Source organism: uncultured Shewanella sp., assembly GCF_947497935.1.
GTDB lineage: Bacteria > Pseudomonadota > Gammaproteobacteria > Enterobacterales > Shewanellaceae > Shewanella.
The window spans coordinates 115,343-168,236 of record NZ_CANMIO010000010.1 but is presented as its reverse complement, the minus strand read 5'-3'; the positions used below and the strand labels follow the sequence as shown (position 1 = coordinate 168,236).

The 52,894-nt window shown below is 44.5% G+C and carries 41 protein-coding genes (1 of these 41 only partly in view); 26 read left to right on the top strand and 15 right to left on the bottom strand.

What is annotated here, in order from left to right; all coding sequences use genetic code 11:
* Positions 1-1,227: 1,227 nt before the first annotated feature.
* Entirely contained in the window at positions 1,228-2,865 is a 1,638-nt protein-coding gene (gene aceB, locus Q1A86_RS13395) for a malate synthase A (RefSeq protein WP_299807349.1), read from the top strand.
* A 395-nt stretch (positions 2,866-3,260) separates the two neighbouring features.
* Positions 3,261-4,736, top strand: coding sequence for an HDOD domain-containing protein (locus Q1A86_RS13390; RefSeq protein WP_299807347.1), 1,476 nt, complete (start codon positions 3,261-3,263; stop codon positions 4,734-4,736).
* Between the two features lie 185 nt (positions 4,737-4,921).
* Here the strand turns inward: Q1A86_RS13390 and Q1A86_RS13385 are convergent, their stop codons facing one another.
* The 4 genes from Q1A86_RS13385 to Q1A86_RS13370 all read right to left on the bottom strand — a co-directional run bounded on the left by Q1A86_RS13385 (position 4,922) and on the right by Q1A86_RS13370 (position 7,677).
* Entirely contained in the window at positions 4,922-5,407 is a 486-nt protein-coding gene (locus Q1A86_RS13385) for a nuclear transport factor 2 family protein (RefSeq protein WP_299807345.1), read from the bottom strand.
* A 60-nt stretch (positions 5,408-5,467) separates the two neighbouring features.
* Entirely contained in the window at positions 5,468-6,292 is an 825-nt protein-coding gene (locus tag Q1A86_RS13380; RefSeq protein WP_299807343.1) for a zinc-dependent peptidase, read from the bottom strand.
* 238 nt (positions 6,293-6,530) lie between these two features.
* Positions 6,531-6,974: a CopG family transcriptional regulator gene (locus tag Q1A86_RS13375; protein ID WP_299807341.1), complete on the bottom strand. Its 444-nt coding sequence runs from the start codon at positions 6,972-6,974 to the stop codon at positions 6,531-6,533.
* Entirely contained in the window at positions 6,934-7,677 is a 744-nt protein-coding gene (locus Q1A86_RS13370) for an AAA family ATPase (RefSeq protein ID WP_299807339.1), read from the bottom strand. The genes Q1A86_RS13375 and Q1A86_RS13370 overlap by 41 nt, the downstream gene beginning before the upstream one ends.
* Before the next feature lie 580 nt (positions 7,678-8,257).
* Here Q1A86_RS13370 and Q1A86_RS13365 point away from each other — a divergent pair.
* The 4 genes from Q1A86_RS13365 to Q1A86_RS13350 all read left to right on the top strand — a co-directional run bounded on the left by Q1A86_RS13365 (position 8,258) and on the right by Q1A86_RS13350 (position 10,280).
* On the top strand, positions 8,258-8,482 hold the full coding sequence (locus tag Q1A86_RS13365; RefSeq protein WP_108944029.1) for a DUF3820 family protein: 225 nt from the start codon (positions 8,258-8,260) through the stop codon (positions 8,480-8,482).
* A gap of 206 nt (positions 8,483-8,688) precedes the next feature.
* Positions 8,689-8,991 (top strand): NrfJ, encoded by a 303-nt coding sequence (locus tag Q1A86_RS13360; RefSeq protein WP_202722346.1) that lies wholly within the window; start codon positions 8,689-8,691, stop codon positions 8,989-8,991.
* A 172-nt stretch (positions 8,992-9,163) separates the two neighbouring features.
* On the top strand, positions 9,164-9,664 hold the full coding sequence (locus Q1A86_RS13355) for a GNAT family N-acetyltransferase (protein ID WP_299807333.1): 501 nt from the start codon (positions 9,164-9,166) through the stop codon (positions 9,662-9,664).
* 64 nt (positions 9,665-9,728) lie between these two features.
* Entirely contained in the window at positions 9,729-10,280 is a 552-nt protein-coding gene (locus Q1A86_RS13350; RefSeq protein ID WP_299807331.1) for a GNAT family N-acetyltransferase, read from the top strand.
* A 323-nt stretch (positions 10,281-10,603) separates the two neighbouring features.
* Here Q1A86_RS13350 and Q1A86_RS13345 read toward each other — a convergent pair whose 3' ends face one another.
* Positions 10,604-12,382, bottom strand: coding sequence for a bifunctional metallophosphatase/5'-nucleotidase (locus tag Q1A86_RS13345; protein WP_299807329.1), 1,779 nt, complete (start codon positions 12,380-12,382; stop codon positions 10,604-10,606).
* A 199-nt stretch (positions 12,383-12,581) separates the two neighbouring features.
* Positions 12,582-13,652 carry a CNNM domain-containing protein gene (locus tag Q1A86_RS13340; protein ID WP_299807327.1) on the bottom strand — a complete coding sequence of 357 codons (1,071 nt, stop codon included), beginning with the start codon at positions 13,650-13,652 and terminating at the stop codon, positions 12,582-12,584.
* Between the two features lie 159 nt (positions 13,653-13,811).
* On the opposite strand from Q1A86_RS13340, the gene Q1A86_RS13335 reads away from it, so the two are divergent.
* The 8 genes from Q1A86_RS13335 to der all read left to right on the top strand — a co-directional run bounded on the left by Q1A86_RS13335 (position 13,812) and on the right by der (position 22,661).
* Positions 13,812-14,933 (top strand): bifunctional tRNA (adenosine(37)-C2)-methyltransferase TrmG/ribosomal RNA large subunit methyltransferase RlmN, encoded by a 1,122-nt coding sequence (locus Q1A86_RS13335; protein WP_299807325.1) that lies wholly within the window; start codon positions 13,812-13,814, stop codon positions 14,931-14,933.
* Between the two features lie 43 nt (positions 14,934-14,976).
* Positions 14,977-15,765 (top strand): type IV pilus biogenesis/stability protein PilW, encoded by a 789-nt coding sequence (pilW, locus tag Q1A86_RS13330; RefSeq protein ID WP_299807323.1) that lies wholly within the window; start codon positions 14,977-14,979, stop codon positions 15,763-15,765.
* A complete protein-coding gene (locus Q1A86_RS13325) occupies positions 15,765-16,718 on the top strand; it encodes a RodZ domain-containing protein (protein ID WP_299807321.1) in 954 nt (317 codons plus the stop codon). Before pilW ends, Q1A86_RS13325 begins: the two co-directional genes overlap by 1 nt.
* Before the next feature lie 22 nt (positions 16,719-16,740).
* The gene (gene ispG, locus Q1A86_RS13320) at positions 16,741-17,856 is read left to right on the top strand and encodes a flavodoxin-dependent (E)-4-hydroxy-3-methylbut-2-enyl-diphosphate synthase (RefSeq protein ID WP_299807319.1); all 1,116 of its coding nucleotides are present in this window, start codon (positions 16,741-16,743) and stop codon (positions 17,854-17,856) included.
* Positions 17,857-17,994: 138 nt separating this feature from the next.
* Positions 17,995-19,269, top strand: a complete 1,275-nt coding sequence (hisS, locus tag Q1A86_RS13315; protein ID WP_299807317.1) for a histidine--tRNA ligase — start codon at positions 17,995-17,997, stop codon at positions 19,267-19,269.
* Positions 19,270-19,283: 14 nt separating this feature from the next.
* On the top strand, positions 19,284-19,904 hold the full coding sequence (locus tag Q1A86_RS13310; protein WP_299807315.1) for a tetratricopeptide repeat protein: 621 nt from the start codon (positions 19,284-19,286) through the stop codon (positions 19,902-19,904).
* A gap of 11 nt (positions 19,905-19,915) precedes the next feature.
* Positions 19,916-21,103: an outer membrane protein assembly factor BamB gene (gene bamB, locus Q1A86_RS13305; RefSeq protein WP_299807313.1), complete on the top strand. Its 1,188-nt coding sequence runs from the start codon at positions 19,916-19,918 to the stop codon at positions 21,101-21,103.
* 85 nt (positions 21,104-21,188) lie between these two features.
* Positions 21,189-22,661 carry a ribosome biogenesis GTPase Der gene (gene der / locus Q1A86_RS13300; protein ID WP_299807311.1) on the top strand — a complete coding sequence of 491 codons (1,473 nt, stop codon included), beginning with the start codon at positions 21,189-21,191 and terminating at the stop codon, positions 22,659-22,661.
* Between the two features lie 252 nt (positions 22,662-22,913).
* Here the strand turns inward: der and Q1A86_RS13295 are convergent, their stop codons facing one another.
* From Q1A86_RS13295 to Q1A86_RS13285, 3 genes are all read right to left on the bottom strand, one after another.
* Positions 22,914-23,381 carry a hypothetical protein gene (locus tag Q1A86_RS13295; RefSeq protein ID WP_299807309.1) on the bottom strand — a complete coding sequence of 156 codons (468 nt, stop codon included), beginning with the start codon at positions 23,379-23,381 and terminating at the stop codon, positions 22,914-22,916.
* Between the two features lie 87 nt (positions 23,382-23,468).
* Positions 23,469-23,753: a hypothetical protein gene (locus Q1A86_RS13290; RefSeq protein WP_299807308.1), complete on the bottom strand. Its 285-nt coding sequence runs from the start codon at positions 23,751-23,753 to the stop codon at positions 23,469-23,471.
* Between the two features lie 394 nt (positions 23,754-24,147).
* Positions 24,148-25,050, bottom strand: coding sequence for a hypothetical protein (locus Q1A86_RS13285; RefSeq protein ID WP_299807306.1), 903 nt, complete (start codon positions 25,048-25,050; stop codon positions 24,148-24,150).
* A 486-nt stretch (positions 25,051-25,536) separates the two neighbouring features.
* Between Q1A86_RS13285 and Q1A86_RS13280 the strand changes: the two genes are divergently transcribed.
* Positions 25,537-25,671, top strand: a complete 135-nt coding sequence (locus Q1A86_RS13280; protein ID WP_299807304.1) for a hypothetical protein — start codon at positions 25,537-25,539, stop codon at positions 25,669-25,671.
* Between the two features lie 221 nt (positions 25,672-25,892).
* Here the strand turns inward: Q1A86_RS13280 and xseA are convergent, their stop codons facing one another.
* A complete protein-coding gene (xseA, locus tag Q1A86_RS13275; RefSeq protein WP_299807302.1) occupies positions 25,893-27,230 on the bottom strand; it encodes an exodeoxyribonuclease VII large subunit in 1,338 nt (445 codons plus the stop codon).
* Between the two features lie 120 nt (positions 27,231-27,350).
* Here xseA and guaB point away from each other — a divergent pair, with 120 nt between their 5' ends.
* The 4 genes from guaB to tadA all read left to right on the top strand — a co-directional run bounded on the left by guaB (position 27,351) and on the right by tadA (position 33,307).
* Positions 27,351-28,823: an IMP dehydrogenase gene (guaB, locus tag Q1A86_RS13270; RefSeq protein ID WP_299807300.1), complete on the top strand. Its 1,473-nt coding sequence runs from the start codon at positions 27,351-27,353 to the stop codon at positions 28,821-28,823.
* Positions 28,824-28,947: 124 nt separating this feature from the next.
* On the top strand, positions 28,948-30,525 hold the full coding sequence (guaA, locus tag Q1A86_RS13265; RefSeq protein WP_299807298.1) for a glutamine-hydrolyzing GMP synthase: 1,578 nt from the start codon (positions 28,948-28,950) through the stop codon (positions 30,523-30,525).
* Positions 30,526-30,697: 172 nt separating this feature from the next.
* Positions 30,698-32,629, top strand: a complete 1,932-nt coding sequence (locus Q1A86_RS13260) for an acyltransferase family protein (RefSeq protein ID WP_299807296.1) — start codon at positions 30,698-30,700, stop codon at positions 32,627-32,629.
* Between the two features lie 156 nt (positions 32,630-32,785).
* Positions 32,786-33,307, top strand: a complete 522-nt coding sequence (gene tadA / locus Q1A86_RS13255) for a tRNA adenosine(34) deaminase TadA (RefSeq protein ID WP_299807294.1) — start codon at positions 32,786-32,788, stop codon at positions 33,305-33,307.
* Positions 33,308-33,713: 406 nt separating this feature from the next.
* Here tadA and mltF read toward each other — a convergent pair whose 3' ends face one another.
* Positions 33,714-35,162: a membrane-bound lytic murein transglycosylase MltF gene (gene mltF / locus Q1A86_RS13250; protein ID WP_299807292.1), complete on the bottom strand. Its 1,449-nt coding sequence runs from the start codon at positions 35,160-35,162 to the stop codon at positions 33,714-33,716.
* Positions 35,163-35,469: 307 nt separating this feature from the next.
* Here mltF and purL point away from each other — a divergent pair, with 307 nt between their 5' ends.
* The 4 genes from purL (at position 35,470) to cydX (ending at position 43,420) form a co-directional block, all read left to right on the top strand.
* Positions 35,470-39,351: a phosphoribosylformylglycinamidine synthase gene (gene purL, locus Q1A86_RS13245; RefSeq protein WP_299807359.1), complete on the top strand. Its 3,882-nt coding sequence runs from the start codon at positions 35,470-35,472 to the stop codon at positions 39,349-39,351.
* Between the two features lie 1,225 nt (positions 39,352-40,576).
* Entirely contained in the window at positions 40,577-42,133 is a 1,557-nt protein-coding gene (locus Q1A86_RS13240) for a cytochrome ubiquinol oxidase subunit I (RefSeq protein ID WP_299807290.1), read from the top strand.
* 15 nt (positions 42,134-42,148) lie between these two features.
* Complete coding sequence (gene cydB, locus Q1A86_RS13235; protein ID WP_299807288.1) at positions 42,149-43,288, top strand: cytochrome d ubiquinol oxidase subunit II; 1,140 nt, start codon at positions 42,149-42,151, stop codon at positions 43,286-43,288.
* Between the two features lie 15 nt (positions 43,289-43,303).
* Positions 43,304-43,420 (top strand): cytochrome bd-I oxidase subunit CydX, encoded by a 117-nt coding sequence (cydX, locus tag Q1A86_RS13230; RefSeq protein ID WP_299807286.1) that lies wholly within the window; start codon positions 43,304-43,306, stop codon positions 43,418-43,420.
* Positions 43,421-44,050: 630 nt separating this feature from the next.
* Here the strand turns inward: cydX and Q1A86_RS13225 are convergent.
* Complete coding sequence (locus tag Q1A86_RS13225) at positions 44,051-44,623, bottom strand: hypothetical protein (protein ID WP_299807284.1); 573 nt, start codon at positions 44,621-44,623, stop codon at positions 44,051-44,053.
* Positions 44,624-45,124: 501 nt separating this feature from the next.
* Positions 45,125-47,128, bottom strand: a complete 2,004-nt coding sequence (locus tag Q1A86_RS13220; protein WP_299807283.1) for a methyl-accepting chemotaxis protein — start codon at positions 47,126-47,128, stop codon at positions 45,125-45,127.
* 269 nt (positions 47,129-47,397) lie between these two features.
* Between Q1A86_RS13220 and Q1A86_RS13215 the strand changes: the two genes are divergently transcribed.
* Positions 47,398-47,652, top strand: a complete 255-nt coding sequence (locus Q1A86_RS13215) for a YdcH family protein (protein WP_299807281.1) — start codon at positions 47,398-47,400, stop codon at positions 47,650-47,652.
* Here the strand turns inward: Q1A86_RS13215 and Q1A86_RS13210 are convergent.
* Positions 47,600-50,722, bottom strand: coding sequence for an efflux RND transporter permease subunit (locus tag Q1A86_RS13210; RefSeq protein WP_299807279.1), 3,123 nt, complete (start codon positions 50,720-50,722; stop codon positions 47,600-47,602). The genes Q1A86_RS13215 and Q1A86_RS13210 overlap by 53 nt on opposite strands.
* A gap of 5 nt (positions 50,723-50,727) precedes the next feature.
* Positions 50,728-51,840, bottom strand: a complete 1,113-nt coding sequence (locus Q1A86_RS13205; protein ID WP_299807277.1) for an efflux RND transporter periplasmic adaptor subunit — start codon at positions 51,838-51,840, stop codon at positions 50,728-50,730.
* A gap of 193 nt (positions 51,841-52,033) precedes the next feature.
* Here Q1A86_RS13205 and Q1A86_RS13200 point away from each other — a divergent pair, with 193 nt between their 5' ends.
* Positions 52,034-52,648, top strand: a complete 615-nt coding sequence (locus tag Q1A86_RS13200; RefSeq protein WP_299807275.1) for a TetR/AcrR family transcriptional regulator — start codon at positions 52,034-52,036, stop codon at positions 52,646-52,648.
* Between the two features lie 170 nt (positions 52,649-52,818).
* Positions 52,819-52,894, top strand: partial view of a DUF6268 family outer membrane beta-barrel protein gene (locus Q1A86_RS13195; RefSeq protein WP_299807273.1) — the 5' portion only. It continues 824 nt past the right edge of the window; 76 of the gene's 900 nt are visible here — the first part of the coding sequence; it begins with the start codon at positions 52,819-52,821; its stop codon lies off the right edge, out of view.

Sequence of the window (52,894 nt, the reverse complement as noted above, 5' to 3'; positions counted from 1 at the left end):
TATTACTGATATTACTGATATTACTGATATTACTGATATTACTGATATTACTGATATTACTGATATTACTGATATTACTGATATTAGTTGTATTATCCCTGATTAGAGCTGAACTGATTACTATGAATTGGCGTAAGGCTATTTACCAATTAGGGACTTTAACTGCGTCATTGGTGGTTTGAGTTTGCCTCTTATGCACAAGCTTTTTAAGCTTCCCCTCTTAACTCTTAACTCTTAACTCTTAACTCTTAACTCTTAACTCTTAACTCTTAATTCTTAACTTTCAACTTTCAACACTTAATTAGTGAGCTATTGAGCCATTAAGTTCTTGAGTTGAGCTTGTGTTAGCTATCATTACTTATTGAATTTTTTGATGTTTTTGTACCCGTGTGCGAAATGAGGCAGGTTTAAGTTACCTTAATCTCATGGACATAGACTGGCTAGCTTGAGGGTGACAGATTACGTCGTTGGCTCCGCCATAATCTTGGGTTACATCACTTTAAAATCTTGCTTTTCTAGCGCACTTTTCGGCAAAAAATAAACTTTTTTATTCTTGAACCAATGTTTTTTCTAATGTTGGTCAATATTTATCGTGAATCGATTAATGACAGGTTTACACCTCTTTTCTTACGTTATCGTAAACGTTAACTTAAAACACTTGTTTGAAATCACGCCTTCGCATTTAATGTTTAACTATCTGTTTTTATGCTGTTTTTAAGGTTGACGATAAGGAGAGCTATAAACGCTTTGCTAAATTAAGGTGATGTTAGCTTTACCTATTTAATGGAAATAAATGTTAACACCGTGAAATAAAATAACGAATTTAGTTTAAGTCCACTCTCTATGGTCAATTTGTCTTACAAGTCATAGATATTAAATCTCGCTCAAGCCATGCGATGCTTATTTTTTCTTTTAAATTAGTTGGTTGTGATTGTTTTGTGTTGTGTTATTTGATGAGGTATTGCGATCTTAGGCATTCAGGAATGAGCGAGGGCAGCTTGCCGTATGCTTGCAACTGAAACTTTTAGTCAGTAGGTTTTGTTGTAAATCAACATATGCTTACTTAGAAACCTTACCGCTAATTAAGTCATAAGTTTGAAGGTTCAAGTTAAGTACGGTTTTATGAAAGTAGTTGCTAGGGATCTTTATTACTTGAGCGCTGACGGCCTAAAGCAGCCCATGCTAGGTGTCATCAAGGATATGAGCATAGTTTTAGGAGATAAAAGGATGACAGAGCAATTAACTGCGCTAGAGACTGGCGATGCACTGGTTTCGAGTAAAGAACTACAGATTAAGGGGCATGCTGTTGTAGGTCAGGAGCTGGTATTAACTGAAGGCACACTGTGTTTATTAAAAGCGCTGTGTAAGCAGTTTGCACCAGTGGTGCCCGACTTGCTTGCTAATAGACAAGCAAAGCAAGAGCGCATCGATTCAGGTGAGTTGCCCGACTTTTTAGAGGAAACAAAAGAGATCCGCCAGAGAGACTGGCAGATCAGGGGGATCCCTGAAGACTTGCAAGATAGGCGGGTGGAGATCACTGGGCCCGTTGAACGTAAGATGGTAATCAATGCACTTAATGCAAATGCTAAAGTGTTTATGGCTGATTTTGAGGATTCATTGGCGCCAAGCTGGCAGAAGGTCGTACAAGGTCAAATCAACCTACGCGATGCGGTGAACGGTGACATTAGCTACACGGCACCTGACACTGGCAAGCACTATTCGTTAAATAACAATCCAGCGGTGCTTACCTGTAGAGTTCGTGGTCTACATATGCAAGAAAAGCATGTGCAATTTGATGGGGTTGCCATTCCTGCCTGTCTGTTCGATTTTTGTGTTTATTTCTACAACAACTACCGTAAGTTACTGAGTCAGGGCAGTGGACCGTATTTTTATATTCCTAAGCTGGAAAGTCACCTAGAGGCGAAATGGTGGGCACAAGTGTTTGCTTTTGTTGAGGCGCGTTTCTGTTTACAGCCTGGTACGATAAAATGTACCTGTTTAATTGAAACTCTTCCTGCAGTGTTTGAGATGGATGAGATTTTGTATGAACTGCGCTCAAATATCGTTGCTCTAAACTGTGGCCGCTGGGACTATATCTTTAGCTATATTAAAACCTTAAATAACCATAGCGACAGAGTGCTGCCCGACAGGACGTCGGTCACCATGGATAAGCCATTTTTAAGTGCCTATTCTCGTTTGCTGATTAAAACGTGTCATAAGCGCGGTGCATTGGCGATGGGCGGCATGGCGGCCTTTATCCCCGCTAAGGATGCAGAACTCAATCAACAAGTGCTAGATAAGGTTAAGCAAGATAAGCAACTCGAAGCGAGAAATGGCCATGATGGCACTTGGGTCGCACATCCAGGGCTTGCCGATACTGCGATGGCTATTTTTAATGAATACATAGGAGAAGACCATATTAATCAACGACACATTACCTGTGATGTTGATGCCCCTATTCACGCGAGAGACTTGCTTGAGCCAGCGAAAGGAGCGTGTACAGAAGCAGGTATGCGTCTCAATATTCGAATTGCGCTGCAATACATAGAGTCATGGATTAACGGCAATGGTTGCGTACCTATCTATGGCTTAATGGAAGATGCGGCTACGGCTGAAATATCTCGTACTTCAATCTGGCAGTGGATTAAGCATCGTCAGCAACTTACTTCTGGGGGGGTGGTGACTAAGGCGCTGTTTAAAAAGATGTTGGTGGAGGAGCTCGCCCATGTCAAAGATGAGGTTGGGGCTGATCGTTTTACCCGTGGCAGCTTTACTCAGGCGGCGGTCCTGCTAGAGCAGATAACCATATCAGACGAGTTAGTCGACTTCTTAACTGAGCCGGGATATCAACTGCTGGTTGAGTAATTCCAAGAGCATATGAGTACGCTTGCTATAAAGCCTGCGTTTGTAAAAGTTTGGCTACATTTTGTAGCTTGTGTCCCCCGTGCAGTATTCCTACGTGCTGTGCGGGTTTTTAATTTTCGCACCACATCCTTCCAGTGAGTGGTTTAGTTGTGATTGACGACTCTTCGGAGTCGTTTTTTTTTGAAATGAGTAAAGTTTGTCAAAGGTAAGTGTGTTAACAAGCTGTAATGGCTTTATTGTTGGCTATTAACGTATAGAATGTAGTTATAGATTTAATCATTGATGTTTTGAGCTCGGCCATAATGAGCATTGAGTATTTTCAGGGAAGAAGTCAGAGCAGGACATCAGTAGACTGCATAGCCTGATGGGTGTAACCGTCATAAGATGAGAGTGACTTGAAAGCAAGTAATATAGAAAAGAGTCGATATAGGGGCGTCGAATACTGGACTAATCGTATCAGTGACCAAGAGATGCCAGCTCTTTGCTCTACAGTGAAAACCCTCGAAAAGCTTGCAAAGGACGACGTTTCTTCTTTATCAATTCTGGGTCAGAGTGTTATGCATGATAATGCACTGACCTCCAGAATTTTGCGAGTCGCAAATAGCGTGACTTACAGTAAAGGCATTAGCCAAGTCACTACGGTAAGCCGTGCAGCTGTGGTGCTTGGTTTTGATACCATAAAGAATATTTGTATCACGGCTAAATTACTCAGCAGTTTACTTGAAGCAGAAGGACTCTCTGAAGGCGTTTACAACAGAATGCTCAAGTTGATGGCACAAGCATTTCAAGCTGCAATGCTAACGAAAATGTTACTCAAGGACCACGATGAAGAGTTGCAAGAAGAGGTCTTTATTGCTTCTTTACTGTATCACTTAGGAGAAAGCGCTTTTTGGAGCACAGGCTGCGCCGAAACCTTGGTGCTTGATAATAAGCTAAATCACTGTGATTCGTCGCAAGAGATGAATCAAGTGGTTCGAGAGGTACTTGGTACTACGTTTGAACAGTTATCGCTCGGACTTGCAAGGAGCTGGGGCTTAGGTCATTTACTGATAAAGTCATTGAGCCAACCAGATGAACGTACCCCCGAGATCCGCAGTATTTTTCTGGCAAATAAGCTTAGTGAGATATTGTGTCAGCACTCTCCTAACATGGCGGAGCTGTCGAAACGGCTACAGCAGACTGCAGGTATGTTAGGGCTAGAAGTTGACGAGCTAAAGGGGCGGATCATTCGCTGCCATAAAGCGACAAAAACCATGGCAGATGCCTATGGCGCAAGAATTTTAGTGGAGCATTTACCTGAGCCTAAATACCTTCAAGAGGACATAGCTGAGAGTCAGCCTGCCCCTGTTATTAATGTTAGCGATGTTAATAGTCAGTTGCAGTGTTTACGGCTGCTCACCCAATGCGCATTAAATAAACAAGACTTTAATCAGGTACTCTCCATTACATTAAAGGGGATCTTAACCGGTGTTGGTGTCGATCGTTGCTGCGTATTGTTAATGTCTCCGAGTCGAAAGTTATTGCTCCCTAGGATTGTTCATGGGGAAGGTATCGAGCAAATGAAAGCGTCGTTTAATATTTCATTAAACAGTACAAAAAGCGTCTTTCAAGATTGCATTTCGCTGAAGAAGGGACTGTTTATTGATAACCCTCGCTCATCTAAGTGGCGTTTATTTATGGACGATGACATTAAAGCTATCACGTCTGCAACAGGCTTTATGATAGCCCCACTTATTATGGATAAAACTGCGATAGGCGTGGTCTATGCCGATAGAGAAAGTTCAGGAAGGCGTTTATCCGAAGGGGATTTTACTAGCTTTAGCCATTTGGTTGATATGGCCAATGTCTGTTTCACTACCTCAACAAAATAGTGGGTTAAGTCACTAATTCGTTAATTGACTAAAAGCACTTTTTATTTTCAGTACTGAATCACCTCTTCTTTAGGGACTGGGGGGCTGAATATTCAATTGAAACACCATAACTTATCATGGCGCTTCATCGTTGTTTATTTTTTATTCATTATCATGTTTAGTTTTTGCCTCCATGAGTTGGGGCGTTACTTTTCGGCAGCTTTTATCTGCATGGTAATCGATTTTGCTATAGCGTTAGGGATTGGAAAGCTCAGGTGATACTGAGCTATTTTCCAGCCTTGGTCGGTTTTGATTAAGGTACCAGTCCCACGGCTCACGCCATAAGAAGGGCTAGATAAGATCTCGTCAAACCAGATCACATCACCGTGCTGCGTCATCTTTCTACTCATCAAATCGTAACGCCAGCCTTTTGTTGGCCTGGCATATTGTTCAAACTCGGCCTTATCCCAATGTTCATTGACATCGGTACCGATAAAAATGCCTTTATCCTCATAGAGGGCAAAGTAGTTATCCCAATCCGCAGTCGAAGAGTATTGGTTTAAAGCATCCAAAACCATAGCGGCTTGTTGAGTATCCTCGTTCAATGTTTCTTCTGCCAAGAGACTCGACGAGTAAGAAATGAGCAACAGTAGGGAGTAGCCCCATACTTTTGGAGAAATTAGTTTTAACATGCCGCATCCAGTTATTGTTGTGATTATGTTTGGATTATCAATTCTATAGTCGTTAACACATTAATGCCAATTCACTGGATCCAGCTGGTAAAAAGCGCTTAGCTCCCGATAAAGTGCGGGGTGCAATGCGATAAATTCATGGGGCTGCTCGAAAAAAACTTCACTTACAACGGCAAAAAATTCCGCTGGGTTAGTTGCGCCATAATAGTTAAATAGTGAATGTTCACCGTATTGACTCGCTCTTACCAGCGTTTGATATTCCTGCATTAATACTTCAGACCAGGAAGCGTAATCTTTACTATGTTTGAGGATCGGCGCTCCGTTTGCATTGCCATCTTCTTGATCTAACTGGTGGGCAAACTCATGGATAACGACATTATTACCATCATCGGGTACTGCTGCGTCGTGCTTAGTCGTTTGCCAAGACAATACCACTCGGCCATGTTGCCATGATTCACCGGATAGGACTCTTCGCTGCTCAGACATTACTCCTGCACCATGATGCTGCTGACTTTGGACAACAAATACCGATGGATAAATCAGGATTTCTTTTAACCTGGGATAAAAGTCGGTCGTCCTATTGAGTAATAACAAACAGGCTTGAGCGGCCACTGTGACACGAATTTCGTCGTTAATTTTTAAACCATCACAGCCGACAAAGTATTTTTCTGCGATAAATACTTGAATGTGCTTCTTTAGCTGTAGCTGTAAATCGGCTGGTAATGTCCTAAAGAAAGGAATACGACGCTTTAAGATCTCTCGCCATTCATGGGGGAAAGGCTGCTGACGAATTAATTTACGTCGACGACGAGCACGCCATGACGCAGTGGCAATCCATGCAATCGCACTACCGCTAATAAGGAGTATTAGAAAAATCGCTAACATAGCTTGCCTAAAGTTTATTTGCGTTAATCATGATATAGGGACGCCGTGGGCAAGATTCAACCATTGAGGTTATTTGAGTCGTTTGTCCTTAAAATCAAGTATTCGGCAGTACGGCCTGTCGTGAATACTAAATAGAGAGTAAGAGATGGGAGTGCAGGGGGAGTCGAGAGCTGTAATAAAAAAGCGCTGGCAGCGCAGTACTTCAAAACAGTCGGTTTACTGCCAGCTAAGGGAAGGGTTATTCAACGATTATACTTTGTTCCTTTTGTTTTCTTTGTTCTGGGCTTAAATTAAAGTGATGCTCAATCAAGAAACGAATTAACTTGGATTTTGCTATATCGCAGTCATCGGCTAATGTCGCTAAGTGAGCAATCGCAGATTCAGTTAAGGTAAAGGTTGCCTTTCTGACTGGGCAATTTCCTTTTTTCACGGTTAATACTGTTTCGCTTTGTTTGCCGCTTAGTAAGTTGCTTCTATATTCAGGCTGAAACCGAACTTTCTGTCGCTCTAACTCAATGACTTTATGTTGTTTAGTCGCGAGTACTTCTTGGCCCGAAGCATAGCGACTCGCATCGTTAATGAAATCATCAATAAGATCATCGAGTGCTAGCTGGCTGGTTTGGATCTGCCTATGGGTAGAACTAGACGGCGTAGAGTTTTTCTTGAGATCTGCCAGACCCATAATTACCTCTCATCTTGTTCATCTGTTTTTCAGCAAGGCGATTGCGAATTTCAGTGGCATTCTTTACTTGCAACATTTCACAAGCAATGCCTCTTATCTCCCCAGCGGCTTTTCCTTTTGGTTCAATCTCGAGTACTGACAGGCCTGATTCTTCGCTGTCATCGTAGATGTTTCGGCTATAGGTAATCGCATCTAACACATTGATGTCGTATGTCTTACAAACTTCTTTAGCTTCAAAAATACGGTTGGCTTGGTTGGGGAGGCTTGGGCATTGGGTAATAACAAAGGTGGCACGCATTTTAGGGTTTATCATCATACACGTTGCGACAATATCATCCATATGGCTGACTGTTTTCAAATCTCGACGCTTAGGACGCAGGGGCATTAGCACGTGTGAGGCGACCGACATTGTTGCGCGTAGTGCTAAGTTATCTTGACCACCACAATCGACGATTACATAGTCATAGTGTTGTTCCAAACTAAGGAGATCATTACGGATTTTTCCGTAAAGCTGCACACAATTAATGCTGGGTAAATCGGAATTATTATTGCGGGCATGGATCCAATCTGACGTTGTACGTTGGGGATCGCAATCAACCATAATAACTGAGGCTTGGCATTCTGCTGTTAGAAATACAGCGACATTTTGGGCTAGGCAACTTTTACCACTACCACCTTTTTCGCCACCGACGAGTATGATCATATTGTTTTCCTCTTGTACGCGGTGAATTTATTTTTCTTATTATATGAATGAAGGTAAGTAACAGTTTGCGTACTTATTGATATGGGATTTGTTAACAACGGCATCTACTCATATCTTCCTGTCACTGTAAGCTTAATCTAGGTCGATACACCTCCCTCGTCAACTGTATGATTTTTGACGGTTTTATTAAAAATGACTGTCGTTGTTTTTTTGACGTTTCCGTCATTAGAGTGGTTTTTTTGGCGCCAGGTTAAAAGTGTTGCGATTGTGAGTGATTTGTTAGGTTAATTAGGCGTTTAGCTTTTGTGAGGCCATAACCAATCTTCTTGGCTGCATAAATAATGGCTAGCTTTACTGTTTGAGTTGCTTACCAGCATGCTTACTTATTTCAATAAGATATATCAAGCGCTCTGATTATTTGTAATTAATATATATGGTTTACATATGATCCCTTGTTTGTTGAGTTAACGTTGTTGCTAACGCGAGCAAAAGTGCGGTATTTCTATGAGAACTTGATAGAATGTATCACTAGAATAATTTTATTAGATAAACATCTTAATAATAATGAGGTTAGTCTGTGATGGATGAAAAACTTCTACTTGAAGCCATTACTCAAAAGATGCCTTTTGGTAAATATGCTGGAAGACGCTTACTCGAACTGCCTGAACCTTACTTAGTTTGGTTTCACTCAAAAGGCTTCCCCGAAGGAAAGCTTGGTCAGCAATTAGCGTTAATGTATGAGGTAAAGCTAAATGGTCTTGAAGGTATGCTGCAGCCCATATTAGATGAAGCTAAGCGTTCTTAAGTGACTTTAGATTGGTATTAGTCTATTTGAGTAATTAATCTGCTGTAATTAAGAAAGTTCCGTGGTAGGAGTTAAAATATCTGGTTATGAGAGTTGGATCTAATTGTTGGAGATTAGCGGCTTATACTTGTGACTAATTAGAGATTTATCACCTATTGCATGTTTTAATACTTGTGAATTGATAACTTATTTTAAGGAAATTTCCGATGATAGCTAAATTAGTGAAATTGGCTGCAGCAGCAACTCTAGCACTCGGTATCTCAAGCGCATGGGCACAGGGTGTTATGCACGAAGGTACTGTCATGGATACCATGAATGGCGGCGGTTATACCTACGTTCAGATCAAAGAAGCTGACAAGACTTTTTGGGCAGCAGGTCCACAGATTGAAGTCAAGAAAGGCGATACTGTTGTCGTTCAAGAGCAAATGTGGATGAGCGATTTCAGCAGCAAAACATTAAATCGTACTTTCGATGAGCTGCTATTTGTTGGTCGTATCGACAAGAAGTAATGATTAACCTCTATCGCTTTAGGTTAATAGCCTGAGCGTTGAGGTACATTATTCACTTAACAACATATGTGAATGGCGTAGACTGAGTCTACGCCATTTTCTTTTGGGGCGAACTGCCGCAAAATATGACTCGATAATCTAATTAACCCAATCTTAATAGTCCATGAACAATATGTTGAAACTTATTCCATATCAAAAATGTTATGCCGCAGAAGTCTCTATACTGGCGCATATTGCTATTCGTGGCATAAGTGATGAAATTTATTGCGAAGAAGAAAGGTCGGCTTGGTCCTTTGCGCCAAGATCTGCCTATCACTGGCATAAGCGATTATCAAAATCTCAAACTTGGCTGGTTGTGGATGAGAAGCGTCTAGCTTCTGGTAAGGCTTTTTGCTGTGGCTTTGTCAATCTTGAGACTCAATTTGAGAGCCGTGGCTATATAGATAGTTTATATGTTCATCCTGATTACCAAGGACGCGGCATTGCTAGGCAGTTATATGCAGCGTTAGAACAATGGGCGAGGCAGCATAAGTTTGATGAGCTATCTGTCGATGCCTCTAAAGTGTCAAGACCGCTGTTCGAGTCAGTAGGCTTTAAGATTAGACACCGCAGCTACCAAGAGAAACGTGCTGTGGTCATTATGGGCTACTACATGCTGAAGACATTAATTTAGCCTATAAAGGTTCACTTTCTCGTAAGCTAGCCTGCTTATAGCTGGATTTAAAAGGATTTATGGTATGAAACAGCCAGTATTTATAGTCAGACCATTTGTGACGGGAGATGTCACTGAGCTCGCTCTGGTGTTCCACTTGAGCGTTAACCAGGGAGCTGTTTCTCATTATAGTCAACAAGAACGAGCTGCTTGGTCACCAAACTTGCGTAGCGATGAGGTTTGGCTTGAGCGTTTATCTGGGACGTTAACTTGGGTCGCTGAAGCAAACCAACAAATTATTGGTTTTATCAATCTCAAGAAACCTTGCGATTTTAAAGGCGATAGTAATATCGATATTGAACAGGCGATTGCGGGCTCTTTGGCCCATGCAGAGGTCGATTGTTTGTTTACTCACCCTGAGTTCGTGGGCGTGGGAGTGGCTAAGGCGTTATATCGTGAACTTGAAAGAAAGGCGCTCATACTTGGGATTAAGCAGTTAACGGTACAGGCCTCTTATTTAGCTAAGCCGGTGTTGGAGCGGTTTGGTTTTCAAACTATCAAACAAAACAGCCACAATAAAGGCAATCAAGTGTTGGTGAACTTCAGCATGGTTAAGCAATTATACCAATTGCATTAATAATCTGTTCATTCAGTGGGAATTCAAAGCACTGAAGGCAAGCAGGGAACTTGAAGCTAATAGTCATTCTATATCGAGAGTTTCTGGCGCAGTATGCAGTGCTTTGAAACCCACCCAGAGGGAAGCACTCAAGCATTCCACTTCTGCTTTGCATGGTCTCACAAGGGAATAACCATTCTGTCGTCCATGCGCCTTGAATTGAAAAGCTTGAGCGCTTCTGAATTGATTAAATTACTAATGCAATTGGTATTAGCCTAAAACGATTTACGGAGTTGTTGGGGCAAGGCCAAAGGTCGACTCTTGCCCACTTAGAGAGTACATAATTACAGTGGCACGAGATTATGGCTGGTGTAATGAACCTGCGGTTCGATCACTTCATCTAAGCTCTGAGCCTTACTGATAAAGCGAATGAACGCCTCGGGTAGACTTAAATCTTCAATATCTTTTTGCCAATTCGCCTTCAATATCGGGTGGTAACCTTCCTTACCTGAAGCGGTATAAGATGATGAGACACCTTTATAGTGAGCGTTCGCATCGACTTCTCGCCACTGGTTTTCACCCTCTACAAGGCTGAGAATTTCAAGCTTGATGATGCGTTGTCCCAAAGCTTGCTTGCCATCATAAAAGTATTTCAAGCCATAGGTGTAAGGGAAGCTGCCTGCACCAGTACCTATCACACTGTTATTGGTCGCGGCATTGATTGCAGACTCTAGCATCTGAAACAGATATTGCCCCTGGATCTCATACGTCACTAATGGGATATCGAAAGGTAAAATGCGGCCTAAGATCTCCGCTAAACTCACATCGCCTTTATCGAGTGACTGACGAACGCCGCCGGCATTATGTAGTGCGAAGTCAACCTCAATCCCCAGCTCTCGGGTTTCCTGATACATGCTGCGGCTGACCCAAGGCGCAATTTCGCTGCCGTGGGGCAGGGCTTTGCTAGGTAGGCGTGTATGAACCAAACTTTTGGGGACAAAGCCTAAGATTTTATTATTTAACGCATCTAGACTAGGGCGATATTTTTGCTGGATCCTTGTCTGTACTTGGCTATCTTCATCATCCCATAAGATAAGTGGATGAGACTGCAGTTTTTGGCGAACGTTGATATAGTCCTGAGGGCTAACATCGTCGGAAGCTTGCAGAATAAATTGCTGATCTAACATGAAGTAATTGCCACCAGTCAGGCTTAATACTTTACCTTTATCATCAAAAATGATGTCGGCCATACCTAAGGTTTCAGCATACTTCCCTGCATGCAATATAGCGGTATCGTTAATACGCTCACCATAGGGCATATTAGATAAGCCAAGCTCGCTGAAGTCGCCCTGCAGGGTATGTGAGTGACCACCAACAATCAGGCTAATTCCATCGACTTCACTGGCTAAGATCTTATCTTGATCCAGCCCAAGATGGCTTAGCACGATAATGTGGTCGATGCCCTGAGCCTTTAGCTGCGCAACCGTGCGGCGCGTGGTATCAATTGCGCTAACAAAATGAGTATCCTCATCGGGGCGGGCAATCTCTTTCATTTGATCTAAAGTGATACCAATAATTGCCACTTGCTTATCTTGCAGCGGCTTTAACAGCACTTTAGCTGTTTGCGTGAGCGAGTCAAAATCGAGTAACCGTGGGTGCCTTGCAAGACCTGCTGGTTTTTGTTGGCACTCTTGGCTCAGATCCATGTTGCCAGCTAGCAATGGGAAGCGAATATCGTTAAGAAAGTCGAGTACTGGCTCGTTACCCGCATCGATCTCATGATTGCCTAATACCATGGCGTCAGGCTGGAGCATATTCAGCAGGTCTGAGTTGGCTTTACCTTTAAACTCATTGTAGTAGAGGGTGCCTTGAAAGCTGTCGCCGCCGTGCAAAAATAGAAAACTCTGTTGATTGTCTTGGGCTGCAAATTTTGCTTGTTTGAGCTGGTAAGCGATACGGGCGTAACCGCCAGTGTGGCTATAAAGCGTAAGTTCTTTTTGTCGCTCACAAATCGTAAACTGAATTCGGTTTGCATCGAAATGTGAGTGAGTGTCATTGATATGGGCAAGTTTTAACTTGTATTGCACTTTTGTCGCCACTGATTTAGGTAGGGTGGTTGTCATCTTATTCCTCTGGACCAAACGAGGAGTATAGCACGGTGAGGTCAAATAATAACAAGCAGAATCTTTTTCTGCACAGCAGGCAAAGAACTAAGCATGATGTAAATGGCTTGATATTGAGGGGGCTTGCGGCGGTGAAAACAGGGCATTAAAAAAGGGAGCCAAGCTCCCTTTTAAGTACCAAATTGGTGATTAACTGATTCTAGTTGTTTTCTTTTTCGAAATCGCCATCATCAGATAATACAATACCTTTGTCTTTCATACGGCGACTCCATAACTTACGTGCAAATTGCTGCATGTCTGTTACAGGGTCGTTTGAATCGACAATCTCAAGCCCAAGTAAAGATTCGACGATATCTTCTAAGGTCACAATACCTTCGTGCGAACCGTATTCGTCCACAACCATAGCAATCTTAGTATTTCGTTTAATCATTAGCTCAAATAGAGGCAAGATCTTGGCAGTCTCAGGGATCACCAGCAAGCTCTTCTTAAGCACGGCAATAGACTCTTTTGGAGTGCTACGCTCGGCAAGTAAAATATCGTTTCTATTAACGTAACCAATAATATTATCTGGTTCTTCGTCATAGACAGGAATTCGGGTAAACGGTTTGGCCATGAACTGGCGTGTAAACTCATCCTGAGTCAAATCGGTAGGCAGTCTAAACAAAACCGTTCTTGGCGTCATGATGGCGGTTACTGGCATCTCTTTAACCGATAGCATTTGAGTCAAAATCTTCGACTCTTGCTCATCAAGCTCTCCAGATGCACGACCAATTTCTGCCATCGCACTCATCTCTTGACGAATGTACTGACCTTCATCGCCTTTGCCCATCAGCTTAGTAACCTGATTAGACATCCAGATAAGAGGCAAAGTACTACGTTCCATCCAAACCAATGCGATAGATACTGTTGGAGCGAGTGAGCGCCAGTAGTTTGCACCTAAGGTCTTAGGAATGATCTCTGAGAAGAAGAGAATTAAGAAGGTAAGAACACCAGAAAATACGCCTAACATCTCATCGCCAAAAACCTTCGCCGCTTGCGCACCAGCAACAGCAGCACCAACGGTGTGCGCGATAGTGTTTAAGGTAAGGATTGAAACGAGTGGAGATTCAACATTCTCTTTTTGCTTACGTAATCTATTAGCTGCACCTGGATTGGTTTTAGTTAATGAGGCTATGTAACTAGGTGTCACTGAAAGCAATACAGCTTCAAACACACTACAAAGGAAAGAGACAGTTATCGCGACAAATATTATAATGATAAGAGTTATCATAAAGGTGAAATTACACCTCCAAATGGCAGACCAAAAGTAGTCTGCGCGGATTCTAGCACAGGTTTTTAACTTTGGTGATAGTCCACTGGCTAATATTTGTTAAGATCTGTATAATTCGCCGCCCGCAAGCAGGTTTTAGGTTTTTTGAGGTTAGACTAAATGAGTGAAAAGAAGATCAATTTATTGGATCTTGATCGTAAAGCATTAAGAGCGCTATTTACCGAGATGGGTGAAAAGCCATTCCGTGCTGATCAATTGATGAAATGGATTTATCATTTTGGCGTTAGTGACTTCGAAGAAATGACGAACATTAACAAAGCATTGCGCGCTAAGTTAGCCGCCAAGTGCGAAATCGTCGCCCCTGAAATTTCAAGTTTTCAAAAGTCTGCTGATGGCACGATTAAGTTCGCTATCAACGTGGGCGATGGCCAAGAAGTTGAAACGGTTTACATCCCTGAAGACGATCGCGCGACCTTATGTGTCTCGTCACAAGTGGGTTGCGCCCTTGAATGTACTTTCTGCTCAACAGCGCAGCAAGGCTTTAACCGTAACCTAACGGTTGCCGAGATCGTCGGCCAAATTTGGCGTGTTGCCGACTTTATCGGTTTCGTGAAAGATACTGGTGAGCGTCCAATCACAAACGTTGTGATGATGGGCATGGGCGAGCCACTGCTTAACTTAAAGAATGTGATTCCTGCGATGGATATCATGTTGGATGATTTTGGTTTCAGCCTATCTAAGCGCCGTGTAACCGTATCAACCTCAGGAGTTGTCCCTGCTTTAGATAAGTTGGGCGATGCGCTAGACGTAGCACTGGCTGTGAGTATTCATGCACCTAATGATGAGCTGCGTGACGTATTAGTGCCAATCAACAAAAAGTATCCATTAGAAGAGTTTTTGGCGGGTATTCGTCGTTATATTGCCAAATCGAATGCTAATCGTGGTCGCGTCACCCTTGAGTACGTCATGCTAGATCATATTAATGACAGTACAGATCAGGCTCATGAGTTAGCTAAGCTGATGAAAGACACGCCGTGTAAGGTTAACCTTATTCCGTTTAACCCATACCCGGGTTCTCCGTATGGACGTTCATCGAACTCTCGTATTGATAGATTCTCGAAAGTCTTGATGGAGTATGGTTTAACGGTTATCGTTCGTAAGACTCGTGGTGATGATATCGATGCCGCATGTGGTCAGTTAGCGGGTGACATTCGCGATAGAACCAAACGTTTAGCAAAAAAACAAATGCAACAAAATCAAATTTCAGTCACAATAAACTAACTCTTTGTATCTACTGCTAGATGACTGTTAGATGGGCTTAAAAATGAATCAGAGTAAGATGGTATTGCCACTGGTATTAATCTTGTCGTCAGTGATGACTACAGGGTGTGTTACCCAAGATACCTATGCGGGTACCGATACGCCTGTCTCTGAAAGAAAAGTGGATAAAGTTGCCGCTGCCCGTCAGCGAGTACAACTTGGCCTGACCTATCTACAGAAAGGCAATAGTGAACAAGCCAAAGCCAATCTCGACCGAGCATTGGCTTTTGCACCCAATTTGGAAGAAGTACACATTGCCTTTGCTTATTACTACCAGTCGGTAGGTGAATTAGAAAAAACAGAGCAAGCTTACAGAGAAGCAATCAACGCCAGTAATGCAACGGGTGATTCATATAATAACTTCGGTGCATTTTTGTGTCAGCAAGGTCAATATGCTGAGTCTGAGAAGATGTTTTTAGAAGCTGTTGATAAGCCTTTGTATACCCGTTCGGCTTCAACCTACGAAAATTTGGGTATTTGTAGCCGTAAAGCCGGGCAAATGAGTAAAGCGCAGTCTTATTTTGCGATGGCACTCAAGTACGATCCTAGAAGACGTACCTCATTAATCGAGCTAACAGAGATCGATTATGAAGAGGGCAAATATGCCGAGGCTAGACAGCAGCTTTCTCGTTATCATCGAGTGGCTGCAGAATCAGCAGACAGTTTGGCACTCGGGATTAAAATTGAACAAGGTTTGAATGACCAAGAAGCGGTTAAACGGTTCGGTATTTTACTACTGGCAAAGTTTCCGCAGTCTGTTCAAGCCAAAGAATATCGGGCTAGTATGCATTAATGAAAAATGAACAGAATCAAGAGCCCAATGTAGACAATGAAAGCCTAGTGGATGAGCCGACTCTCACACTGGGCGTTTTGCTAAAAACAGCCCGAGAAAATAAGGGGTTGTCGATAGAGGCGATTGCAGCACAATTACATTTACGCCCCGCTATCGTGCAAGAGATTGAGGCCGATAATTTAGAGGAAGTTGGCGCAGCTACTTATGTGCGAGGCTATGTGAAAAACTACGCTCGTGCAGTGCAGGCCGATCCATTTACTGTACAAGAGTGCTTAAATAAGCAGCTTGCGAATGACGAAAAACCATCGATGCAGAGTTTTTCTCGCAAGACGGCACGTCAGGCTCGAGATGGTCGCTTGATGGCGTTGACCTACCTTATCGTATTTGTGCTGTTAGCATTACTGGTTTGGTGGTGGTTCCAAAAGTCTTCGCTTGAGACCGCGGTAGATTACTCACAACCGACGGTTGAAGAGGTCGCAGCGTCGGTACAGCTACCTGATGCAAGCCCAGCTGAGCCATTGGTGGTAGATAATCAAGCTTCTGGTATTGAACAGATCCCTGAACCAACTGATGAGACAATGCCACTTGGGAATGAAAACAGCCAAGTAGCAAGTGAGCCTACAGCTGCGAGCTCAACGCCTCAATCAAACATCGCTCCGTCAGAAACAGTTCAAGCTGAGCCAGTAACGGCTGATGCCACAGCAGGCTCAACGCTTAAGCTAAGCCTAACCGGAGACTGCTGGATTAAAATCGCCGATGCGACAGGCAAGACCTTAGTCAGCGACCTTAAGAAAGCCGGTAGCGAGATTAACTTAGTTGGTGCCGAGCCATTTTCGGTGACATTAGGTGCCCCTCAAGTAGTCAATATCCAACTAAATGGTAAAGCGATTAGTTTGGAGCAGTATCCTAGCGGTAAGGTGGCGAGAATGACGTTGCCACACGCAGGACAATAACAGATCATAGAGCACAAAGACGATGTATAACGAATCTCCTATTATCAGACGCAAATCAAGCCGCATTTATGTAGGTAATGTTCCTATTGGTGATGGTGCCCCAATCGCGGTGCAGTCGATGACCAATACCCGCACAACAGATGTTGAAGCGACGGTTGCGCAAATTAAGGCGTTAGAAAATGTTGGTGCTGACATTGTTCGCGTTTCAGTTCCAACCATGGATGCAGCCGAAGCCTTTAAGTTGATCAAACAGCAAACATCAGTACCTTTGGTCGCCGATATCCATTTTGACTACCGTATCGCCCTTAAAGTGGCTGAATATGGTGTGGATTGCTTGCGTATCAATCCAGGTAATATCGGTAACGAAGAGCGTATTCGTAGCGTAGTTGAATGTGCGCGCGACAAGAATATTCCAATTCGTATCGGTGTAAACGGCGGTTCATTAGAGAAAGATCTAATGGATAAATACAAGGAGCCGACACCGGAAGCCTTGCTAGAATCTGCGATGCGTCATGTGGACATCCTTGACCGTTTGAACTTCGATCAGTTTAAGGTCAGTGTTAAAGCATCAGACGTATTCTTAGCGGTTGAGTCATACCGTTTGCTGGCTAAACAGATAGTACAGCCACTGCACCTTGGTATTACTGAGGCGGGCGGGGCTCGTGCTGGCTCAGTGAAATCAGCGGTAGGTCTAGGTATGTTACTTGCTGACGGTATCGGCGACACACTGCGTATTTCATTGGCGGCCGATCCTGTCGAAGAGATCAAGGTTGGTTTCGATATCCTTAAGTCACTGCGTATTCGCTCGCGTGGGATAAACTTTATCGCTTGCCCATCGTGTTCACGCCAAGAGTTTGATGTGATCTCAACGGTAAACGAGCTAGAACAGCGCCTCGAAGATATCGTGACCCCTATGGATGTCTCTATTATCGGTTGTGTGGTTAATGGTCCTGGTGAAGCATTAGTTTCTGATATTGGTCTGACTGGTGGTAACCGCATGAGTGGTTATTACGACGATGGTGTGCGTCAAAAAGAGCGCTTTGACAATACCAATATTGTCGATTCGTTAGAAGCAAAGATCCGTGCTAAAGCGGCCATCGTTGCGGGTCGTATTCCGGCTCAAGATTTAAATAAGTAACGACAATTGCATCACAAGCCTGCAATGTGGGCTTGTGTTTTTTTATGGGTGAATGCACCTGTTGTACGTTTAGTCTCGAAACGCCTATAATGCGAGGCGTTTTTTAATTTTTATATAGCAAATTTGACGAGTCGAATAGTGGCAAAACAGATCCAAGCGATTCGCGGAATGAACGACATTCTGCCGACCCAAAGTCCTTTATGGCAAAAACTTGAAACCGTATTACGTGACACTGTTGGGTCATATGGTTACAGTGAAATTCGTACACCTATCGTTGAAAGTACAGATCTCTTTAAGCGCTCTATCGGTGAAGTTACTGATATCGTTGAAAAAGAGATGTATACCTTTGAAGATAGAAACGGTGACAGCTTAACTCTACGTCCAGAAGGCACAGCCTCAACGGTACGTGCGGGTAACGAGCACGGTTTGCTATACAACCAAGAACAACGTCTTTGGTATATGGGACCTATGTTCCGCCACGAACGCCCACAGAAAGGTCGTTACCGTCAATTCCATCAGTTTGGTGTTGAAGTTTATGGTATTCCTACTGCCGATATCGACGCCGAAGTCTTGATGCTATCAGCCAAGCTTTGGGAAAAATTGGGTATTACAGAACATGTCACCCTAGAGCTAAATACTTTAGGTGATACTGAAGAGCGCGCTGCATACCGTGATGCCTTGATTGCTTTCTTAGAGCAACACAAAGAGGTATTAGACGAAGATAGCCAGCGCCGTATGTACAGTAATCCACTGCGCGTTTTGGACTCTAAGAATGCTGATGTACAGGCACTTCTAGCCGATGCGCCAGTATTAATGGACTACTTCGGTGAAGACACTCGTTCACATTTTTCACATTTATGTGAACTCTTAGAGGCTGTCGGCATCCAATACACAATCAATCCTCGCCTAGTGCGCGGTTTAGATTATTATAATCGCACGGTTTTTGAGTGGGTGACATCAAGCCTAGGTTCACAAGGCACAGTATTGGCCGGTGGCCGTTACGATGGCCTTGTTGGTCAACTTGGTGGTAAGCCAACACCTGCAGTCGGTTTTGCTATGGGCCTTGAGCGCATCGTATTACTACTGCAAACGCTTGAACTAGATAAAGATATTGGTCCTGCTGTTGACGTATACGTGACGGCAATGGGTGATAACTGCCGTGTAGAAGCGATTAAGATTGCGCAAGAACTAAGAGCGAGCTTACCTACAGCTAAAGTGATGAGCCATTGTGGTGGCGGTAACTTTAAGAAGCAGATGAAGCGAGCCGACAAGAGCGGTGCCTGCGTTGCACTGGTTATTGGTGAAGATGAACTTGCCAATAATCAAGTTGCAGTGAAACACCTTCGCGAAGATAAAGCACAAGAATTGGTTGCCCGTGATGCATTGGCGACATATATTGCAGAGCTGATTTAAAAGGGGAAGAGTAAGTGGAAATTTATAGCACAGAAGAGCAACAAGTAGATGCTATCAAACAGTTCTGGAAAGATTACGGCACCTCAGTTGTAGTTGGCGCCGTTGTCGGTTTAGGTGGATTATTTGGTTGGAATTATTATTCTGACTACCAAGTGGCGCAAGCTGAAGCAGCATCAGAGTCATTTCAGGCACTGAGCAGCCAAAACACTGCCGATACGGCGATGTTAACTGCGGCTGAAAATTTTGCCAAAGAACATGGCCAAAAAGGTTATCAGTCTCTACTTGAGCTGTTAGTGGCTAAATCTGCGGTAGAAAGCGGTGATCTTGCTAAAGCGGAAGTGACCCTTAAAAATGTTATCGCGACCAATGTTGATAACAGTATTGTGCTGATTGCCACTATGCGTCTAGCACGTGTACAGGCTGAGCAAGGTCAATATGCGACCGCGATCACTACCCTTGAACAAATTACAGATCCTACTTCTGCGGCTCAAAGAGATGAGCTAAAGGGTGATTTCTTAGTACGCCAAGGTGAAACAGAGAAGGCAAAGGTTGCCTATCAAACTGCGGTAGACAATGGTGGCACTATGACTAGTCCAACATTACAAATGAAGCTTGATAATCTGAACAAGGCATAAGGAATCTGCCCATGAAGTCTTGGTGCAAAACACTACTAGCATGTGGCATGAGCATAGGCATCTTGTCTGCTTGTTCTTCGAGTGATGTAGAGGAAGATCCGATTACACCACTTACCGAGATAGAAGCCAGCGTGTTTCCTGAGGTAAACTGGAGCGCAAACGTCGGCGACGGCGTCGGTGATTACTACTCTCGCTTACGCCCAGCAGCTAATTACGGCAAACTGTTTGTTGCAGACCGTTACGGTAAAGTTGAAGCATTCGACGAAGTGACAGGTGAGCGTATTTGGCAAAATGATTTTAGCTCTGCATTTAGAGATAATGCGTTAGCTAAAAACAAAGGTGCACGTCTAGCGGGTGGTGTAACAGCGTCACGTAACAAGGTATTTGTGGGCGGCGAAAGCGGTCTTCTAGCGGCTTTTGACGAAGCAACGGGAGAAGCGGTTTGGCATGTCGTTGCCGGTGGTGAGCTGTTATCAGCTCCCACTGTAGGCGAAGATGTGGTAGTGGTTAATACCGGTGCGGGTACGTTAGAAGCGTTTGACGTGGAAGATGGAACTCAGCAATGGGTATATGAAAACCAACTACCAACCTTGACCCTGCGTGGAACAGGCGCCGCTTCTTATGAAGCAGGTGGTTTCTTTGTTGGCACCGCCGATGGTAAAATTGCTGTTGTGATCAAAAACAATGGTCAGGCAGCATGGGAGCAGGCTATCTACACCCCAACGGGAGGCAATGAGTTCTCGCGTATGGCCGATGTGGATATGAAGCCATTGCTTGTAGGTGAAAACCTATATGCCGTCAGTTACAACGGTAATCTAGTGTCTATGGAGATGCGCACAGGTCGTATCGTTTGGTCACGCAGTTATTCGAGCTTTAATGAGTTAGCTTATTCTGGCGTAAGCCTATTTGTGGTTGACGATCACAGTCGTATTTATTCTGTTGATAGACGAAATGGTCTAGAGTTATGGAATAATGCCGAGCTAGCTAACCGTAATTTAACCGCACCCGTGTCGTTTAAAGATTACGTGGTTGTGGGTGATTTTGAGGGGTATCTACACTTCTTAAACAAGTCTGATGGTCAAATCGTTGGACGTGTAGAAGTCGATAGCTCAGGTTTATACAGTCAGCCATTAGTTGTTAATGACAACTTATATGTGCAGACTCGTGGTGGAAAAGTGGTTCGAGTCACACTTCCGTAAGCCAAATCGTTAGATATGATAAGGCCCCTGGATGTGCATGCCGGGGGCTTTTTAGTTATTAGAAATGAGTAATAGAGGCAATTAAATGATTCCTGTTGTGGCCCTAGTTGGGCGACCAAACGTTGGTAAGTCGACCCTTTTTAACCGACTTACCCGTACCAGAGATGCGCTTGTCGCTGACTTTCCTGGGCTAACTCGGGATCGTAAATACGGCCGAGCACATCTTGCAGGTTATGAGTTCATCGTAGTCGATACCGGCGGTATTGACGGCACTGAAGAAGGGATTGAAACTCGCATGGCCGAGCAATCTCTTGCTGCGATTGAAGAAGCTGATGTCGTGCTATTTTTGACCGACGCTCGCGCTGGCTTAACTGCTGCCGATCTTGCGATTGCTCAACACTTACGCAGTCGTGAAAAAACCACTTTCGTCGTTGCTAACAAGGTCGATGGTATCGATGCCGACTCTGCCTGTGCAGAATTTTGGTCATTGGGTCTAGGTGAGGTTTACCAGATGGCTGCGGCTCAGGGCCGTGGTGTAACCAACATGATCGAGTACTCTTTAGCGCCATACGCAGAAGCGATGGGGATCACTAAAGATGAAGACGGCGAAGAAGACGAAGAAGATCGCGAATACACCGAAGAAGAAGCGGAAGCTGAGCAGAAGCGTCTGCAAGACTTGCCAATCAAGCTTGCTATCATCGGTAAGCCTAACGTGGGTAAGTCGACGCTAACTAACCGTATTTTGGGTGAAGAGCGCGTTGTCGTATATGACGAGCCTGGTACCACTCGTGACAGTATCTACATTCCTATGGAACGTCAGGGCCGTGAATACGTATTGATTGACACCGCTGGTGTACGTCGCCGCGCTAAGGTTCATGAAACTGTTGAGAAATTCTCAGTTATTAAGACCCTTAAAGCGGTTGAAGACAGTAACGTAGTATTGCTTGTTATCGATGCCCGTGAAGGTATTGCCGAGCAAGACCTTGGTCTATTAGGTTTCGTGCTTAACGCTGGCCGTGCATTGGTTATCGCCGTAAACAAGTGGGATGGTATCGACCAAAACGTTAAAGACCGTGTGAAGACAGAGCTTGACCGTCGTTTAGGCTTTATTGATTTCGCGCGTATTCACTTTATCTCTGCACTTCATGGTACAGGTGTGGGTCACTTGTTCGAGTCAATCGAAGAAGCGTATGACAGTGCGACGCGCCGCGTAAGTACCTCTATGCTGACGCGTATCATGCAGATGTCACAAGACGATCACCAACCACCATTGGTTAACGGTCGCCGCGTTAAGCTTAAATACGCTCACGCCGGTGGTTACAACCCACCAATCGTGGTTGTACACGGTAACCAAGTTAAGAAGCTTCCAGACTCTTACAAGCGTTATATGATGAACTACTTCCGTCGTTCATTGAAAGTGATTGGTACGCCAATCCAGTTACGTTTCCAAGAGGGTGGCAACCCGTTTGAGGGGATGAACTCTAAGAAGCTAACGGTGAGCCAAGAGCGTCGCCGTAAACGTATGACAGCCCATATTCGCGATAAGAATAAGGATTAGCATTTTTCTATAAGTGAAGAGAGTTTTCTCGTCTCGCATAGTCGAAATGACTTTTAAAAGGAACCTCAGGGTTCCTTTTGTGTTATCTGGGATTTGGTGTTTTACGGCTTGCGTGGAGGGTGAGTAATTTATTAAGTCTAAAGGTGCGGCTATATGGCGAGGTAAGTTGTCGCGCTTGATAGCTAAAGACTTTAGAGGTAAGGCTACAAAGACTATATGGCTGTCCTATTTTTCTTAACTGCTAGTTCAAAATTAAGGGGGAGAGCTCGGATTAACCTCAGTTGTTATATGCGCCTTAAGTAGGGCTTGGTTTATTTTATGTTGCATATAGATCACATGCAATATTGATGTAATAACTGGATTTAACCAAAGTTCGTCACCTTTGTTTGAGCCTGAAATTAAATTAATACGGTGGCGTACCATAATTATCCAAGTTATATCGAAAACAGATGAGATAACATGAATGCCAATTGAAGTTCTTAAAATGTCAAGATCTTGAAAATGGGCAATAGCATAAATTAAGCTGCCTAATGAGATAGTAAATAGGGTAATTGCTATAGCTATGAAAAAATTTGATATTTTGAGTTCTGTATTTTTGTTTATTTGGCTTGAAAAGCGATATAGCTTATAGATCAAATATGAGCCAATAGTCAGTATACAAAGAACTAGAGTCTTTATGACTGAATCAACTTCAAAAACTCTGTTAAGTCCCTTTTTCATCTGTTCTCCTTAGGTAGCAATTAGTCAAAATCTTTAGCCGTCTAGTATCTTAATACTTTTGAGTTGTAAGGCTGGAATGGTCTCTTTTTATAGTTTCATTTCATCTGAATTTTCATCAGGAGGATCACCGCTATCCTCTTTTCTTTTTCTTTGCTCTTGTTTTGCTTTTTCAACATTTTTAAATGTAGGGGGTGGAATAGGGAAAATTGAAATTAAGGGGAAAATAGCCAAAAAAAGAAATGCTCCTTTAGACATTTTCTTTCCCCAGAACACCATTCCATACAAGACTCTAAATAAAAGAAGCAAGCAAATGATAATCATAAAATATTGGCTCAGTTCCCCTTTGATATTTGTTAAGCTAAGTAAATCCATTTACTCTCCAATTTAATCTCTTTATACAAATTAGATTGGGGACGTTTAAATGATATTCAAGTGGTGTTAACAAATTGGTGGTTTTTGAACGCGAGAGCTAGCGTCTCGATATACAAGCCTGATTTTGGAGTAAGTTTTTATTTTCAATAGGTTAGTGTGGGAGTGGCAGAGATTGTTTTTCTATCATCAAAATCACTAACTCGTTACATCATTTCAAGTTTGATTTTTAGCAGTGACAGCTCAAATCGAAGACATCAATCATCAAGTGTAGATACGGCCGCGAGCGTCCATATATGGCGAACTGGCTGTTGAACAAGGGTGATAAGGACGAGCAGAAAACGTATGGCTGTCCTATCTTTCGTGTTTTCTGCGGAGTGAAGTATATTTTTTCTCTCTAAATAGTCTTACTTTTCGAAAAGTGACTAATCACGTCTATCAGTCGTGACTTCTGTTTAGGGGAAACCCACCGCAAATTGAACAGATAACAAGTGGACTCCGCCAGTGTTATTTGATGTAGATTTCTCTGCGAGTTAATTAGAAGTTCAATGCAGGCGGACTCTAAAGTTTGTTTTGATACGTCATTAGCACCAGAACAGCAAATTTTAGGTTTATCTGTATCATCTTCAAACTTCCAATAGCACTGTTCATGTAGATTAGTTAACAGTTGTATGAACATCGTTTCAGGCATTTCCCCTTTAGAACGCATAATCGAGGCTAAAGCTATGAGGTTATGCCCCCAGAAACCTGGGTGTTTTAAGGCGCTTGAAAATACTATTTTTACGTCAATATTCTCCGGTTTAGCGTAATCAACTGTTACTGGATAGGATTGGTGGTTATTGCCATAAAATGTGGCTGTAACGAACTCACAGAAACGCTCAATAAATCGCAGCTTTTGCTTTTCTGTTTTTATTAATGACCAAGCCTGCTTAAAAGCAATCAGTACTGAAACATTATGGCTGAGATACTCATTTTTCTCTGCGCATTGTTCGAAGTAATAGGCAAAAATTTCACTAGCATCACTTTGGTTAAACCAGTCTTGCATGGTGAAATAGGCGTAGGGATAGATAGCATGGGCTAAAATCCAATGCCTTCTTCGCTCTATAGGTTTGAAAGGCATGGAGCCGGATTGGAGCATGGCTACATTAAAAGTGGGCTCTTCTAGCTCTATTAACCTTTCTACTTTTAACCAGTCGTTAGCAGGCCAATCATACTGACGTTTCAATGATTTTATTGCGAGGTAGCATTTTAGTGCGTGCTGCTGGTGTATAGCAGCAATTCTTGTCAGTACTTCATCCATGTTTGTCTATTCTTTTTTAGCTACGTTATTACCATTGTTGCTAGGTTACCCTAAATCTTGCAGTCGTCTAGCGCAATCTCTTGAGTAAATGACGCACTTATTTTAAGCAGAAGTAATTAACTTTTACCTGCATAATGACTATCTACTTTTATCTATGACAAAGACTTTGCGCTATACCAAATTTAGACATCTGATCACGATGTTGTAAATGAAAGCACTAACTACATCGTGTAGATACGGCCGTGACCGTCCATGACATGGTGAGAGATAACGAAGTTATCAAGCTTTCGAACGAGAGGGAGGATGCCGAACTGGCCTTTTAGCTGGGATGCTATTCGTCATGGCCGAGCTTCCAGAGATGGATTTGCTGCGTGATACTGCAGTGTCTACACATACGTCCTCTGTAGGCGATTAGGTTCACCTTTATCCACAGGTAAACACGTTGTGGGGTATTTTCAAGTTAGATCTCTCACTGCTATAGCCCAAATGAAACTCCAATTATCCAGTGTGGATACAGCTGCGGGCTTCGATGACAAGGATGTCATCGCAGAGCTTACAGGGATTGTACTTGCAGCGTCTCGCAGCAGTATCTGCACATACCCCGCTGGAGGCGATGACTAAGGATTAAGCAGTAACACAGAACTCACTTCCATGTAGCAATAAGCACAAATAGGAACTTAATCAGCCTTCATTCGAGGGTTAACTAACTTTGGGGTAAAACTAAGTTATGAAGCATACAGAAAACACCAACTCACCATCGAAGTTGCAGAAGTGCATTGAAGACTCCCTATAAACCAGAGTCCGTGATGCCTACATGGATGTGGGCGAAGCGCCACGACTATTTATCCTACTTCAACCACTGTTGAGGTGACACTGCCATCTCGCAGGCGAGTGGTCAGCGTATCGCCCACACAAGTATCCGATGGTGCCTGCACCACTTTGCCATCACCAGTTAGGGTAATGCTGTAACCACGGCTTAATGTGGCTAACGGGCTTACCGTGTCTAATTGCTGCGCACGGTGGGCAAGGCGCTGCTCACTCATCCTTAACTTATCATCCATAGCATCATTGAGCTTGGCGCTTAAGTAGCTCAAACGCTGTGCTTCTAGAGTCAGGCGATGCTGTGGTGATTGATTAGCCAAGCGGTTACTTAAGTTTTGCTGTTTTAAAGTGTGTGCATGTAACTTAGATTGCATGGCTTGGTTTAAGCGCAGTTGCATTTCATCGAAGGTTTGCTCATACATCTGCAGGCGGCGCTGTGGATCTTGCTTTTGCAGGCGATGCTCAACGGTTTGCACTTGGCTTTGCTTCTTTAACTCATAATGCTGCCAAGCCTGTTTGAGACGTGAAAGCTGGGCTAATAGCTTTTGGGCTTTATTGTCGGCATCTTTGGATAGTAGCTCTGCGCCTGCAGAGGGGGTTGGCGCACGAAGGTCTGCCACATAATCGCTGATTGTCATATCCACTTCATGACCAACGGCAGACACCACTGGAATGCCACTGTTATAAATGGTGTGGGCGAGGCCTTCGTCGTTAAAGCTCCATAAGTCCTCTAATGAGCCACCGCCGCGGGTCACCAGTAATACGTCAACTTCGGCTCGCGAGTTAGCTAGATTGATGGCATCACAAATACTTTTTGCAGCGTCACTGCCTTGTACGGGAGTAGGGTAGATAATGACTTCAATCGATGAGTCGCGGCGAGCAAGAACATGCAAAATATCGCGAATAGCAGCGCCAGTCGGAGAGGTGACTACACCGATTTTTTGAATATTGGCAGGTAGTGAGCGCTTGGTGTCGCTGGCAAACAAGCCTTCGGCGGCAAGCTTCATTTTGAGCGCTTCATATTGCTGGGCGAGTAAGCCGTCACCCGCTGGTAGCATAGATTCAATAATGAGTTGGTAATCACCACGAGGCTCATAAACGCTGATATTACCCTTAACTAAAACCTGTTGGCCGTTAGCGGGGCGAAAGGTCACCGCCTGATTGCGGCCCTTAAACATGGCGCAGCGAATTTGTGAGAAATTATCTTTGAGGGTCAAATACCAGTGGCCCGAGCCGGGTGCCGCAAAGTTTGAAATTTCAGCATTTAGCCAAATTCGGCCAAGCTGACCCTCTAAAAGTTGTCTAACTTCACCATTGAGGCGGGAGACGGTATAAACATCGTTTTTTGGGGTTTTCATAATTTTTTTACACACAAATGCGAATTAGTGTGTATTTTCCATTTACCAACCCAGATATGCAAGGTATAATCTCGCCGCAATATTTCACCTCTAATTCCTAATCTCTTGGGGAGATGTTGCATGTTAAGATTGAAAAAAGAAGCGTTAACTTTTGATGATGTGTTGCTGGTTCCAGCGCACTCTACCGTCCTCCCAAATACAGCTGTTTTAAAGACACGCCTGACGAATAAGATTGAGTTGAATACTCCGATCGTATCTGCTGCTATGGATACCGTTACTGAAGCTCGTTTAGCTATTGCTATCGCGCAAGAAGGTGGCCTTGGTTTTATCCATAAAAACATGACGATTGAGCAACAAGCTGAAGAAGTTCGTAAAGTAAAAATTTACGAAGCGGGTATCGTTCAGCAGCCTGTGACAGTGACCCCTGCAACGACACTAGCCGATGTTAAGGTTTTAACTGCAAGAAATGGTTTCGCAGGTTACCCAGTGGTAAACGAAGCTAACGAGTTAGTGGGTATTATCACAGGCCGTGACGTACGCTTTATCACCGATTGGTCGCGTACTGTTGATCAAGTGATGACTCCAAAAGAGCGCCTAGTAACTGTACTTGAAGGTACTAAGCTAGATGAAGTTCAAAAGCTTATGCATTCTCACCGCGTTGAGAAGGTGTTAGTTGTTGATGACAACTTCAAGCTTAAGGGTCTTATCACAGTTAAAGATTTCCAAAAAGCTGAGCGTAAGCCAAACGCATGTAAAGACGAGTTAGGTCGTCTACGTGTCGGTGCTGCAGTTGGTGCAGGTCCTGGTAACGAAGAGCGTGTTGACGCACTTGTGCTAGCTGGTGTTGATATCTTGCTTATCGACTCATCTCACGGTCATTCAGAAGGTGTGTTACAACGCATTCGTGATACTCGTGCTAAATACCCAGACTTACAAATCGTTGGTGGTAACGTTGCAACAGCTGAAGGTGCGATTGCACTGGTTGAAGCTGGCGTTAACGCAGTTAAAGTCGGTATTGGTCCTGGTTCCATCTGTACTACTCGTATCGTTACTGGCGTAGGTGTACCGCAAATCACAGCTGTATCTGATGCAGCCGCTGCAGTTAAGCACTTAGACATTCCAGTTATTGCCGATGGCGGTATTCGTTTCTCTGGTGATCTTGCTAAAGCATTAGCTGCTGGCGCATCGTGCATCATGGCGGGTTCTATGTTTGCAGGTACTGATGAAGCGCCGGGTGAAACTGAGCTTTATAACGGTCGTGCATACAAGTCATACCGCGGTATGGGCTCACTAGGTGCGATGACCCAGACTCAAGGTTCGTCTGACCGTTACTTCCAAAGCGATAACGCAGCTGACAAGCTAGTACCTGAAGGTATTGAAGGTCGCGTCGCTTACAAAGGTAAGCTAAAAGAGATCATTCACCAGCACATGGGCGGTCTACGTTCATGCATGGGCCTAACGGGTTGTGCAACGATTAAAGAGCTAAATGAAAAAGCTGAGTTTGTGAAAATCACTGCAGCAGGCATGGGCGAGTCTCATGTTCACGACGTGACTATCAGCAAAGAAGCGCCAAACTATAGCACTCGTTCTTAAATATTAGTTTAGATATTAAAGGCGACAGATTATGTCGCCTTTAAATTAAGCCAAGTAGAAGGTTCGCAGAGTACTCACTGCTTGGTTAGTTAACAATGACGAAAAAATAGAGATAAGGTACCCCATGAGCAACATTCATGAGCATAAGATCCTCATATTAGATTTTGGATCGCAATACACTCAACTGATCGCCCGTCGTATTCGTGAAATCGGTGTGTATTGTGAACTTTGGGCTTGGGATGTTTCTGAAGAGCAAATTCGTGAATTCGCTCCAAACGGCATTATCTTAGCCGGTGGCCCTGAAAGTGTTACCGCTGAGAACTCACCACGTGCTCCAGAATATGTGTTTAACGCTGGCGTACCTGTACTAGGTATTTGTTACGGCATGCAAACCATGTCTGAGCAACTTGGTGGTAAAGTAATTCAAGGTGTAGGTGAAGGTGAGTTTGGTTATGCGCAAGTAGAACTACAAACTGAATCTGCACTATTCAAAGCGATTGAAGATGCAGTTAGCGAAACGGGCAAGCCACTACTTGACGTATGGATGAGCCACGGCGACAAAGTGTCTGAAATCCCTGAAGGTTTCGTTGCAGTTGCTAAGACTGAAACTTGCCCATTTGCAGCTATGGCAAATGAAGACAAGCAGTTCTATGGTGTTCAGTTCCACCCAGAAGTGACTCACACTCGTCAAGGTAAGCGTATGCTTGAGCATTTCGCCCTTGAGATCTGTGGCTGTCCTGCAAACTGGAAACCTGCTTCAATTATTGAAGATGCAGTTGAGCGCTTAAAAGAGCAGATCGGTGATGACGAAGTTATCTTAGGTCTTTCTGGTGGTGTTGATTCATCTGTTGTTGCTATGCTGCTGCACCGCGCAATTGGCGACAAGCTAACATGTGTATTTGTTGATAATGGTCTACTTCGTCTAAACGAAGCGCAGCAAGTCATGGATATGTTTGGAGATCACTTCGGTCTAAACATCATTCACGTTGACGCTGAAAACCGTTTCCTAGATGCAATGGCTGGTGAAGCAGAACCTGAAGCTAAGCGTAAGATCATTGGCCGCGTATTCGTTGAGATCTTCGACGAAGAATCTAAGAAATGCGTTAATGCTAAGTGGCTTGCACAAGGCACTATCTACCCAGACGTGATTGAGTCTGCAGGTAGCGCAACAGGTAAGGCACACTGCATTAAGTCACACCATAACGTTGGCGGTTTGCCAGACGATATGGCAATGGGTCTTGTTGAGCCATTACGTGAATTGTTTAAAGACGAAGTACGCAAGATTGGTCTAGAACTAGGTCTTCCATACGACATGCTTTACCGTCACCCGTTCCCAGGACCTGGTCTTGGTGTACGCGTACTTGGCGAGGTGAAGAAAGAATACTGTGACTTGCTACGTCTAGCTGACGCGATTTTCATCGAAGAGCTACACAAAGCTGACCTTTACAACAAGGTTAGCCAAGCATTTACCGTGTTCCTACCAGTACGCTCTGTTGGCGTAATGGGTGACGGTCGTAAATACGACTGGGTTGTTTCACTACGTGCAGTTGAAACTATCGACTTTATGACGGCGCATTGGGCACACCTACCTTATGATTTCCTAGGTCGTGTCTCTAACCGTATCATTAACGAAGTAGATGGCATTTCACGCGTGGTTTACGACATTTCTGGTAAGCCACCTGCAACGATTGAATGGGAATAAAGGTTCACGCCTAACCCATTAACGTTGAGACCACACCGGTCTGATTTATATCGATAATAAAACGCGTTCATAGCAATATGAGCGCGTTTTTTTATGGGCCTAAATTAGTAAGGGCATGTTTATTCAACTATAAATAATCAAAGGGATTCTATTATTTACAGGGAGTTTGCCTATGCGCTATAGAGCGGAAGTTGATGGATTAAGAGCCTTAGCCGTGATCCCAGTGATTCTGTTTCATGCGGGTTTTAGCCAGTTTAGTGGCGGTTTTGTCGGGGTGGATGTGTTCTTTGTGATCAGTGGTTACCTGATCACTAGCATCATCTTAAATGAGCTCGAGCGAGATAAATTTAGCATCCTAAACTTCTATGAGCGCCGCGCAAGACGGATTTTACCGGTACTCTTCTTTGTCATCTTAGCCTGTATCCCTTTTGCCTGGCTCTGGCTCATGCCGCTGGATCTTCAAGACTTCTTTCAGAGTATCGTGGCGGTCGCGACTTTTTCCTCCAATATCTTGTTCTGGCTGGAGAGTGATTACTTTGATACCGCAGCCGAGCTTAAGCCTCTATTGCATACCTGGAGCCTTGCAGTTGAGGAGCAATACTATATCTTCTTTCCGCTGCTTTTAATGATGCTATGGAGTAGGAGCAAGCGTGTCATTCTACTGGCGCTAGCTGTTATATTTGTGCTGAGTTTATCGTTAGCCCAGTGGGCCGCTTATAACGCTCCCTCGGCAAACTTTTACCTGCTACCGACTCGCGGATGGGAGCTGCTCATTGGTGTATTCGCCGCATTTTTTTTAAATCAGCAGTTGCCTAAATGGATGTCGCCATCATTAAACAATGGGCTCAGCATTTTGGGTTTGTTATTGATTGTATTTTCAATTCTTATCTTCGATGCCAGTATTCCGTTCCCAAGTGTTTATGCGTTAGTTCCAACAATCGGCACGGTTCTGATTATTGTATTTGCCCAAGAGGGAAGTTGGGTTCAGCGCTGTCTAAGCTACAAGCCCTTAGTCGGTGTAGGCCTGATAAGTTATAGTGCCTATTTATGGCATCAGCCGGTATTTGCGTTTGTAAAATATCGCAGCTTTACTGAGCCCTCGGTTTGGCTGATGCTGTCATTGTGCGCCGCTGTTGTGGGGCTATCCTATCTAAGTTGGCGTTTTGTCGAGATCCCTTTTAGAAATAAGCAGGCTTACAGTCGCCAATTTATCTTTAGTCGCGGCGCTGTATTAACAGCGGTATTTATCATTAGTGGTCTGTGGGTTGATAACCAGCAACTCTATAAGTCCAATGATGCCTACTTAGATTTGATGGTCAAATCCTACCAACCGGATAACCGTGAGCTGGGCGCTGACAGTTGGCAATCTTTACGAACATTGAGTGGTAATCCAGATTATGGCGTGGATAAGAACCACTTTGATAGAACTCAATGGTTCGATATCAAAGACGATAGACAGAAATTATTGATTGTTGGTAACTCTCACTCAAAAGATCTATTTAATGTGCTTTCTAGCAGTGAGGCTACCTATGCACAGTTTCAAATTGCGCGCTTCGGTACTGAAATTGGCCAAGTAGATGAGTCATTTTTCAACTCGCCTAATTATCGTTTGGCTGATGCGGTTATGTTGGCGTCTCAATATAAGCCGCAGGACCTTAGCCAGATTGAAGCGTTAGTCACGCGTCTATTAGCCGACAATAAAAAAACAATTTTAGTGAAAAATATCTATGAGTTTGAAGAGTTTGGTCAGCGTACCTATGCCGACTTTCTGTTTCACCTCCTAGCTAAGGAACATGGAACTGACAATATTTCTAACCTAGATATTTTCAAGATTAATCAGAAGCATTTTGAACAATTTTCTCATAGGGAGTTTAAGCAATTTACGCAAAAGGCTAACCTTACTCTGGCGATGCTCGCCATACAATATCCAGATGTGACACTGCTCGATAGAATGGATTATGTGTGTAATAAGCGCGAGCGAGTCTGTTATGCCATTGATAACGACTACCAGAAGTATTTCTATGATTACGGTCACCATACGGTGGCGGGCGCGAGGTTTTTCGGAGAGCGAGTCGATAAGGTTAACTGGCTAGGCAAGATTTAGCGCTTGAATTAGTGATTGATGACTCGTTTGGGCGTAAAGCTTGATATAATCTTGCGTTATACATCGACAGTGTTTTCGCTTAGCAATAAGGCTATGTTTTAAGCATGGCTTGCTTAGCAGTATCGAACTGTTATAGATAAATATTAGGGGCGTAGATTGTCACAGCAGGAACAGGATATCCATTTCATGAAAATGGCGATGGATATGGCGACAAAAGCGGAAGAAAAGGGGGAAGTGCCTGTTGGCGCCGTGCTGGTGAAAGATGGCGAAGTTATTAGTGCCGGGTTTAATTTCAGTATTGGTCTGCACGACCCAAGCGCCCATGCAGAGATGCAGTGTTTACGTCAAGCTGGTCAGATAATGCAGAATTATCGCTTACTCGATACTACGCTTTATGTCACGCTTGAGCCTTGTGCTATGTGTGCCGGCGCAATAGTGCATTCAAGAGTCGGTCGTTTAGTCTTTGGCGCGAGAGATGAAAAAACTGGCGCGGCTGGCACTGTGATCGACATAGTGCGACACAGTGCTTTTAATCATCAGGTCGATGTTAGCTCAGGCGTGCTTGAAACCGAGTGTAGTGAACAGCTCAGCGCATTTTTCAAGCGTAGAAGAAAAGAGATAAAAGCGGCTAAAGCCTTAGCCAAGCAACAAGCTTTGTTATCGACTCCTAAGAGTTAAAAAAACCATCATCCAAAGGCTTAATAAATGCGAAGAACTGTTTGTGTCTGTTAAGTACTTTTACGTGGCGTGTTTTTAATTGGCTACGACGACGCGCCGCGACATTATTAATTGTTTTCTTTCTCATATAGACCTCACTGGTATTTATACTTAAGACCTTTATCAACTTACTATATAAAAGTCTACGTGAGTATGATTAATCTTTGATGAATTCGTTAAAAATTAGCTAAATAGCGTCCTGCCTGACGATAAAATGTTCGAGAATTGTGCTCTAGTATCCCTATGAGGTTTAGGGTATTTATCGGCTAAGCTCTGGGATTTATTCACTTAGAATAAGGCTGTTTATCTCTTATTTAAGAAAAGACAGGCTCAATGCTGCTTATCTCTTATTTAAGAAAAGATACGCTTAGGGCTGTTGCGGAGCGTCGGTCTGAGGCTGTTTGCCCTCTTTGTTCAGTTCAGTCTCTTTAGCCTCGGCGGTCTGAAGCGGTTTTTTCTTGAGCTCAAGTAACATATTCTGATTATCTATCCATACAAGCGTGTCATAGTAACGACGAATGCTATCGACATAATGCACCGCTTCATTGCCTCTTGCGTACCCATAGCGGGTTTTCTTGTAATATTTGCGCTTTTGCAGCAACGGTAAAACGGACTTTACGTCACGCCAAGCGCTTGGGTTGAGTCCTTGAGACTGTGCCAGCTTTCGAGCATCTTCCACATGTCCTAAGCCAATATTATAAGAGGCGAGAGCGAACCACATACGCTGACTATCTGGAATGGAGTCCGGTAGCCGCTCTAGCATACTATTTAGGTACTTTGCGCCGCCCTTGATGCTCTGGTAAGGGTCGAGACGGTTTTTAATTCCTACTTGTTTCGCTGTTGGTAGGGTCAACATCATCAAGCCGCGCACACCTGTCGGAGAGCGAGCATTAGGGTTCCAATGGGACTCCTGATAGGCGGTTGCGGCAAGCTTGCGCCAGTCTATGCCCTCGGCGTATTTTTCAAACGTGGCTTGGTACTTAGGCAGCTTATTATCGATGGCACGGATAAAGGCGCGGGTATCGACATAGTCGAAGCGCTCAACGTGAGCAAAGTATTTCTCATTGAGGTGAGCCAAGGTGCCACTGCGTTTCTCTATATGCCAAAACGCCAGTAACTCACTCATCAGTTTGTCGCTGTTAGTGGCGGGCAATAACCACACCACTGGCTGTTTATACTTTAAAACGAGCCCTTCTCGTAGCTCAGGCATAAAGCGTCTGTTGATGTCTAAACTGGTCGAGTCGGCAATGGTGTACGGGATCTCTCCGGTAGCTATCATGGTCAGCAACTCTTCGGCATCCTTGTCTTTTTCTTGATTCCATATCAAGTTAGGGTTGGATTTCTGTAGTTCAGTTAAGGTGTCGACAAAAGAGGAGTCGGTGGTTACTGTGATCTCACCTTTAAGTGTATCGACATTTTTAGGTATGGCTGTACCTTGGCGATAAACCAACACTTGATTAACTCGGTAAAGTGGCGGGCCGAGTCTAAACTGCTCACGTCTTGCCGGTGTATCGGCCAACCCTGCCGCAATAATGTCGATTTCACCATTGCGCATAGCGCTATAAAGCTCGCTGATATTGGCGAAAGCCTGCATCTTTAATTCGAGGTCTAGGTAGTTGGCGAAGCGTTCTGCCATCTCATAGTCATAACCTGACTCCCCTTGTCCAGAGGTAAAGTAAATCTGTGGGCCATATAAAGTACCGACAACTAATTGAGTTGGCTTTGGCGGGGGAGTGGTTTTTTCTTGCTCCACGACAACCTTCTGGCAGGCAGCCAGCAAGGTGATACAGCATAGAGCAAGTATGAGTCTTTTCATCGATTATTTAGTGTTAACGCTTAACTTAAATTATTAAGAATATAAAGAAATAGCCGTCGATTATATCACAATCTTGGTTGCCGTAAAAAAACAGAAATTTTATAGGGGAGTGTTGTTTTTAGTATGAACCCAAATGAAGTTTTTGCTGGGTATTTCCACTTGGTAGCGCAAAAGTTTTTAAGTCGCTTTTTCCTGTACAGGAAACACTGTTTTCTACAGCGACGGCTGGTGATTTGTGGCAAACATTTCCCTATAATAGCGCCCAGATCTGACCCTGCAATTATAATATATAAGGTGAAAAGACGTGATGGAGATCATCCGCGGAGCCCCTGCACTTTCGGCGTTTAGAGTACAGAAGCTGATGCAAGCTTGTGAATCGGCAGCACTACCAGTGCGCCAAATCTATGCCGAGTTTGTCCATTTAGCCGATTTGAATGAGTCGCTAAATGAAAAAGAAAGTCAACAGCTTGAAAAAATCCTCACCTACGGCCCCGCTATCGAAGCGCATACGCCAGAAGGTCATCTCCACTTCGTTACACCCCGTTCCGGCACTATCTCTCCTTGGTCATCAAAAGCAACAGATATCGCACACAATTGCGGCCTGAATAAGGTTAAGCGATTAGAGCGTGGTATTGCCTATTATGTTGTGGCCGACGAGTTGACTAGCGAACAGGTTAAAACATTAAACGCATTGCTGCATGACCGTATGGTTGAAGTGATTTTACCAAGCTTCGATGCCGCTAGCGTGTTGTTTGCACGTACCGAGCCTGCCAAGTTCACAAGTGTTGATGTGCTGACTCAAGGTCGCTCGGCGCTTGAACAAGCTAACACTAAGTTGGGCTTGGCATTGGCCGAAGATGAAATTGACTATCTAGTTGAGAACTTTACTCGTCTAGGTCGTAAACCGAACGATATTGAGCTGATGATGTTTGCTCAGGCAAACTCTGAGCATTGTCGTCATAAGATCTTTAACGCAGATTGGACAATCGATGGCGAAGTACAGCCAAAGTCATTGTTCAAGATGATTAAAAATACTTTCGAGAAGACGCCAGAAAACGTGTTATCTGCCTATAAAGATAACGCCGCAGTAATGACTGGCTCTACAGCCGGTCGCTTCTTCCCGAAACAAGATGGCGTTTACGGCTACCACACTGAGCCAATGCATATCTTAATGAAGGTTGAAACTCACAACCACCCAACGGCAATCAGCCCGTACCCTGGTGCGGCTACCGGCAGCGGTGGTGAAATCCGTGACGAAGGCGCAACGGGTCGAGGCTCTAAGCCAAAGGCTGGCCTAACAGGCTTTAGCGTATCAAACCTTAAGATCCCAGGCTTTATTCAGCCATGGGAAGCCGATTACGGCAAGCCAGATCGCATCGTGACAGCGCTGGATATTATGACCGAAGGCCCATTAGGCGGCGCGGCATTTAACAACGAATTTGGTCGTCCGGCACTTGTGGGTTATTTCCGTACTTACGAGCAAGAAGTTAACAGTCACAACGGCGTTGAAGTGCGTGGTTACCATAAGCCAATTATGCTGGCGGGTGGTTTAGGTAATATCCGTGAAGAGCACGTACAAAAAGGTGAGATCACCGTTGGCGCAAAGCTAGTCGTCCTTGGCGGCCCTGCGATGAATATCGGCTTGGGCGGCGGCGCGGCGTCATCAATGACATCGGGCCAATCAAGCGAAGACTTGGACTTTGCTTCTGTGCAGCGTGAAAACCCAGAAATGGAACGTCGTTGCCAAGAAGTTATCGATCGCTGCTGGCAGATGGGTGATGAAAACCCAATCCAGTTTATCCACGATGTGGGCGCGGGCGGTTTATCAAATGCATTCCCTGAACTTGTGAATGACGGTGAGCGTGGCGGTAAGTTCGAGCTACGTAAAGTGCCATCTGATGAGCCAGGAATGAGCCCGTTAGAAATTTGGTGTAACGAATCACAAGAGCGTTATGTGATGTCAATTGCGCCAGAGAATATAGAGCTATTTACCCAGATCTGTCAGCGTGAGCGTGCACCTTTTGCGGTTGTCGGTGTGGCGACGGAAGAAAAAGAGCTGGTACTGAGTGACGAGCACTTTGAAAATCATCCAATCGACTTGCCACTAGAAGTGCTACTAGGCAAAGCGCCTAAGATGAGTCGGGATGTGGTTAGCGCTAAAGCTAATTCTGCAGCACTAGACCAAGCAGGCATTGAAGTACAAGAGGCGGCGCACCGTTTACTGCGTTTACCAACAATTGCCGAGAAAACCTTCCTTATCACCATTGGTGACAGAACGGTAACAGGTCTAGTTAATCGTGACCAGATGGTAGGCCCTTGGCAGGTACCGGTAGCCGATTGCGCAGTAACTGCCTCAAGCTATGATTCATACACAGGTGAAGCCATGTCTATGGGTGAGCGTACGCCGCTTGCACTACTCGACTTTGGCGCATCGGCGCGTATGGCCGTAGCCGAGTCAATCATGAACATTGCTGGCACCGATATTGGATCGTTCAAGCACATTAAGCTATCTGCTAACTGGATGTCGCCAGCGGGTCACCCAGGTGAAGACGCGGGTCTCTACGAAGCAGTAAAAGCCATTGGCGAAGAGCTTTGTCCTGACTTGTCTCTGACTATTCCTGTGGGCAAAGACTCAATGTCGATGAAAACCGCTTGGGAAGAGAACGGCGTTCAAAAGACCGTAACATCGCCAATGTCATTGGTTATTACTGCATTTGGCGTCGTTCAAGATGTACGTAATACCGTTACGCCAGAGCTTCGCACCGACAAAGGTGACACAGACTTATTACTGCTTGATCTTGGTCTTGGACAGAACCGTCTAGGCGGCTCTTGTTTAGCACAGGTTTACAGTGAGCTAGGTGATATCGCCCCAGATCTTGATAACTCATCAACACTGAAAGGCTTCTTCGAAACCATTCAGCCAATGATTGCCGATAAGTCGATTATTGCTTATCACGACAGAAGTGATGGTGGCCTATACACGACCTTAGTTGAAATGGCATTTGCTGGTCACACGGGTCTTAATGTTGACTTGAGTAAGTTGAGCGGCACTGACGTTGAGCGTTTATTTAACGAAGAGTTAGGTGCGGTCATTCAGGTTCGTCGTCAAGATACCGCAGTGATTACCGCTAAGTTTAATGATGCTGGCGTACCTTGTCATAAGGTTGCAGAGCTAACCGAAACTGACAGCATTGCTATCTTCGATGGGGAGCGTGAAGTACTAACTGAAACGCGAACCTCACTACGTACTATCTGGGCTGAAACCACTTACCGCATGCAAGCGCTACGTGATAATCCTGAGTGTGCTAAAGAAGAGTTCGAGCTTAAGCAAGACACCAAGGACTTAGGCCTGACAGTTGATTTAAGCTTTGACCCAAGTGAAGACGTTGCTGCGCCATTTATCTTAAAAGGTGCTGCGCCTAAGATGGCAATCTTGCGTGAGCAGGGCGTTAACTCGCATATTGAAATGGCGGCGGCATTTGACCGCGCAGGTTTCGAGGCGATGGACGTTCATATGAGTGACATCTTAAGCGGGCGTATTAGCCTCGAGCAGTTCCAAGGCCTTGTGGCTTGTGGTGGCTTCTCTTACGGTGACGTACTGGGCGCGGGTGAGGGCTGGGCTAAGTCGATTCTGTTTAATGAGCGTGCTCGTGAGCAGTTTAGCCAGTTCTTCGAACGCAATGACAGTTTCTCACTAGGTGTGTGTAATGGTTGTCAGATGCTGTCAAACCTTAAAGACATCATTCCAGGCACTGAGCTTTGGCCACACTTTGTGCGTAACCGCTCAGAGCGTTTCGAAGCACGCTTCAGCCTAGTTGAAGTACAGAAGAGCCCATCGCTGTTCTTCCAAGGTATGGAAGGTTCACGCATGCCAATCGCTGTGTCACACGGTGAAGGTCGCGCTGAGTTTGCATCGCCAGAGGCTCTAGCGGCAGCTGAAGCGTCAGGCACCATTGCACTACGCTACGTTGATGGTAATGGTCAGATTGCGACTCAGTACCCACAAAACCCGAACGGTTCGCCTAACGCGATTACAGCATTGAGTTCTACCGATGGTCGAGTAACGATTATGATGCCGCACCCAGAGCGCGTATTTAGAACCGTTGCCAACTCATGGCATCCAGAGTCTTGGGGTGAAGATAGCCCTTGGATGAGAATGTTCCGTAACGTGAGAAAGTCGGTCGGCTAATAAATTTATAGCTAATATGATGTTAGCTCTACTAGCGAAAAGCCTCTATTTTTAGGGGCTTTTTTTTGCCTGAAATATTTGAGAACAGTAGGCTTTGCCAAACAAGGTTGATGAAACAATGGATTACAACGGGTTTTATGATTCATTAAATGCTAAATAAATTGTTTTAAGCCGCTATTAATCATTTTATGGATAAGCTGAAGTTATCCATAATCGATAAGGTTAGTGGTGGGCGTTCATTTGGTCTGTGGAATTAATAAACAGGCATAAAAAAGCCCTCCTTATTCCTAAGGAGGGCCGCTTTGCGCTAACAAAACTTCAAGATTAATCTTGCATTAGAAAGTCGTACTTATAGCTCTCTAGAAGTATAAAGTTCAACGAAAACACGCTGATAGCTAACAACTAGACGCTCGAATAATTTTGTCATAACAGTTTCTCCACATAGATTGATGATTTAAGCGGAGTTAGTCTTTACCGGGCTACTTCACCGGGTTAACCAGACCGTCTCCTTAACTTGGTGCACATTTTAGGCGAGTCTCCATATTTCATCAAACGAGAAAAATTGCATTTTGGTATTAATAAAACTAATCCGAAGTTACTTTTGTTGTATTTGTTTGTGCTGGATCTTGTTTTTATCATTTTGTATTTAAAGCTTATTTCAAATTTATGTGATTTCGATCTCATAGATTTGGGCTATTATTATTGTTGCTAAAGTTGTTAACAAATGGTTTTTTGGCGGCTCGGGTGTGAATAATTTGTTTAGGGGCCTTTTAAACTTGTTTAGTTTAAAAAATGACCACTCCTAGCATGAGTGGTTTGTGCTGTCAAGTGTGCGCTTGGTAGAACTGTGTGCTAAGGCTCAAAACCCATTGAAACCGAATGGATTGATTGATTTGAATCAATTTTGAATGTTATAAAATCCCCCGAGATAACTCTATTTCGTATTGCAAGTGGCTGATATTAACTAATTTGTTTGTTTTTTATCCTAGCGATCGAGATGGGTGTCACAAAGGTCTGTGAAAACGTGAAGGCAAGCGGTTTTTTGCTAGGGTTTTAGACTTTAAATTACAAAATTTAAGAATTAAACAATCAAGCGCGGTTAAGTCGATTTATTGTTAATAAAAATCGGCTGTGTTTACTGCATTACTATTCCTATATAGGCAATCACATTTCGTTGATGGGGATCTAACGAGTGTGATTTGACATACCACCTAAGGAGTCACAAATGATTTTAGAAGAGGTTGTTGAGCTGTCGCGTTTTCAGTTTGCGATGACAGCCATGTATCACTTCCTATTTGTTCCCTTGACCTTGGGGTTAGCATTCTTGCTAGCCATTATGGAATCACTCTATGTGATGACCAATAAGCAAATCTATAAAGATATGACCAAGTTCTGGGGTAAGTTATTCGGTATCAACTTTGCACTTGGCGTTGCAACTGGTTTGGCTATGGAGTTCCAGTTCGGAACAAACTGGTCATACTATTCGCATTACGTCGGTGACATTTTTGGTGCACCACTTGCTATTGAAGGTCTGATGGCATTCTTCCTAGAATCTACTCTAGTGGGTATGTTCTTCTTTGGATGGGATCGTTTCAGCAAGCGTCAGCATTTAGCGGTAACTTGGTTAGTTGCGCTAGGTTCTAATATGTCTGCGTTGTGGATCTTAGTGGCTAACGGCTGGATGCAAAACCCAGTAGGTAGCACATTCAACTACGAAACCATGCGTATGGAAATGACCAGCTGGGGCGAAGTACTATTTAACCCAGTTGCACAGGTGAAGTTTGTTCACACCGTGGCGTCAGGTTATGTAGCCGGTGCGATGTTCGTTCTAGCGATTAGTGCTTACTATATCTTGAAGAAGCGTGACCTACCGTTTGCACGTCGTTCATTTGCGATTGCAGCAAGCTTCGGTATGGCATCAATCCTGTCTGTAATCGTTCTTGGTGACGAATCAGGCTACAAGGTGGGTGAAGTACAGCGCGTTAAGTTAGCAGCAATTGAAGCTGAATGGCACACTGAGCCAGCTCCAGCGGCATTCACTGCAGTCGGTTTCCCAAATCAAGAAACTCACGAAACAGACTTCGCGGTTAAAATTCCTTATGCGATGGGCATCATTGCGACTCGTTCACTTGATGAGCAAGTAACAGGTATTAAAGATCTAATTGCTGAGCACGAAGTGCGTATCCGTAACGGTATGGTGGCATACGGTCTACTTGAGCAGTTACGTGCAGGTAATGAAACACCTGAAATTCGCGCGGCATTTGAAGAAGCAAAAGTTGACCTAGGTTACGGTCTACTACTGAAGCGTTATACCGATAAAGTGGTTGATGCGACAGATGAGCAGATTAAAGCGGCAGCTGATGATTCTATTCCAAACGTAGCACCTATGTTCTGGTCTTTCCGTGTCATGGTTGGTGCGGGTATGGTGATGTTATTGGTGTTTGCCGCAGCATTTTGGCAGAGCACGCGTCATCAAATTGAAGAGAAACCATGGGTTCTTAAAGCGGCACTTTACAGCTTACCACTACCGTGGATTGCAATTGAGTGTGGTTGGTTTGTGGCTGAATACGGCCGTCAACCTTGGACGATTTCTGAAGTGTTACCGACATTCATGTCAGCCTCTAGCTTGTCAGTGGGCGACCTAATGTTCAGTATCGTTTCTATCACGCTGTTCTATACCATCTTGCTAGTGATTGAACTGTTCTTAATGATTAAGTTCGCGCGTATTGGCCCAAGCTGTTTGAAGACGGGTCGTTATCACTTTGAAAAGCTTGATGCCTAAACTGGAGATCTGATTATGTTTGATTATGAAATGTTAAGATTCATCTGGTGGGCACTGATTGGTGTGCTTTTCATCGGATTCGCTGTCACCGACGGCTTCGATATGGGTGTAGGTGCCTTATTACCGATTATCGGTAAAGATGACACCGACCGCCGTATCATGATTAACTCTATTGCACCGCACTGGGATGGTAACCAAGTTTGGTTAATCACCGCTGGTGGTGCATTGTTCGCAGCTTGGCCTATGGTCTATGGCGTGTCTTTCTCTGGTTTCTACGTGGCAATGATGTTGACTTTGTTTGCATTGTTCATGCGTCCAGTAGGCTTTGATTACCGCTCTAAGATTGAAGATCCAAGATGGCGTAAGTCTTGGGACTGGGCACTGTTTGCTGGTGGCTTCGTTCCGCCGCTAATTATCGGTGTTGCGTTTGGTAACTTGCTACAAGGTGTTCCGTTTAACTTCGATGAATACCTACGTGCAACATACCACGGCGGTTTCTTCGGTCTACTTAACGGCTTTGGTATTCTAGCTGGCCTAGTGAGCGTGAGCATGTTTATGCTTCAAGGTTCAACTTGGTTACAGATGAAGACGGAAGGCGAGCTACGCGTTAGAGCTGCTAAGATGTCGCAGCTGCTATCGGTAGCGCTATTCGTATTCTTCGGCGCAGCGGGTGTATGGTTAGTTAACGGTATTGATGGTTACGTGATTACTTCAGCTATCGACACTTATGGTGTTTCTGACCCAACCCTTAAAACGGTTGCAGTTGAAGCGGGCGCTTGGTTAGTGAACTACGATAAGTACCCACTGACTATGGCGTTCCCAGTAATTGGTCTACTTATGCCTATCTTAGTATTGCTATGTAGCCGCATGAACCGCTCAGGTTTTGCGTTCTTCTTTAGCTCACTAGGTATTGCTGCGGTTATCCTAACGTGTGGTGCAGCTATGTTCCCATTCGTTATGCCATCTTCACTAGAGCCAAACGTAAGTTTGACTATGTGGGATTCGACTGCGAGTGAGATGTCATTGACTGTAATGACATGGGCTGCAATCATCTTTGTACCGATTGTACTTAGCTACACGGTTTGGACTTACTTGAAGATGTTTGGTCGCTTATCTCGCGATTTCATCCAAAAGAACAAGACCTCACTTTACTAATAAGGAGCCTAGATTATGTGGTATTTCGCTTGGATTTTAGGCGTATTGTTAGCCTGTTCGTTTGGTATTATCAACGCCTTATGGCTTGAGACGACTGAGAACATGGACCGTGAAGCTGAGAGCGAAGATTAATCTTCTACTATCGCTAAATGGTTAAATAAGAGCCCCGCAAATGCGGGGCTTTTTGTTTTTAAAGAAGGTGAAAGAAGGGACTAGGTCCTAGGAAGATCAGGTTATAGGACCTAGGAAAAGCAGGTGCTAGGAAAAGCAAAGAAGGTAAAAGCTAAGATGGTGCAAGCCGAGCGGCCTGCGGCCTGCGGCCTTACGGAACGTTCGCAGGCTCACTCAGGGAAAAGAAGGGCGCTGGGCTTCTAGGGACTGGGGCGCGGCTTCGCCACTTCGAGAGCGCTTCTAGGAAAAGCTAATAAAGAAGGTTCGAGGTGCTAGGATGTTCGCTGGCTCACTTCTAGATCCTAGGGAAAACAAAGATGGAAAAGAGCAACGGCCTGCGGCCTTACGGAAAAGCAAAGATAAAAGCCTAGTTCCTATTCTGTTGTAGGTTGGGCTTTAGCCCATCAAGCTTTTAATGATAGTGCTAGACGGTAAGGGACGGTAAGGGACGGTAAGGGACGGTAAGGGACGGTAAGGGACGGTAAGAGACGGTAAGAGACGTTAACAAACAGTAAGGGAGTATTGTCGCTGGCAGAAACGCTGCGATTAGGCCTCTTTAGAAGCCTAGATCAAGATTGGCATTGCAACAGCTTAAAGCTCGGCGCGGTAGATAAATAGCGCGGTGTCGGTGACCATTTCAGACACTGGGGTGTCGTTAAAGCTTTGTGTTGCTTGATCCACGACTAAATGTTTTCTGTCACCGATTTTGTCTAACGATTTGACGCTATAACAATTTGCAGAAGTGCGCAGATCGCAGCCTTTAGTCATAGGCTCAGTGGTAAAGTAAGTTGCATAGATTGCTATTTCATTGACCTTTTCATCTTTGGTATGAAGCACTTTAATTTCGGCAACGCCATCAATGGTTTCATCGGTCATTAAGCGGTTTACTGCGCGTTGGTATTGCTGTTTATAGGTCGCCGCATCCTTACTCACAAACAGGTAAGATTCAAAGCCAAACTCCTCCAGTTTGTTGCCTAGATCTGTAGCAAACGTTTCACCCACTTCAAAAAGAAAACCATTTGCTGCGGGGCTGTCTTCATAGGTGGTGTTGAGTCCGTTTCCGGCGACAATCAACAGCTTTTTTCCTTGTACAGTATTGCTCTGCGGGCTGGCACAGCCTGTCATGATAATGATGAAGGTGACTAAGAATAAGTTGCGTAACATATTTGTACTCGTAATGGGGTTGAGGTTGGTATTTTTTAAATACGAAATTGGCGCGATTATAATTCGAGGTCAGCTAATAAAACTAGCTGTGATAACAATAAATGCATATTAAATCAATGGTGTAGTTAATTTTTATGGGCTATTTAAAATATAAAAGGCAACAGTAATCTCACTGTTGCCTTCATGGACTCATCTATAGATAGGGTGGTTTAGGCGAAAGATATACCAATCAGTATAAGAAGTTGATCTACTCAGAGCGTTTTTTGGCAAACTAATTCAAGGCGAATAACTGAAAGAATGGTCGCTCCCTTGTAAAGTTAATCAACGCAGAAGTGGGCAGCCAAAAACGCTCCAGAATGGCGAGTTTTAGCGGCTCTGATCCTGCGACTCTTAAGTAACAAGAGGGAGCTTAAACGTAGAATAACTATGCTCTTCACTCGTTGCTTTGTCTCAGTGCCGCTAAACTCTCGCTGAGCGATCAAATCTTTATACTGATTGGTATCACGCCTTAAACACGCTGATCTTAGTATTAATCTCATTGGCGATAGCTGCCAAGCTTTCTGCCGAGTCAACACTATCTCCTGCACGCTGCTCACCATCTCTGGCAAGCTCGGTAATTTGGTGCAGGTTACGGGTGATCTCTTCTGCGACGGCGCTTTGCTGCTCGGTGGCACTGGCGATACTGCTGGCGGTTGTTGCGAGTTCGGCAATGCTGGTGTTGATCTCAATGAGCTGGGTGATCGCTTCGTTGCCTTGCGCTGCAGATACATCGCCAAGTTCATTACTTTGATTCATCTGCTCTGTCGTGAGTTTGACTTGAGATTGCAGCTGAGTGATGGTTTGCGAGATCTCGGCGATAGAGGTTTGCGTGCGTTGGGCGAGAGTACGCACCTCATCGGCGACCACGGCGAAGCCTCGGCCTTGCTCGCCCGCTCTGGCAGCTTCAATTGCCGCATTTAGCGCAAGGAGATTTGTCTGCTCGGCAATGCTGTTAATGACCTCGGTCACCTGACTAATTGCTTGGCTCTCTTTATTAACTTTCTCTACACTGTTGTGGCTTTCAGTTAGCTGGTGACTCAAGCTTTGCAGTCCATTGACGAGAGTATTTAAGTTCGTTTGACCGCCCTTAGCCGCATCATCCACCCGCTGACTCATAGTTGCGCCTTCACAGGCATGATTAGCCACGTCACGCACCGAGGCTGACATTTCCTCGATGGCAGTGGCTATTTGGTCTGTTTGCGCCATTAGGGATTGTGCTTCTTCACCATTAAGGCGGGCAGTTTCTTGGGTATGGTTAGAGTGAGCCTGCAGTGCGGTAACGGATTGCTGCAGAGCTAAAATCAACTCTCTTAAGTTGATAGCCATCTTAGAGGTGCTACTGGTGATGAGGTCGACCTCATTTTTACTATCGGTATCGATTGCCGCAAAGCTTTGAGAAAGATCGCCAGCTCCTAACTTCTCTAATTGACCTTGCAAGCAGCCTAGAGGTTTAAGTGCTCTTATCAATACTTGCGATAGCAGTAGCGTTATCACTATCATGCCAATCACAGAGACGGCCATGTTGATATTAAGTAAGCTGACACTCTCTTCATTGAGTTCTGCTGCGTCAACCTGGCCAATAAGTAACCAGTCCCAACCTGGAATATTAATGGTATAAGCGTAAGCTTTAACCCCTTGGTTGTTGGTGTACTCCCAAGAACCTTGGTGAGCGAGAGCCTGCTCAATATTGATGCCATCAAGCATTTTACCAGAGACCTTTGTACCAGCTTGATGCTGAGGGTGGGAAATAACCGTTAAATCTGATTTATGAACCAGTAGGTAGCTGCCTGACTCTTCCAGTTGTAGCTTATTAATAGCTTCGCGTAATTGAGCTAACGAATTACTGATATCGAATCCGATATACAAGATCCCGATCGTGTCACCGCCACTGTTTTTAATCGGGCGATAGATGGTCATGTAATCTTTGCCAAATAATTGCGCGTAACCTTCATAGCTCTCACCTTTCAAGGCGGCGCTGTAAGCTGGATGATCTTTATCTAGATTAGTGCCGAGTGCACGCTTTCCATCTGATTTCTTAAGGGATGTTGAGATGCGGATAAAGTTATCACCGTCTCTGACAAACACGGTCGCGTTGCCACCAGTGAGTTTAGAGTAGCGGTCGACCTTACTCTTGGTGGCGTTAATCTGTTCCTTTTCATGTCTTAGTGCTGGAGTTTCTACTCCCATCACTCTGACTGTTTTATTCGGTTTATAGAAGCTACCTGGATACATAGCACGAAACACATCGGCATTGCGTTCGGCGAGTGACAGTAGGCTTTCATATTGAAGCTCAATTAAGTCTGCAGTTCCTTCTGTTTGCGCTTGCATAGCGCTGATCCCTTTATCTCTTAGGACATCGGAGGCGGTTAAGTAGGATACACAACCGAGAAAGCCAAAAACGACTACGGTTAATAGTAAAGCGAGCAAGCCTATTTGTTTGGCTATTGGCCAATTCTTATAATTCATATCAATTCAAGTTTGCTGATGGTGGAAACAATGTAATTGATATTGAATAAAAATTGATTGATGTATGTCTAATATGTGACCTTAAGTCAGTCTGGTGTAAATGAGCTGAACATAACAATTGTGAACGGAAAATAATCAATACTAGTAGCTAAGCGTAAACCGAATGGCGATAATAGGTATCACCATTGTTAGCCATTGATTGAATTGTCTTTGAGGCTTGGGCTGAATTCGATTCAATATGGCTGGCTTTGAATGAATAGGAGAAGCATATGTTGGGCGAAAATCACCTACTTACCCATGAATTTCCAGAATATTTGGCCGCAATTATTGAGCTCAAAACGAGCAATAATGCATTTTGCGAGTTAGCGAAACGCTATCATCGACTCGATCATCAAATTCGTGGGCTTGAAAAAAATGAAGTGCCTACCAGTGATAAGCACTTCATCGAATTAAAAGCCGAGCGTGCCGTGCTTAAAGATCAAATTTTTCACTTACTAGTGGCTCACTCGAAACAGGCTGATTAAGTCGTTGCTTATTAAAGTGCTGGCTACTAAGGCGCTTAGGTCTCATCAGCAGATGATACATAGTCGGTACCCAGACCAAAGACAGTAATGTGGTGAGCAGGGTACCGCCGGCAATTGCAATAGCAAAGGGGGGCCAGAAGCCCCCTCCGGCAATAATAAGCGGTAAGAAACCACCTATAGTGGTAATGGTTGTGGATCCGATATGACGACCACAGCTTGTGACCAAGTCAACAATCGTTTGTTTGTCTCCAGCTCGCGTAGCTGGCACTTCTTCAAGTTCGGCTAAAATCACAATCGCGGCGTTGATCGCAAGCCCCATTAGTCCCAGTAAGCCAATAATCACGGTAAAACCAAACGGATAACCGAAACTGTATACCGCTAATAGTCCTAGTCCAGCAGATTGCATGGCGCTGAATAAGATAATCGCGGTTAGCCTAAACGAATTAAACGACAGTACGACCGTGGCCAGCAGTAAAGTGACGACAAGTACCAGATTCGACATTAGGTTGCCGACAGCCTCGTTTCGTTTAGCACTCTCACCACCTAACTCCAATCGATAGCCACTGGGTAATGCGATGTCTGATAATCTTTGACTCACGTTATCCACCACGGTTTGTGGCAACACGCCTGAGGTGATGTAGGCCTCAATGGTATTGACTCGCTGGCCATCACGTCTTGGGATAGCACCGCGACTGACCTCGATTTCGCTAGTAGAGATTGCTGATAGTGGGATCCCTTTACCTTGGCTTGACACTAAGGTGATTTCGGCCAGCTTGGTCTGCTCCTCTCTGGTGCTGTCATTGAGTCTAACTCTCACTGGCAGGGACTCGGTTTGCTCTAAGATGCTGCCGCCGTTAATACCTGTGGTGGCCATCTCCACTTGTTTGGCAATATCGGTCAGAGATAGGCCGCTCATCAGACTGGCATCTTCATCTATCTGTAGCCAAACCTTAGGCGCGCCAGCGCTTAAGGTGGCGCGAGTGTGAATGACATCTGCTGTATCAGACAAGGCTTTACGTACTTGCTCACCAAGCAATTTGAGTTGATCCAGGTTAGGGCCAAAAATTCGCACCTCAACAGGGGCATTAAAGGGAGGGCCCTGCTCAAGCTTACGCACAATTATTTGCGCCTGTGGGTAACGTTTGTCTAATGACTGCTGTAACTGAGGAATAAGCATATTTGCCGTATCAAAATCGTTGACTTTGACCATGGCCTGAGCGTAATGACTCGCTCCTTGTTGACGCTGGAGTAAGTTGTAATAAAAAGAGGGGGCATTACCGCCAACAACCCAGTCTATTCGAGTTATACCTGCTGTTGCGCGCAGATCGGCATCAATAAGGTTAACCTGCTCCCGAGTATTAGCAAGACTAGCGTGAGGCGCTAAGTAGACCTCAATCTGAAACATGTCTCTATCTGATGGCGGAAAGAACTGCTCGGTCATCTTGCCTGCTGCGATAAAGCCCATAATAGGTAAAACGCCAATGACGACGGCGGCAAGTAACGGGCGTGCTAGTGCCAATGTCAAAGTTTGCCTAAAGGCGTTGCTCAGCCATGGCAAATTAATACCGTGTTGATACCAGTGCGTGCCTTTACCATCGACGCCAAAGCGGCCGGCAAGTCCGGCAATAATGGTGTGCGAGATAATAAACGAGCCGAGTAGGGCAAACATTACCGAGATGGCAATGCCGCCGACAAATTCACCGGCAGCGCCAGGCATCAATACGATGGGGGCAAAGGCCAGCATGGTGGTAATGGTTGAACCTGCTAAAGGTAACCAAAGGTGTTGTAAGGTTTGTTTCACGGCTTGGATCCTATCCATACCGCTTTGACGACGCTGGGAAATTGCGTCGACAATGACAATCGCGTTATCGACCATAATACCTAGCGCGACCACAAGCCCTGTGACTGACATTTGATGGATAGGCAGGCCTATGAACTTCATACAGGCTAAAGTAAAGAGGGCGGTAAGCGGTAAAGAGAGTGACACGATAACGGCATTTCTTAATCCAAGGGTTAGCATGAGTACCGCAAGGATGATGATGAAACCGAGTAACAAACTGCCAATAAGATCGCTTAGTCTTTCAGTGGTATAGCTTTCTTGGTCGAATAGCCATTCAATTTCAATATTTGCTGGAATGCTGCTTTGTAATTCAATAACCGATTGACGCACTTGCGCGAGCCATAAATCGACTCGGGTATTGCTGAGCATTCTGGCTGCAACCATCACGCCTTGCTCTTGGTCGATGAGTGCAATGCTATTGGCTGGCTCTTTTGGCTGACGGGTGATGCTGGCAATATCGGCTAGGCGAATTATTTGGCCGCTAGCAGTGACCTTAAGTGGAACTTGGCTAATACGAGCGAGGGAGTCGAGTTCGCCAGACACTTCGACTAAGGCGCGAAACTCCTGATTATTGATCTCACCCGCAGACACCTTAGCGTCAGCATTTTGCAGAATTTGCGCGATAGTTTTAGCCGATAATTGCAGTTGGTTGACCTTGTTACCATCGAGCTGGACCAAGATCTCTTCGGCAGGTTGGCCGTAGAGGTTAACAAAATCGGTGCCGCTGAGTAGACGAAGCCGACTCTGTAGTTCCTTAGCATATCGATTTAACATATCGGTACGCACCACGCCGCTGCCGCGCCAAACAATGCCCAATATCGCAGTATTAGCATATCCGAGTTGATCATCAAGGGTCGAGTTTTGCGCCGACTGTGGCAACAAGCCTTTGGCATCGGCAATTAAGTCTCGAGCCCGTGACCATACCGGTGCAGTTTCAATCACATCATCTTTGAGCTCAAGCTGGATAACTGAGATCCCAGGCCGAGAGGTAGATTGTACTAACTTGAGCTCTTCTAACCGTCTGAGCTCGCTCTCTAATACCTCGGTGACCAAGGCTTCGACACGTTCGGCGGAGGCTCCTGGATAATGGGTAATTACCGAAGCAAAACGGTTGGTGATCTCAGGATCTTCCATGCGGGGTAGGTTCGTGATGGCACCGAAGCCTGCAACTATCAAGAGCGCAATGACAAGGCTGATCAGGCGGCCGTTCTCAACTAATGATTTAACCATCTGCTTTACCTCGTCGCTAACTTCGCTTGTCGAGTCACAAGCTGACCTGCGACGAGTTTATGCAAGCCCTGTGAAACATACTGCTCATCAGGACTAATCGCTCCCTTGATAAAGGCCTTATCTTTGGCTGCATAGACTATTTCGACATCGCGGCGCTCGATACTAAAGAGCTGCTCATCCGATGGTTTTACGATGTAAATATTCCATAGCCCACGTATACCATCGGTTAGCGCCGAAAGGGGCACCCAATAGCCTCGGCTATCTATGACTTTATCGTAATTAAGGTAGCTAAGTTCACCGTTTATCACCTTGGCATCGGTAGGCAAGGTTAATCTGAGTTCGACGGTTCGTGTCACAGGGTCGAGCTCGGCGCCAATACCGGCAATGCTAGCTTGGTAATTTTGCTGCCTTACCGTTACTGGGACCACTTGCCCAGTTTTTAACTGCGTTGCGATTTCCACTGGCACACCAATATAGGCCTGTACATTGTTATGTTCAATCAAGGTATAGACGGGGCTGCCGACATTAATGACTTCGCCTAAGTTATGGCTGCGCTTGCTGATCACGCCTGTGAAGGGGGCCAGTAAGTCTGATTTGTCTATTTTTAATTGATTAGCAAGTTGTGACGCTGTTAAGCGGTTTTTTGCCGCCTGTAAGCTATTGAGCTGCCCTTTTAGCTCATCTAATTGTTGCTCAGATACATAGCCTTGTTTTTGTAGTTCTAAACTTCTATCTAAGGTTGCCCTGGCTAAATCTAAGTCGGCTTTATTTTGTGCAAGGCTTGCGTCTAGCTCATTTTTTTCGGCCATCAATAGTCGGGTATCAAGTTTTGCGAGTAACTGGCCTTGTTTAACCTTGTCGCCACTATCCACTGCTAAGGTTTTAATTTTTCCAGCAAGTTCAAAGCCTATACCTGTGGTATTACCCGCCCTAATTGTGCCAGAAAATTGCTGAACGAATTGATATCCTTCGCTGAGAGTTAATGGCTCTGCATTAACAGACTGATAACTCGGAGTCGAGGTTTGTTCGACTACGGAATCTTGGCATGCTGGCAATAGAGTGACTGCTACTAAGCTCAGCAGTAGCTTACGACGAGCTATACCTCTTTTGATATTCATTACTTTCAGCCTATATTGGTAACGCAATTTAGCACGTTAGGTTAAATATTGGTTAAACTGGACTGCCTAGTCTAGTGCTTGGAAACTAGACTGTCTAGTCTATTTGGCCATTAAATGGACTGCACAGTCTAACTTGTGCTTAAATAACACGATTGATTTACCAACATGGCCAAACTCAGGAGTGAAGCCCTTTATGAATGCACCAGTATTGAATCGAAGCGAGCAAAAGCGTGAACAGATCTTGCAGGCAGCAAAGGATCTATTTTGTGAGCAGGGCTTTCCTAATACCAGCATGGATGAAGTGGCCAAGTTAGCGGGGGTCTCAAAGCAAACGGTTTATTCACATTTTGGCTGTAAAGACGATCTCTTTGTCGCATCTATCGAATCCAAGTGTTTAGTGCATGGCGTAAACCAAGAGCTTCTATCAGATCCATCGACTCCAGAAGCCAGCTTATCTTTGTTTGCAAAACACTTTGGTGAGGTGATCACTAGCCCTGAAGCCGTCACTGTTTTTAAAGCTTGTGTGTCACAAGCCGACTCGCATCCTGAGATCTCACAGTTATTTTATAATGCTGGGCCTAAGCATATTTTAGGTTTGCTACGTGATTATCTTGTGAATGTTTCTACACTGGGGGTATATGAGTTTAATCACCCTCAACATTGTGCTGTGCGCCTTTGCTTGATGATTTTTGGTGAAGTACGTATGAGGCTTGATCTTGGGCTAGATGTGAGCGACCTTCTCCCTGAGCGAGAGCGATATATTAACGACACAGTAGAGATGTTTTTACGAGCATATAGAGTCGCTTAATTATCGACACAATAATAGGGGCCGTTGGCTCCTTTTTTATTTCAGCTCTCGGTGCAGATAAACATAATTTTTGATGGATAGTTATAAAGTGATCCTATAGCTTGAGATTAACGTAAGTTAGAGTCATTAAAATAATATAACGAGTATTATTAGCTAATGGAGTTAGCAATATGAAAAAGTCTTTGGCTTTAAATTCGTTGGTCTTGTTGACCTTACTCCCCATTTCGCAGGGTTTTGCTAATGCGA

What these genes read in the sequence shown, in the direction of transcription:
- Q1A86_RS13280 (WP_299807304.1), top strand. Translation starts at nt 25,537, where the DNA reads ATGAAACTCCAATTATCCAGTGTGGATACAGCTGCGGGCTTCGATGAC.
- xseA (WP_299807302.1), bottom strand. Translation starts at nt 27,230, where the DNA reads ATGAAAACCCCAAAAAACGATGTTTATACCGTCTCCCGCCTCAATGGT.
- cydB (WP_299807288.1), top strand. Translation starts at nt 42,149, where the DNA reads ATGTTTGATTATGAAATGTTAAGATTCATCTGGTGGGCACTGATTGGT.
- Q1A86_RS13215 (WP_299807281.1), top strand. Translation starts at nt 47,398, where the DNA reads ATGTTGGGCGAAAATCACCTACTTACCCATGAATTTCCAGAATATTTG.
- ispG (WP_299807319.1), top strand. Translation starts at nt 16,741, where the DNA reads ATGTATAACGAATCTCCTATTATCAGACGCAAATCAAGCCGCATTTAT.
- Q1A86_RS13290 (WP_299807308.1), bottom strand. Translation starts at nt 23,753, where the DNA reads ATGGATTTACTTAGCTTAACAAATATCAAAGGGGAACTGAGCCAATAT.
- cydX (WP_299807286.1), top strand. Translation starts at nt 43,304, where the DNA reads ATGTGGTATTTCGCTTGGATTTTAGGCGTATTGTTAGCCTGTTCGTTT.
- pilW (WP_299807323.1), top strand. Translation starts at nt 14,977, where the DNA reads ATGAATCAGAGTAAGATGGTATTGCCACTGGTATTAATCTTGTCGTCA.
- Q1A86_RS13295 (WP_299807309.1), bottom strand. Translation starts at nt 23,381, where the DNA reads ATGAAAAAGGGACTTAACAGAGTTTTTGAAGTTGATTCAGTCATAAAG.
- Q1A86_RS13220 (WP_299807283.1), bottom strand. Translation starts at nt 47,128, where the DNA reads ATGAATTATAAGAATTGGCCAATAGCCAAACAAATAGGCTTGCTCGCT.
- Q1A86_RS13260 (WP_299807296.1), top strand. Translation starts at nt 30,698, where the DNA reads ATGCGCTATAGAGCGGAAGTTGATGGATTAAGAGCCTTAGCCGTGATC.
- purL (WP_299807359.1), top strand. Translation starts at nt 35,470, where the DNA reads ATGGAGATCATCCGCGGAGCCCCTGCACTTTCGGCGTTTAGAGTACAG.
- Q1A86_RS13360 (WP_202722346.1), top strand. Translation starts at nt 8,689, where the DNA reads ATGATAGCTAAATTAGTGAAATTGGCTGCAGCAGCAACTCTAGCACTC.
- Q1A86_RS13365 (WP_108944029.1), top strand. Translation starts at nt 8,258, where the DNA reads ATGGATGAAAAACTTCTACTTGAAGCCATTACTCAAAAGATGCCTTTT.
- Q1A86_RS13350 (WP_299807331.1), top strand. Translation starts at nt 9,729, where the DNA reads ATGAAACAGCCAGTATTTATAGTCAGACCATTTGTGACGGGAGATGTC.
- Q1A86_RS13385 (WP_299807345.1), bottom strand. Translation starts at nt 5,407, where the DNA reads ATGTTAAAACTAATTTCTCCAAAAGTATGGGGCTACTCCCTACTGTTG.
- Q1A86_RS13225 (WP_299807284.1), bottom strand. Translation starts at nt 44,623, where the DNA reads ATGTTACGCAACTTATTCTTAGTCACCTTCATCATTATCATGACAGGC.
- Q1A86_RS13205 (WP_299807277.1), bottom strand. Translation starts at nt 51,840, where the DNA reads ATGAATATCAAAAGAGGTATAGCTCGTCGTAAGCTACTGCTGAGCTTA.
- Q1A86_RS13340 (WP_299807327.1), bottom strand. Translation starts at nt 13,652, where the DNA reads ATGATAACTCTTATCATTATAATATTTGTCGCGATAACTGTCTCTTTC.
- Q1A86_RS13345 (WP_299807329.1), bottom strand. Translation starts at nt 12,382, where the DNA reads ATGACAACCACCCTACCTAAATCAGTGGCGACAAAAGTGCAATACAAG.
- Q1A86_RS13355 (WP_299807333.1), top strand. Translation starts at nt 9,164, where the DNA reads ATGTTGAAACTTATTCCATATCAAAAATGTTATGCCGCAGAAGTCTCT.
- Q1A86_RS13335 (WP_299807325.1), top strand. Translation starts at nt 13,812, where the DNA reads ATGAGTGAAAAGAAGATCAATTTATTGGATCTTGATCGTAAAGCATTA.
- aceB (WP_299807349.1), top strand. Translation starts at nt 1,228, where the DNA reads ATGACAGAGCAATTAACTGCGCTAGAGACTGGCGATGCACTGGTTTCG.
- Q1A86_RS13285 (WP_299807306.1), bottom strand. Translation starts at nt 25,050, where the DNA reads ATGGATGAAGTACTGACAAGAATTGCTGCTATACACCAGCAGCACGCA.
- Q1A86_RS13200 (WP_299807275.1), top strand. Translation starts at nt 52,034, where the DNA reads ATGAATGCACCAGTATTGAATCGAAGCGAGCAAAAGCGTGAACAGATC.
- bamB (WP_299807313.1), top strand. Translation starts at nt 19,916, where the DNA reads ATGAAGTCTTGGTGCAAAACACTACTAGCATGTGGCATGAGCATAGGC.
- Q1A86_RS13375 (WP_299807341.1), bottom strand. Translation starts at nt 6,974, where the DNA reads ATGGGTCTGGCAGATCTCAAGAAAAACTCTACGCCGTCTAGTTCTACC.
- Q1A86_RS13370 (WP_299807339.1), bottom strand. Translation starts at nt 7,677, where the DNA reads ATGATCATACTCGTCGGTGGCGAAAAAGGTGGTAGTGGTAAAAGTTGC.
- Q1A86_RS13240 (WP_299807290.1), top strand. Translation starts at nt 40,577, where the DNA reads ATGATTTTAGAAGAGGTTGTTGAGCTGTCGCGTTTTCAGTTTGCGATG.
- guaB (WP_299807300.1), top strand. Translation starts at nt 27,351, where the DNA reads ATGTTAAGATTGAAAAAAGAAGCGTTAACTTTTGATGATGTGTTGCTG.
- guaA (WP_299807298.1), top strand. Translation starts at nt 28,948, where the DNA reads ATGAGCAACATTCATGAGCATAAGATCCTCATATTAGATTTTGGATCG.
- mltF (WP_299807292.1), bottom strand. Translation starts at nt 35,162, where the DNA reads ATGAAAAGACTCATACTTGCTCTATGCTGTATCACCTTGCTGGCTGCC.
- Q1A86_RS13380 (WP_299807343.1), bottom strand. Translation starts at nt 6,292, where the DNA reads ATGTTAGCGATTTTTCTAATACTCCTTATTAGCGGTAGTGCGATTGCA.
- Q1A86_RS13210 (WP_299807279.1), bottom strand. Translation starts at nt 50,722, where the DNA reads ATGGTTAAATCATTAGTTGAGAACGGCCGCCTGATCAGCCTTGTCATT.
- der (WP_299807311.1), top strand. Translation starts at nt 21,189, where the DNA reads ATGATTCCTGTTGTGGCCCTAGTTGGGCGACCAAACGTTGGTAAGTCG.
- Q1A86_RS13325 (WP_299807321.1), top strand. Translation starts at nt 15,765, where the DNA reads ATGAAAAATGAACAGAATCAAGAGCCCAATGTAGACAATGAAAGCCTA.